The sequence below is a fragment of the Flavobacterium sp. CG_9.1 genome, from assembly GCF_015751645.1.
GTDB classification, from domain to species: Bacteria; Bacteroidota; Bacteroidia; order Flavobacteriales; family Flavobacteriaceae; genus Flavobacterium; species Flavobacterium xanthum.
Map to the genome: position 1 here is coordinate 1 of NZ_JADOVC010000019.1, position 57,671 is coordinate 57,671.

Annotated in this window: 63 protein-coding genes and 3 pseudogenes (1 of these 66 running past the window's edge); 59 read left to right on the top strand and 7 right to left on the bottom strand. The window is 35.4% G+C overall.

The window, feature by feature from the left end; all coding sequences use genetic code 11:
• Together IWX83_RS11020 and IWX83_RS11025 are read left to right on the top strand one after the other, a co-directional pair.
• A pseudogene (locus IWX83_RS11020) lies at positions 1-331 on the top strand (hypothetical protein); the annotation flags it as partial.
• Positions 332-625: 294 nt separating this feature from the next.
• On the top strand, positions 626-1,372 hold the full coding sequence (locus IWX83_RS11025; RefSeq protein ID WP_196829695.1) for a hypothetical protein: 747 nt from the start codon (positions 626-628) through the stop codon (positions 1,370-1,372).
• A gap of 70 nt (positions 1,373-1,442) precedes the next feature.
• Here the strand turns inward: IWX83_RS11025 and IWX83_RS11030 are convergent, their stop codons facing one another.
• Positions 1,443-2,720 (bottom strand): replication-associated recombination protein A, encoded by a 1,278-nt coding sequence (locus IWX83_RS11030; RefSeq protein ID WP_196829696.1) that lies wholly within the window; start codon positions 2,718-2,720, stop codon positions 1,443-1,445.
• 269 nt (positions 2,721-2,989) lie between these two features.
• Between IWX83_RS11030 and IWX83_RS11035 the strand changes: the two genes are divergently transcribed.
• The gene (locus IWX83_RS11035; protein WP_196829698.1) at positions 2,990-3,778 is read left to right on the top strand and encodes a rhomboid family intramembrane serine protease; all 789 of its coding nucleotides are present in this window, start codon (positions 2,990-2,992) and stop codon (positions 3,776-3,778) included.
• A 60-nt stretch (positions 3,779-3,838) separates the two neighbouring features.
• On the opposite strand, the gene rlmB is transcribed toward IWX83_RS11035, so the two are convergent.
• The 4 genes from rlmB to IWX83_RS11055 all read right to left on the bottom strand — a co-directional run bounded on the left by rlmB (position 3,839) and on the right by IWX83_RS11055 (position 11,267).
• Positions 3,839-4,573 carry a 23S rRNA (guanosine(2251)-2'-O)-methyltransferase RlmB gene (gene rlmB / locus IWX83_RS11040; protein ID WP_196829700.1) on the bottom strand — a complete coding sequence of 245 codons (735 nt, stop codon included), beginning with the start codon at positions 4,571-4,573 and terminating at the stop codon, positions 3,839-3,841.
• A gap of 249 nt (positions 4,574-4,822) precedes the next feature.
• Positions 4,823-6,370: a SusD/RagB family nutrient-binding outer membrane lipoprotein gene (locus IWX83_RS11045; protein WP_073351453.1), complete on the bottom strand. Its 1,548-nt coding sequence runs from the start codon at positions 6,368-6,370 to the stop codon at positions 4,823-4,825.
• A 10-nt stretch (positions 6,371-6,380) separates the two neighbouring features.
• Positions 6,381-9,476 carry a SusC/RagA family TonB-linked outer membrane protein gene (locus IWX83_RS11050; RefSeq protein ID WP_196829702.1) on the bottom strand — a complete coding sequence of 1,032 codons (3,096 nt, stop codon included), beginning with the start codon at positions 9,474-9,476 and terminating at the stop codon, positions 6,381-6,383.
• 84 nt (positions 9,477-9,560) lie between these two features.
• Positions 9,561-11,267: a BamA/TamA family outer membrane protein gene (locus IWX83_RS11055; protein WP_196829704.1), complete on the bottom strand. Its 1,707-nt coding sequence runs from the start codon at positions 11,265-11,267 to the stop codon at positions 9,561-9,563.
• A gap of 269 nt (positions 11,268-11,536) precedes the next feature.
• Here IWX83_RS11055 and rpsL point away from each other — a divergent pair, with 269 nt between their 5' ends.
• The 37 genes from rpsL to ctlX all read left to right on the top strand — a co-directional run bounded on the left by rpsL (position 11,537) and on the right by ctlX (position 35,673).
• Complete coding sequence (rpsL, locus tag IWX83_RS11060; protein ID WP_007136570.1) at positions 11,537-11,920, top strand: 30S ribosomal protein S12; 384 nt, start codon at positions 11,537-11,539, stop codon at positions 11,918-11,920.
• A gap of 71 nt (positions 11,921-11,991) precedes the next feature.
• Positions 11,992-12,468, top strand: coding sequence for a 30S ribosomal protein S7 (rpsG, locus tag IWX83_RS11065; protein WP_035668130.1), 477 nt, complete (start codon positions 11,992-11,994; stop codon positions 12,466-12,468).
• A gap of 10 nt (positions 12,469-12,478) precedes the next feature.
• A complete protein-coding gene (gene fusA / locus IWX83_RS11070; RefSeq protein ID WP_073351442.1) occupies positions 12,479-14,635 on the top strand; it encodes an elongation factor G in 2,157 nt (718 codons plus the stop codon).
• A gap of 11 nt (positions 14,636-14,646) precedes the next feature.
• The gene (gene rpsJ, locus IWX83_RS11075; protein WP_011963470.1) at positions 14,647-14,952 is read left to right on the top strand and encodes a 30S ribosomal protein S10; all 306 of its coding nucleotides are present in this window, start codon (positions 14,647-14,649) and stop codon (positions 14,950-14,952) included.
• A gap of 154 nt (positions 14,953-15,106) precedes the next feature.
• Positions 15,107-15,724 carry a 50S ribosomal protein L3 gene (gene rplC, locus IWX83_RS11080; protein ID WP_073351440.1) on the top strand — a complete coding sequence of 206 codons (618 nt, stop codon included), beginning with the start codon at positions 15,107-15,109 and terminating at the stop codon, positions 15,722-15,724.
• On the top strand, positions 15,724-16,353 hold the full coding sequence (rplD, locus tag IWX83_RS11085; RefSeq protein ID WP_035668126.1) for a 50S ribosomal protein L4: 630 nt from the start codon (positions 15,724-15,726) through the stop codon (positions 16,351-16,353). The genes rplC and rplD overlap by 1 nt, the downstream gene beginning before the upstream one ends.
• Positions 16,354-16,359: 6 nt before the next feature.
• Complete coding sequence (rplW, locus tag IWX83_RS11090; RefSeq protein ID WP_066081040.1) at positions 16,360-16,650, top strand: 50S ribosomal protein L23; 291 nt, start codon at positions 16,360-16,362, stop codon at positions 16,648-16,650.
• A 9-nt stretch (positions 16,651-16,659) separates the two neighbouring features.
• Positions 16,660-17,484 carry a 50S ribosomal protein L2 gene (gene rplB / locus IWX83_RS11095; RefSeq protein WP_035668122.1) on the top strand — a complete coding sequence of 275 codons (825 nt, stop codon included), beginning with the start codon at positions 16,660-16,662 and terminating at the stop codon, positions 17,482-17,484.
• A 6-nt stretch (positions 17,485-17,490) separates the two neighbouring features.
• Positions 17,491-17,769, top strand: a complete 279-nt coding sequence (gene rpsS / locus IWX83_RS11100) for a 30S ribosomal protein S19 (protein WP_007136562.1) — start codon at positions 17,491-17,493, stop codon at positions 17,767-17,769.
• Positions 17,770-17,775: 6 nt separating this feature from the next.
• Positions 17,776-18,186: a 50S ribosomal protein L22 gene (rplV, locus tag IWX83_RS11105; protein WP_007136561.1), complete on the top strand. Its 411-nt coding sequence runs from the start codon at positions 17,776-17,778 to the stop codon at positions 18,184-18,186.
• 6 nt (positions 18,187-18,192) lie between these two features.
• Complete coding sequence (gene rpsC / locus IWX83_RS11110; RefSeq protein ID WP_066081035.1) at positions 18,193-18,951, top strand: 30S ribosomal protein S3; 759 nt, start codon at positions 18,193-18,195, stop codon at positions 18,949-18,951.
• 19 nt (positions 18,952-18,970) lie between these two features.
• Complete coding sequence (rplP, locus tag IWX83_RS11115) at positions 18,971-19,396, top strand: 50S ribosomal protein L16 (protein WP_196829706.1); 426 nt, start codon at positions 18,971-18,973, stop codon at positions 19,394-19,396.
• Between the two features lie 13 nt (positions 19,397-19,409).
• Positions 19,410-19,601, top strand: a complete 192-nt coding sequence (gene rpmC, locus IWX83_RS11120; protein WP_066081030.1) for a 50S ribosomal protein L29 — start codon at positions 19,410-19,412, stop codon at positions 19,599-19,601.
• 17 nt (positions 19,602-19,618) lie between these two features.
• Positions 19,619-19,879 (top strand): 30S ribosomal protein S17, encoded by a 261-nt coding sequence (gene rpsQ, locus IWX83_RS11125; RefSeq protein ID WP_066081027.1) that lies wholly within the window; start codon positions 19,619-19,621, stop codon positions 19,877-19,879.
• Between the two features lie 2 nt (positions 19,880-19,881).
• Positions 19,882-20,250, top strand: coding sequence for a 50S ribosomal protein L14 (rplN, locus tag IWX83_RS11130; RefSeq protein WP_026717863.1), 369 nt, complete (start codon positions 19,882-19,884; stop codon positions 20,248-20,250).
• Positions 20,251-20,261: 11 nt separating this feature from the next.
• Positions 20,262-20,576, top strand: a complete 315-nt coding sequence (gene rplX, locus IWX83_RS11135) for a 50S ribosomal protein L24 (protein WP_066081024.1) — start codon at positions 20,262-20,264, stop codon at positions 20,574-20,576.
• A gap of 2 nt (positions 20,577-20,578) precedes the next feature.
• Positions 20,579-21,130 (top strand): 50S ribosomal protein L5, encoded by a 552-nt coding sequence (gene rplE, locus IWX83_RS11140; protein WP_073351438.1) that lies wholly within the window; start codon positions 20,579-20,581, stop codon positions 21,128-21,130.
• A 3-nt stretch (positions 21,131-21,133) separates the two neighbouring features.
• Positions 21,134-21,403 carry a 30S ribosomal protein S14 gene (gene rpsN / locus IWX83_RS11145; protein WP_007136553.1) on the top strand — a complete coding sequence of 90 codons (270 nt, stop codon included), beginning with the start codon at positions 21,134-21,136 and terminating at the stop codon, positions 21,401-21,403.
• Positions 21,404-21,526: 123 nt separating this feature from the next.
• Positions 21,527-21,925, top strand: a complete 399-nt coding sequence (gene rpsH / locus IWX83_RS11150; RefSeq protein ID WP_026707006.1) for a 30S ribosomal protein S8 — start codon at positions 21,527-21,529, stop codon at positions 21,923-21,925.
• Positions 21,926-21,943: 18 nt separating this feature from the next.
• A complete protein-coding gene (gene rplF / locus IWX83_RS11155) occupies positions 21,944-22,486 on the top strand; it encodes a 50S ribosomal protein L6 (protein ID WP_091173708.1) in 543 nt (180 codons plus the stop codon).
• A gap of 11 nt (positions 22,487-22,497) precedes the next feature.
• Complete coding sequence (gene rplR / locus IWX83_RS11160) at positions 22,498-22,848, top strand: 50S ribosomal protein L18 (protein ID WP_066081012.1); 351 nt, start codon at positions 22,498-22,500, stop codon at positions 22,846-22,848.
• A 6-nt stretch (positions 22,849-22,854) separates the two neighbouring features.
• Entirely contained in the window at positions 22,855-23,382 is a 528-nt protein-coding gene (gene rpsE / locus IWX83_RS11165) for a 30S ribosomal protein S5 (RefSeq protein ID WP_066081010.1), read from the top strand.
• Positions 23,383-23,394: 12 nt separating this feature from the next.
• Complete coding sequence (gene rpmD / locus IWX83_RS11170) at positions 23,395-23,577, top strand: 50S ribosomal protein L30 (RefSeq protein ID WP_027310825.1); 183 nt, start codon at positions 23,395-23,397, stop codon at positions 23,575-23,577.
• A gap of 11 nt (positions 23,578-23,588) precedes the next feature.
• On the top strand, positions 23,589-24,041 hold the full coding sequence (rplO, locus tag IWX83_RS11175) for a 50S ribosomal protein L15 (protein WP_066081007.1): 453 nt from the start codon (positions 23,589-23,591) through the stop codon (positions 24,039-24,041).
• A 13-nt stretch (positions 24,042-24,054) separates the two neighbouring features.
• Complete coding sequence (secY, locus tag IWX83_RS11180) at positions 24,055-25,401, top strand: preprotein translocase subunit SecY (RefSeq protein ID WP_066081004.1); 1,347 nt, start codon at positions 24,055-24,057, stop codon at positions 25,399-25,401.
• Between the two features lie 4 nt (positions 25,402-25,405).
• Positions 25,406-25,621 carry a translation initiation factor IF-1 gene (gene infA, locus IWX83_RS11185; RefSeq protein ID WP_007136545.1) on the top strand — a complete coding sequence of 72 codons (216 nt, stop codon included), beginning with the start codon at positions 25,406-25,408 and terminating at the stop codon, positions 25,619-25,621.
• A gap of 12 nt (positions 25,622-25,633) precedes the next feature.
• Complete coding sequence (gene ykgO, locus IWX83_RS11190) at positions 25,634-25,750, top strand: type B 50S ribosomal protein L36 (protein ID WP_007094966.1); 117 nt, start codon at positions 25,634-25,636, stop codon at positions 25,748-25,750.
• A 2-nt stretch (positions 25,751-25,752) separates the two neighbouring features.
• The gene (rpsM, locus tag IWX83_RS11195) at positions 25,753-26,127 is read left to right on the top strand and encodes a 30S ribosomal protein S13 (protein WP_066081001.1); all 375 of its coding nucleotides are present in this window, start codon (positions 25,753-25,755) and stop codon (positions 26,125-26,127) included.
• Between the two features lie 8 nt (positions 26,128-26,135).
• The gene (rpsK, locus tag IWX83_RS11200; protein ID WP_024981527.1) at positions 26,136-26,519 is read left to right on the top strand and encodes a 30S ribosomal protein S11; all 384 of its coding nucleotides are present in this window, start codon (positions 26,136-26,138) and stop codon (positions 26,517-26,519) included.
• 90 nt (positions 26,520-26,609) lie between these two features.
• Positions 26,610-27,215: a 30S ribosomal protein S4 gene (rpsD, locus tag IWX83_RS11205; RefSeq protein ID WP_066080998.1), complete on the top strand. Its 606-nt coding sequence runs from the start codon at positions 26,610-26,612 to the stop codon at positions 27,213-27,215.
• 21 nt (positions 27,216-27,236) lie between these two features.
• The gene (locus IWX83_RS11210; protein ID WP_066080995.1) at positions 27,237-28,229 is read left to right on the top strand and encodes a DNA-directed RNA polymerase subunit alpha; all 993 of its coding nucleotides are present in this window, start codon (positions 27,237-27,239) and stop codon (positions 28,227-28,229) included.
• Positions 28,230-28,265: 36 nt separating this feature from the next.
• Complete coding sequence (rplQ, locus tag IWX83_RS11215; RefSeq protein WP_196829708.1) at positions 28,266-28,781, top strand: 50S ribosomal protein L17; 516 nt, start codon at positions 28,266-28,268, stop codon at positions 28,779-28,781.
• Positions 28,782-29,193: 412 nt separating this feature from the next.
• Positions 29,194-30,294 carry a glutamine-hydrolyzing carbamoyl-phosphate synthase small subunit gene (gene carA, locus IWX83_RS11220; protein WP_196829711.1) on the top strand — a complete coding sequence of 367 codons (1,101 nt, stop codon included), beginning with the start codon at positions 29,194-29,196 and terminating at the stop codon, positions 30,292-30,294.
• A gap of 662 nt (positions 30,295-30,956) precedes the next feature.
• Complete coding sequence (gene eno, locus IWX83_RS11225; protein ID WP_196829713.1) at positions 30,957-32,249, top strand: phosphopyruvate hydratase; 1,293 nt, start codon at positions 30,957-30,959, stop codon at positions 32,247-32,249.
• A gap of 155 nt (positions 32,250-32,404) precedes the next feature.
• On the top strand, positions 32,405-33,688 hold the full coding sequence (locus IWX83_RS11230) for a citrate synthase (RefSeq protein ID WP_196829715.1): 1,284 nt from the start codon (positions 32,405-32,407) through the stop codon (positions 33,686-33,688).
• A gap of 65 nt (positions 33,689-33,753) precedes the next feature.
• Positions 33,754-34,668: a dimethylarginine dimethylaminohydrolase family protein gene (locus IWX83_RS11235; protein ID WP_196829717.1), complete on the top strand. Its 915-nt coding sequence runs from the start codon at positions 33,754-33,756 to the stop codon at positions 34,666-34,668.
• Positions 34,669-34,737: 69 nt separating this feature from the next.
• Positions 34,738-35,673: a citrulline utilization hydrolase CtlX gene (ctlX, locus tag IWX83_RS11240; RefSeq protein ID WP_196829719.1), complete on the top strand. Its 936-nt coding sequence runs from the start codon at positions 34,738-34,740 to the stop codon at positions 35,671-35,673.
• Between the two features lie 46 nt (positions 35,674-35,719).
• On the opposite strand, the gene IWX83_RS11245 is transcribed toward ctlX, so the two are convergent.
• Positions 35,720-36,349: a MarC family NAAT transporter gene (locus tag IWX83_RS11245; RefSeq protein WP_066080979.1), complete on the bottom strand. Its 630-nt coding sequence runs from the start codon at positions 36,347-36,349 to the stop codon at positions 35,720-35,722.
• A 146-nt stretch (positions 36,350-36,495) separates the two neighbouring features.
• Between IWX83_RS11245 and IWX83_RS11250 the strand changes: the two genes are divergently transcribed.
• Positions 36,496-36,861, top strand: coding sequence for a CoA-binding protein (locus IWX83_RS11250; protein ID WP_196829785.1), 366 nt, complete (start codon positions 36,496-36,498; stop codon positions 36,859-36,861).
• Positions 36,862-37,226: 365 nt separating this feature from the next.
• Here the strand turns inward: IWX83_RS11250 and IWX83_RS11255 are convergent, their stop codons facing one another.
• Positions 37,227-38,735 carry a sodium:solute symporter gene (locus tag IWX83_RS11255; RefSeq protein ID WP_196829721.1) on the bottom strand — a complete coding sequence of 503 codons (1,509 nt, stop codon included), beginning with the start codon at positions 38,733-38,735 and terminating at the stop codon, positions 37,227-37,229.
• A gap of 283 nt (positions 38,736-39,018) precedes the next feature.
• On the opposite strand from IWX83_RS11255, the gene recR reads away from it, so the two are divergent.
• The 18 genes and pseudogenes from recR to IWX83_RS11340 all read left to right on the top strand — a co-directional run.
• A complete protein-coding gene (recR, locus tag IWX83_RS11260; RefSeq protein WP_196829723.1) occupies positions 39,019-39,639 on the top strand; it encodes a recombination mediator RecR in 621 nt (206 codons plus the stop codon).
• A gap of 73 nt (positions 39,640-39,712) precedes the next feature.
• Positions 39,713-40,504, top strand: a complete 792-nt coding sequence (locus tag IWX83_RS11265) for a polysaccharide biosynthesis/export family protein (RefSeq protein WP_066080971.1) — start codon at positions 39,713-39,715, stop codon at positions 40,502-40,504.
• Positions 40,505-40,520: 16 nt separating this feature from the next.
• Positions 40,521-42,989: a polysaccharide biosynthesis tyrosine autokinase gene (locus IWX83_RS11270; protein WP_196829725.1), complete on the top strand. Its 2,469-nt coding sequence runs from the start codon at positions 40,521-40,523 to the stop codon at positions 42,987-42,989.
• A 25-nt stretch (positions 42,990-43,014) separates the two neighbouring features.
• Entirely contained in the window at positions 43,015-43,998 is a 984-nt protein-coding gene (locus IWX83_RS11275; protein ID WP_231379960.1) for an SDR family oxidoreductase, read from the top strand.
• Between the two features lie 841 nt (positions 43,999-44,839).
• Positions 44,840-45,214 (top strand): four helix bundle protein, encoded by a 375-nt coding sequence (locus IWX83_RS11280; protein WP_196829727.1) that lies wholly within the window; start codon positions 44,840-44,842, stop codon positions 45,212-45,214.
• A 436-nt stretch (positions 45,215-45,650) separates the two neighbouring features.
• Positions 45,651-46,025 (top strand): four helix bundle protein, encoded by a 375-nt coding sequence (locus tag IWX83_RS11285; RefSeq protein WP_196829727.1) that lies wholly within the window; start codon positions 45,651-45,653, stop codon positions 46,023-46,025.
• 573 nt (positions 46,026-46,598) lie between these two features.
• The gene (locus IWX83_RS11290; protein ID WP_066082387.1) at positions 46,599-47,990 is read left to right on the top strand and encodes a UDP-glucose 6-dehydrogenase; all 1,392 of its coding nucleotides are present in this window, start codon (positions 46,599-46,601) and stop codon (positions 47,988-47,990) included.
• Positions 47,991-48,112: 122 nt separating this feature from the next.
• Positions 48,113-48,577 carry a UpxY family transcription antiterminator gene (locus IWX83_RS11295; protein WP_196829729.1) on the top strand — a complete coding sequence of 155 codons (465 nt, stop codon included), beginning with the start codon at positions 48,113-48,115 and terminating at the stop codon, positions 48,575-48,577.
• A gap of 361 nt (positions 48,578-48,938) precedes the next feature.
• Entirely contained in the window at positions 48,939-49,985 is a 1,047-nt protein-coding gene (gene rfbB / locus IWX83_RS11300) for a dTDP-glucose 4,6-dehydratase (RefSeq protein WP_196829731.1), read from the top strand.
• A 303-nt stretch (positions 49,986-50,288) separates the two neighbouring features.
• Positions 50,289-51,572 carry a nucleotide sugar dehydrogenase gene (locus IWX83_RS11305; RefSeq protein WP_196829733.1) on the top strand — a complete coding sequence of 428 codons (1,284 nt, stop codon included), beginning with the start codon at positions 50,289-50,291 and terminating at the stop codon, positions 51,570-51,572.
• A 44-nt stretch (positions 51,573-51,616) separates the two neighbouring features.
• Positions 51,617-52,624, top strand: a complete 1,008-nt coding sequence (locus tag IWX83_RS11310) for a mannose-1-phosphate guanylyltransferase (protein WP_196829735.1) — start codon at positions 51,617-51,619, stop codon at positions 52,622-52,624.
• A gap of 7 nt (positions 52,625-52,631) precedes the next feature.
• Positions 52,632-53,582, top strand: a complete 951-nt coding sequence (locus IWX83_RS11315) for a GDP-L-fucose synthase (RefSeq protein ID WP_196829737.1) — start codon at positions 52,632-52,634, stop codon at positions 53,580-53,582.
• 119 nt (positions 53,583-53,701) lie between these two features.
• Entirely contained in the window at positions 53,702-54,784 is a 1,083-nt protein-coding gene (gmd, locus tag IWX83_RS11320; protein ID WP_196829739.1) for a GDP-mannose 4,6-dehydratase, read from the top strand.
• A gap of 189 nt (positions 54,785-54,973) precedes the next feature.
• Positions 54,974-55,066, top strand: a pseudogene (locus IWX83_RS11325) (NAD-dependent epimerase/dehydratase family protein); the annotation flags it as partial.
• Positions 55,067-55,086: 20 nt separating this feature from the next.
• On the top strand, positions 55,087-55,533 hold the full coding sequence (locus IWX83_RS11330) for a UpxY family transcription antiterminator (protein ID WP_196829740.1): 447 nt from the start codon (positions 55,087-55,089) through the stop codon (positions 55,531-55,533).
• Positions 55,534-55,672: 139 nt separating this feature from the next.
• Positions 55,673-55,825 (top strand): annotated as a pseudogene (locus IWX83_RS17245) (GDP-L-fucose synthase); the annotation flags it as partial.
• Between the two features lie 163 nt (positions 55,826-55,988).
• The gene (locus tag IWX83_RS11335; RefSeq protein WP_196829742.1) at positions 55,989-56,606 is read left to right on the top strand and encodes an acyltransferase; all 618 of its coding nucleotides are present in this window, start codon (positions 55,989-55,991) and stop codon (positions 56,604-56,606) included.
• Positions 56,607-56,646: 40 nt separating this feature from the next.
• Positions 56,647-57,671: the 5' portion of a lipopolysaccharide biosynthesis protein gene (locus tag IWX83_RS11340; protein ID WP_196829744.1), read on the top strand. It continues 496 nt past the right edge of the window; the window shows 1,025 of its 1,521 coding nt (coding positions 1-1,025); it begins with the start codon at positions 56,647-56,649; its stop codon lies beyond the right edge, outside the window.

Below are 57,671 nucleotides of genomic sequence, written 5' to 3' on the forward strand. Positions count from 1 at the left end.
AAAAAAAAGTACCCGTGTCATCCATGGAAATAAACATATCCAATCAGCATTAGTCGAGGCAGCCTGGGGAGCAACCAGGAAGAAGCAGGGTTATTTAAAGACTTTTTATCAAAAATTACTAATCCGAAAAGGTTCAAAAAAAGCATTAATAGCAGTTGCACACAAACAAATAATAGCGGCATATCATATTTTAAAAAACAAAGAGGTTTACAAAGAACCAATTAAACAAATAGAAGCAGTGAATCAAAAAAAGAAACAACGAGACATACAGAAAAGTATCGTACAATTAATCAATTATGGTTTTAGCGTAAAACTAACACCGACAGCATAAAGATAAATATAAGCTCGTTTTTTTTACTAGAATATTAAATCTGTGTATGAAATTGAGTAAAAACTGGATAAGCACAAACACTTGTCGCAAAGAGAGGTAGTAATACTAATCGGAAGCACGAATATGAAAATTTACATATTTCTTATCCTTTTATTAAAAACATTAATGAATACAATTGTTTAACTCTAATAATATCAAGGCAAACAAAATTAAACATCAATTTACAAGTAATGAAATTAGACTTTCATTAACTAATTATTGCCTTTTTTTTAAAAAACAACAAACAAAACACATATGAAAAAGTTATTTCTATTCGTAATGGTACTAGCAATTAATTATTCGTACGCTCAATCCGTAAATGAGTATAAGGCAGTAATCGTTCCTTTGAAATATGAATTTCTAAAGGGAGAGAATCAATACCGTTTGAATACTATAACTAAGTTTAATTTAAATAAGGCAGGCTTCGTTTCTTTTTATAGTAACGAGACAATTCCCGGTGAATACAGTGATCGTTGCGATTTATTGTATGCTGATGTAGTTAATGATAGTGGTTTTTTGACAACAAGATTGATCATCACTTTGAAGGATTGCTATGGTAAAATCATTTTTCAATCGGCTGCTGGTAAAAGTAAAGAAAAAGACTATAAAAATGCTTATAATGAAGCGCTTGCTGAAGCCTTCGAATCCGTGTATGAGTTGCAATATAAATATAGCGGAACTCGTGCTAAGGCGCAGCCGGCAGTTGTCGCAGCTGCTGCTACTCCTGTAATAAAGGAAATGGTAGCCGTAACAGAATTAAAGCCCAGTCTTACAATTGAAGAAAGTACTATGCTTTACGCTCAGGCCACCGAAACTGGTTTTCAGCTTATTGACAATACTCCAAAAGTAGTTATGAAGTTGTTTAAAACATCCCAAGCCAATTCATTTATTGCAATACGAGATACAGTTCAAGGGTCTTTAATTTTGAAAGACAACGAATGGTATTTTGAATATTATCAAAATGATAAATTAATTTCTGAAAAAGTAGCGGTTAAGTTTTAGCGGTTACAAAGCTATTTTGAAAATAGTTCATAAAAAAAGTCTTGCGTAATCAAGACTTTTTTTATGGAATTTAATATCCGTATTTATTTTTCCAACGGTTTTTCAGAAATTCTCGTATGCTGTTTTCCCTTGAATTGTTTCCAGGAATATAAATAGGTTTTTTACTTATAGCATCAGGTAAAAATTCCTGCTCTGCAAAATTATTAGTGTAATCATGGGCGTATTTGTACTCTTCACCATATCCTAGCTCTTTCATTAATTTTGTAGGTGCATTGCGCAGGTGAATAGGAACCGGCAGATCTCCAGTTTGTTTTACTAACTGTTGTGCTGTTCCAATTGCTAAATAGGAAGCATTACTTTTGGGAGAAGTCGCAAGGTAAACCGCACATTGGCTTAATATGATTCGGCTTTCCGGATACCCAATCGTAGTCACAGCCTGAAAAGTATTATTGGCCATAATAAAGGCAGTAGGATTTGCATTTCCTATATCTTCACTGCTGAGAATAAGCATTCTTCGGGCTATGAATTTCACATCTTCACCACCTTCGATCATCCGTGCTAGCCAGTAAACAGCGCCATTAGGATCGCTGCCTCGAATCGATTTTATAAAAGCAGAAACAATGTCATAATGTTGTTCTCCAGTTTTGTCATACAAAACAGTATTTTGTTGTACCAAAGCAAAAACACGATCATTAGTGATTATTACTTCGTCATCATCAGAAGCGTTTACAACAAGTTCAAAAATATTTAACAGTTTACGTCCATCTCCGCCGGAAAGTCGCAATAGGGCTTCGGTCTCGTTTAGTTTAATGTTTTTAGTAGATAAATACGGATCCGTTTTCATGGCACGGTCTAACAGAGACTCTAGATCTTTTTTAGTAAAAGCATTCAAAATGTAGACCTGACAGCGGGAAAGTAAAGCAGGAATCACTTCAAAACTTGGGTTTTCGGTAGTGGCGCCTATTAGAGTAATCCAACCTTTTTCGACAGCAGCCAATAGCGAATCCTGCTGGGATTTGCTAAAACGGTGAATCTCATCAATAAAAAGAATAGGATTTTTTGCAGTAAATAAACCGCCACTTTGCTTTGCTTTGTCAATCACTTCCCGAATATCCTTAACACCTGAATTAATTGCGCTCAAAATATAAAAGGGACGTTTCGATTCTTGTGCAATAATTTGTGCCAATGTAGTTTTCCCAGTTCCAGGCGGTCCCCAAAAAATCAATGACGGAATAATTCCTTTTATTATTTGTTGCGTCAATGAACCATTTGGTCCCACGAGATGGGATTGACTGATGTAGTCTTCTAATTTTTGCGGGCGTATGCGTTCTGCAAGTGGTGCTTCCATTTTTGTTTAAATCTAAAATCTAAATTTGTTATTCTTCAATCAAAATGATGACTTTGGTAAAATTACTATTTTTATTCGGAGCTATTTCCGGCTGTACACTATATCTTTTATATCTCGTTAAAAAACGAAATATAAAAGGATGCCGCTTCCATCCGGGCTAGGGATTTATACTTAGGAAGGTTTTTTTATTTTAAATATGACAAAATAGCATTAAATTGCGTTTGGATAAGTTTTTGAATACTAATGAGAACACAAACCAAACGCTATTCATGGAAAAGCATTTTAAATTTACCACTTCAGTTATTGCTTTACCTCTTTTTTTTGTAGTATTTCTTTGGTTTGTTTTTTGGCTCGAAATTCGTTTTGGTTTTGACTTTATCGAAAACGGTATCTACCCTAGAACTTTTTCAGGTTTACAAGGTGTTTTATTCAGTCCTTTTATTCATGCTGATGTAGAGCATCTTTATAATAATTCCATTCCATTGCTGATTTTATTGGCTGCGCTGCAATTTTTTTATGCAGAGCAAGCCATGAAGGTTATTGGATACGGAATTGTAGTTTCAGGATGTATCACTTGGATTATTGGCCGCGATAATTACCATATAGGAGCAAGCAGTTTAATTTATGTGCTGTTTAGTTTTGTCTTTTTTAAAGGCCTACAAACGAAATACAATCGGCTTGTCGCTTTATCGCTAGCTGTGATAGTTGTTTATGGAGGCTTGGTTTGGTATGTTTTTCCAAGTCCGGAGATTACAGGGAATAAAGCTATTTCTTGGGAAGGTCATTTAGGGGGATTACTTACAGGATTTTTTCTCTCTTTAGTTTATAAAACTCCAGAGTATAAAAAAGTTATCAAATACGATTGGGAACATCCAGATTTTGATGCTTCAGCAGATAAATTTATGCAGCGTTTTGATGACAACGGAAACTTTGTAAACATTCCTAAAAGCGAGGAATTTGAAGAACAACTGGGGTTCGTGTCGTATTATACGGTCAATGTTCCTGTAAATTATGAGATCGTCCTAAACGAAAAAAATGAATCAAAACCGGAGTTTTAATTCATTTCATACTTTCGCTGTCATGGCTCTCTTCCCTTTGGTAAGGATCGGTGAGGGGAATTAACTTCTTTGTCTTACGGCTTCATACAAGAAAGCACCGCAAGCTACTGAAACATTCAAAGACCCTATATTTCCAAACATAGGTAGTTTCGCTTTTTCATCTACAATTTTAAGAACCGATGGGTTTACACCACGATCTTCCGATCCCATGATTATTGCAACGGGCTCGTTTAAAGAGATGTCATAAATAGTTGTATCTGTTTTTTCAGTTGCAGCGACAGTTTTAATACCACTTGCTTGTAACAAAAATATGGCATCTTTAATGTGTTCTACTTTACAAATCGGAATGTTAAATACGGCACCTGCTGATGTCTTTACGGTATCTCCATTCACAGGCGCTGAACCCGCTTTTTGAACAATAATTCCATTTACTCCGGTGCATTCTGCAGTTCGTATGATTGCGCCAAAATTGCGTGCGTCAGAGATTTGATCTAAAATTAAAAATAAGGGTTTTTTTCCGTTTTCAACAACAGATTCAATTAAAGATTCTAGATCAAAAAAGGAGATCGGAGATATCGTTGCCACTGCACCTTGATGATTATTAGGCGTCAGTCTGTTTAACTTTTCAACTGGAACATAGGAAAAATTGATGTTTCCACGCTTCATTACTTTCATTAAGTCTTTCATAAGTTCGCTGCTTGCTTCCTTTTGAATATAGACTTTATCTACGGTTGCGCCAGCTTGGATGGCTTCAATTATCGCTCTAATCCCAAATATTTGATGTTCTTTTTCCATGATGCAAATATATAAAAAAAAACCATCAGCATTTGCTGATGGTTTTAAAGATTTAGTTTCATACTGTACATTAGTTTAAAGTGATCTTTTAATACTGCACAAAGTATCTTAGTAGGAGGTAAGGATTTTCAGATGTTACTATTTTCAAAGAATTCTTTAGGTTTTAATTTTCCTCCTAAAAGGGTAGTTAAATAAAAAAGAGGCTGTCCAAATAGGAACAGCCTCTTATTAACTAAATCATAAGATTAATTACGGTACATACCAGAAAGGACCTTGTGTTGTAACTTGAGCAGATGTTAAAACAGGCACATTACCTGAATTTGCATTGTACTCTGACAATGGATAAATCAGTCTTTTTGGTCTAGTAGGTTGCAAGTTGAAACCATTAATTGAACCAGGGATTACTGGGAATCCAGTTCTAGTGTAATTGATGTAATTTTCTACACCATGAATTCCGCTTAGTGCAATCCATTTTTGTGTTAAAATTGCTTGAATTTTATTAGTAGATGCTGTCCATCCAAATCCAGGAACTGCTTCGATTTGAACTGCATAAGTTCCAATAGTAGCACCTAAGTAAGTAAATGAAGCTTGAACTCCTTCATTAAATAAAGTTTGAGCTATTCCAGTTGTTAAAAAACCTCTTTGAACTGCCTCTGCTTGAAGAAATTTACTTTCAGAAAGCAACATTAGCGCTCCAGCTTTTGAAGACCCTGCTGCAGTTCTAGCTGCTGTATTTGCACCTACATAATTAGTTAAGCCTAAACCAAATCTAGAAGTTGGATTTGTTGTGTTGTTTTGACCAGGAACTGGTTTTTGACCTTGATCAGTTCCTACAACTTTTCCTCCTACAAGTAGCCATAGTCTAGATCTTCTAGGGTCAATAACTCCAGCTGTTGGACCACCAGTTTCTCCATTTAATACATCAGCAAAATGTTTAGATGAAGTAAATAAAGTATAAGTAGTATTTGTTGTAGCACCTGCTGCATCTCTAACGAACGAACTAAAGAACGGACTTTGTTTAGCATCATTTGCAGAAGAGTATCCTGGATTGATCAATACATCAGCGTCAACAAAATTATTTAAAGCTTGTAAGTCTGCGTATTTGCTATTTACATAAGTTACAGTCGCTGCATCAGTCAGTTTGCTTTGTCTCAATAAAATTCTTAACTCGATAGTATTGGCTAGTTTAAGCCATTTACTCATATCTCCGTTGAAAACAACGTCAGTAGCAACACCTTCTGCTGTAGAAGACGGGTTTTGAATAAGAGCACGTGCTTCTTCTAATTCTTTAACTAATTCTTTGTAAATTATTGCGTCATCTGTATAAGCTGGTGTTAGGTTAGCTTGTCCTTTAAACGCTTCGAAGTAAGGTGAATCACCATATAAATCGACAATATATTGCATGTAATGTGCTTTCATGATCTTAGATATAGCAACAAAGTTGCCTTGATTCTCTAAAGGAGTTTCAATTATCTTTTGAAAGTTGTTTACACTTCTGTACAATCCATCCCATACTGCTGCATAGGTGTTGTTGTCAAAGTTATAAGAATATTCTACTTGCAATGGATTTGTAAATTGGTATATGTTACCTCCCCATGCATTTGTCATTACACTACCTAAACGGTTCATGTTTATAGCTTGTGTTCTGAATGCTTGTGATTGCGCACCAGGTAAAATAAGTCTTGGCGGAAGAGCTTCTTCTAACGGACTATTTACATTGGTATTGTCTGCTAAGTAGTCACTACATGATGTAAGTGATACAGCTGCTACTGCTATTAATAAAAATATTTTTTTCATGCTTTTTAATTTAGAATGTTAAATTGATGCTTCCACCAAAAGTTCTTGTATTTGGATACTGTCCTGTTCCTGAATATCCTAGACCATTACCATTGTTTGCAGTACTGTCAGATGCTTCTGGATCAGTATAACCTTTATTGCTTTTTGCCAAAACAGTAAATGGGTTTCTTGCATTTATACCAAATCTAAGTGAAGTTAATCCAATTCTTTCAATTACAGTAGTTGGTATTGAATAACTTAAAGCAAGTTCTCTCACTTTGAAAGCAGTAGCGTTAATAACGTTATGCTCTCCAGCTCTACTCAAAGTTCCGTAATAATCAATAATTCCGTTTGGATTATAACCAGCTGCAGAGTAAACAGAAGTATTAGGAGTGTAGATTCCTGATCCTGGAGCAGTTTCAACTACTGAGTTTGGTAAAATGAAACCAACCTCTCTATCAAAATCAGCTGATTCTACTAAACGTCCTGGCCAAGTTAAGTCGTATTTAGTTCCAGAAATGATTTGGTGACCTGTTCTGTAATCCATAACAGCAGATAATCTAATTCCTTTGTACTCAAATGAGTTAGATAATCCTAAAATATAATCTGGAGTTGATTTACCTAAAATTGAGTTTGAAGAAGATCTTGTTGGAAGTCCAAACTGGTTCACAATAATGCTTCCATTATCATCTCTTAAAAAGGTTGTTCCTTTAATCAAAGGAAATTCTTCTCCTACTTGAGCAAAAATTCCAGTTCCTGTTGCAGCGTCAGATAAAAGGTTGATTTCATTTGCTCCAGCAGCAAGTGAATTGATAACTGATTTATTCGTAGAATAACTTGCTCTTAAGTCCCATTTGAAATCTTCCGTTTTAACCGGTACGAATCCTAAGTCAATTTCTAGACCTTTTGTAGTCATATCTCCAATGTTACTTTGAGAAGTGGCTAATCCTGATGCAGAAGAAGCAGTAGCAGCTGTGATCAAATCTTTTGTGTCAGATATGTAAGCTGACCCGTCAATTGTAATCCTATTGTTGAAAAGTCCAATATTAATATTTACCTCTTTTGTAGTTACAAATTCAGGTTTGATATTTCTATCAGTTGGTCTCTGGTTGATGATGTACGATCCTAGTTGTCCGTAAGGGAATCCTGTTGGGAATACACCAATTTCAGAGGTAGCATAAGGCTGGATAGAAGAGGAGTTACCCACTTTTACGATGTTAGCAGATACTTTCAAATAATTCAAAGTTTCGCTTTTTAGTCCTTCAAAAGCCAAAGTTGGTACAAAAGATACACCAGCACTTGGATAGAAGAAGTTGTTGTTCTCTTTTGATAAAACTGAAGTCCAATCATTTCTACCTGTAACATTTAAAAACAAGTAGTTTTTGTATCCTAAATCAACGTTAGCTAAAACAGAAGCACGATTTGATTTTTGAGATCTATTATCTAAATTAGATGGATTTGCTGGACTCAATACATTATTAATGTGGTACCATCCTGGTATGTCTAGATTTTGTCCTCCTTGTGAAGTAATTCTGTAGTTACGATCTTGCATGTTACTTCCGACGTTCGCTTTTAAACTCAAATCATCTGTCAAATCGTAGTCAAAATTCACTAATAAATCACCATAATAAGTTCTTAAAGAGGATTGACTAGCAAAATATTCAGAAGTTTGATTTCTATTTGCTCCTGCTCCTGCTAAATCTGGAGTTTCTCTATACTGATTGATGTGAGACTGTGCATCTCTATTCGTAAATTGTAAGTTACCTGTATAAGTAACATTTATGTTTTTATTAATATCGTACTTCAAAGCTGCGATAGTATTTATAAATGTTCTTCTAGAGTCATTACGGTTATTATCTATTGTCCAATATGGATTTTTGAAATATATCGTGTAATTACCTTCATTTCCAGAATTTTTAAACAACGATAAATCAACATTTCCTGCTGTCTGAATTAAATCGTCAAGTAAGTCATTAGAAGTTTCGGTAGATTTTTGATAGTTGTAGTTAACGTTACCATCAATGCTTAGTTTTCCAATTTTTTTACCTGCCTTGAATAAAAAACTATTTCTTTCAAGTTGATCTCCGTTTACAATAAATTCTGTCTTTACTTTGTTAGCAGAAAATAAAGCGTAGGAGTCTGAAGTTCCAGCGTTTATAGAAAATCCATTTTGGAAGGTAGTACCTGTTTGGTAGAAATCCTTAACATTGTCTTTGATGAAAGAGTAAGGTCTTTGTAATTCAAGTCCATCCGCTTGTGGTAAACCTGTTGGTCTCAACACGCCATCAAAAGGAAGTCCCCATGATCCGTTTTCTTCAGGATAGTGAACTCCGTCCCAACCTTGACCATATTTTTGTTGTGTTTCAGGCATAAAAGATACTGTCTCAAAATCGATAGCTGAATTTACATTCACCGTGATTTTTCCTTTTTCTTTTCCTTTTACTGTAGTAACTATAATTACTCCGTTAACTCCTTGCTCACCATATAGTGCAGCACCTTGCATACCTTTAATAACGTTTACGCTTTCAATTAATTCAGGTGGTAATTGTTGCAAAACAGCTGATGAAGAGATTGAGTTATCAATAACTACCAAAGCTTCATTGTTACCAGTAATAGATCTTGAACCTCTTAATACGATTCTGTTTGTTCCATTAACTCCACTTGAAGATTTGTTTATTTGAAGACCAGATACTTTACCAACTAAAGACTGCACCACGTTAGGGTTGGCAGCTTGAGTAAGCTCTTGACTTGCTACCACTTGCGTAGAGGATGTTAGCGAATTTTTACTTCTTTTAATCCCTAAAGCTCCTACTATAACTCCTTCCAATTGGATGGAATCATCTAGAAGTTTAACGTTAACATTTGCCGAAGTGGCAGTTGCTTCTTGAGTTTTCATCCCAATGTAGCTGAAAACCAAGACTTGACTAGGTGTTGCTCTGATAGAATATTTTCCATCAAAATCAGTTTGTGTTCCAGATTGTGTTCCTTTCACTAACACACTCACGCCTGGTAAAGGCAATCCTGCATTATCAGAAACAACACCAGAAACAGTTCTTTCTTGCGCAAAAGTTATTTGCGCCACAAGTACTACTAAGAGCACTAAGAATCCATTAAACTTTAGTTTCATTTTTTAATATTTTGAATTAGTCTCGCAAACCTCTTAATAATTTGTTAACTTTCCTAATATATGAAATGCTAATTTTCTCTTAAACTAAAATTTAACATTATAACTAATATGGATGATGGTGTTATAAATTTCAAATTGTTGCTTTTTAGTTTTGCCATTGGCTAGTGCTAATTTGAGTAATCCGTTTTTTGTTTGTATTCCCATTCCTAACCCAATGCCAATAAGGTTTTCCGTAATATCTGAATTTCCTGAATCAGAATTATTTTTAATTAAGCCATAATCCAGAATAGAATGCAAGTAAAGATTTGGAGATAGGATATAGCGGTATTCTGTTAGTAATGATGTTGTCAAATAAGCTTCTAGGCTGTTTTCTGCAAAGCCTCTTATGCTATTAAAACCTCCAAAACGGAACAATTCATTAACAACGTATCGGCCACTGTTAAGGTAAAAATTTTGACTATTTAGATGAATCGAATTCTTTCTGTTCAAATAGATGTTGTGCATTGCTTGAAAAGTAAGCGTCAATTGGTTATTTTTCGAATTCTCAGTTGGATTGGAGATTTCTCTTTTTCCAATTCCTATTGCGGTTTGGAATTTTGATTTTATGGGAAAAAGAAGGTTGTTTGTGTCTGATTTTAGATATTCAAAACTCGAAGTTAAAAATGAATTAGTAAAATCACTGATTGAAGTGTTATTTAAATTTTGAATGTCGCTGGATTCTGTAATGTGATATCCCAAGTACACGCGGGAATTATAGTTTAAAAAATAGCTTAAATCGATTACAGTTTTTGTGTTTTGAAAAGTGGTATCTTGTCTAAAAACCTGTAATTGTGCTTTTAGGCCTAATGGCGTTTGGAGCAGATACGGAAGTTCAAGACTGGCTTTAAAAGTTTTTTGATCGTTGCCGTCGCTTTTCCAATAGATAGCAACTTGCTCGCCAGAGCCCAAGATGTTTTCAAGTTTAATGTCAAGATATCCAGCTAATGCGATCTTTTCGTTGTCATTATTTGAAAAACCGAGGAAGCCATCAAAAGTATTTGAATTTCTTTTTTCTAGGTACACGTACACTTTAGTACTGTCTTTTGTAAATAAAATTTCCGGGTATTTTACTTGATTTACAAAATTATATTTTTCGAAATCACTATTAATTTGTTCAACCACTTTTTGATTGAAAATTATTTTTTGGTATTTTTTATTAATTTGTTTTAAATGACCCTTTGGAAATTTATTTGTACGTCCGTTTTCGGCATACCGAATTGTAATTGAATTTAAAATCCTTTGTTGTTCTGTTTCCACTTGTAGGGTTGCGGAAAGAGCACTTTTATCTCTTTTAATATTTACTAGTTTTAATTTAGCTAATGAAAAACCATTTTGTTCTAATTTTTTGACGGTTTGCTCCAGAAAGGAATCTATTTCTGAGTAAGGTACTTCAACAATATCATTTTTTTTGTTTAGTGTAATTAAATTATTTAATTGTTTGTCATCACCTATATATAGGTAGATGGATTTTACTTTTTTTCCTAAAGTGATTTTTGCGATATAGCAGGAATCTTTTGATTTCGTAAATTCAAGCATGTTATTATCGATGTAACCTACTTGGGTTAATTTTACTGAAAACGTATTGATTTCATCTTGAAGTGCTTTTGTGTTTTGGTGTTTGGAGTTGTATCCCAAAGAATCGATGGTTTTGGTTTCGAAGTCGGATTGTCCAATTATTTGTAGCTGAAAATTTTGGGCGGATGAGTGCCACCCAAAGAATAATAATACAAGAATAGTGACGAAAGGTTTCAAATGTGTATTTGTTTTAATAAATATAATGCAAATATCTATGGTTTGTAATAAAAATCAAAGTGTAAAACAACGGTATTGAATTTGTTGCTTAATTAGTATTGAATTCTAAACCGTTTTTCACTTCGGAATTCTTTATTCCTTTAGAGAACAAATTATTAGTTCATAAAAAAATTAATAGATTAACGTTTGTAGAGTAAAAAATATTTTCTACATTTGCAACCCCGTAAAAAGCGGGAATTTAATATAATAAGAAATTTTTAGTATTAATTATGCCAACAATTCAACAATTAGTAAGAACAGGAAGAACTCAGATAACTAAGAAGAGTAAATCGGTTGCTTTAGATTCTTGTCCTCAAAGAAGAGGGGTTTGTACGCGTGTTTACACTACAACACCAAAAAAACCAAACTCTGCAATGCGTAAAGTAGCGCGTGTACGTTTGACAAATGGTAATGAAGTAAATGCCTACATCCCTGGTGAAGGACACAATTTACAAGAGCACTCGATAGTATTAGTTAGGGGTGGAAGGGTAAAAGATTTACCAGGAGTTAGATATCACATCGTTCGTGGTGCACTTGATACGTCAGGAGTAGCAGGAAGAACGCAAAGAAGATCTAAGTACGGAGCAAAACGCCCAAAAGAAGCAAAAAAGTAATTTAAAGTTTGCATCATAGAGGCGCAATTTATTGCGACTGTGTAGGTGTGGAATTTTATTAAAAAAAAGACATGAGAAAAAGAGCGGCAAAGAAGAGACCACTTTTACCAGATCCAAGGTTTAATGATCAACTGGTAACACGTTTTGTGAACAACTTAATGTGGGATGGAAAAAAATCGACAGCGTTTAAAGTATTTTATGATGCAATTGACATCATTGAGTCTAAAAAACAAGATGCGGAAAAACCGTCATTAGAAATTTGGAAAGATGCATTAACCAATGTTATGCCACACGTAGAAGTACGTAGTCGTAGAGTAGGTGGAGCAACATTTCAAATTCCAATGCAAATTCGTCCAGATAGAAAAATATCTATGGCGATGAAGTGGTTGATACTTTATTCTAGAAGAAGAAATGAAAAATCTATGGCTCAAAGATTAGCTTCAGAATGTTTAGCTGCGGCTAAAGAGGAAGGTGCTGCTGTTAAAAAGAGAATGGATACTCACAAAATGGCAGAAGCTAACAAAGCATTCTCTCACTTTAGATTTTAATTCATAAGAAATGGCTAGAGATTTAAAATATACAAGAAACATAGGAATTGCTGCTCATATTGATGCTGGTAAAACAACAACAACAGAGCGTATATTATTCTATACTGGAAAGTCACACAAGATAGGTGAAGTGCATGATGGTGCTGCAACTATGGACTGGATGGCACAAGAGCAAGAAAGAGGAATTACAATTACTTCTGCTGCTACAACTTGTGAATGGAATTTCCCAACTGAACAAGGTAAAGTTTTACCTGATACCTTACCGTATCACTTTAATATTATTGATACCCCAGGGCACGTTGATTTTACTGTAGAAGTAAATCGTTCATTGCGTGTACTTGACGGGTTGGTTTTCTTGTTTAGTGCTGTTGATGGTGTTGAGCCACAATCAGAAACGAACTGGAGACTAGCAGATCAATACAGAGTGCCACGTATTGGATTTGTTAACAAAATGGACCGTCAAGGATCTAATTTTTTGATGGTTTGTCAACAAGTTAGAGACATGTTGAAGTCTAATGCAGTTGCTATCACTTTGCCAATTGGTGAAGAGAATGACTTCAAGGGTGTAGTAGATTTGGTAAAAAATCAAGCTATTGTATGGCATGAAGAAGGTCTCGGTGCTACATATGATATTGTGCCTATTCCTGAAGACATGGTTGCTGAAGTGAAAGAATACAGATCGATTCTTATTGAGGCAGTAGCTGATTATGATGAAAATTTGTTGGAAAAATTCATGGAAGATGAAGACTCTATTACAGAGGAAGAAATCAATACAGCGTTAAGAGCTGCTACTATGGATATGGCGATTATTCCAATGATTGCTGGTTCTTCTTTTAAAAATAAAGGAGTTCAATTCATGTTAGATGCAGTGTGTAAATATTTACCTTCTCCGATGGATAAAGAAGGTATCGAAGGGATTCATCCTGATGATGCTGATTTATTAGAGGAAGATCAAACTAAAATTTTGCGTAAGCCAGATGTTAAAGAGCCTTTTGCTGCTTTAGCTTTTAAAATTGCTACTGATCCATTCGTTGGTCGTTTAGCTTTCTTCCGTGCTTACTCAGGACGTTTGGATGCAGGTTCTTATGTTTTAAACACACGTTCAGGAAACAAAGAAAGAATTTCACGTATCTATCAAATGCATGCCAATAAACAAAACCCAATCGAATACATTGAGGCAGGTGATATTGGAGCAGCAGTAGGATTTAAAGATATTAAAACTGGAGATACATTGTGTGATGAAAAACACCCAATTATTTTGGAGTCAATGAAATTCCCTGCGCCAGTAATTGGTATCGCTATTGAGCCTAAAACTAAAGCTGACGTTGATAAAATGGGTATGGCTTTGGCTAAATTAGCTGAAGAAGATCCAACGTTTACGGTTAGAACAGATGAGGCTTCGGGACAAACGATTATTTCTGGTATGGGTGAGCTTCACTTGGATATCTTGGTAGATCGTATGAAACGCGAGTTCAAAGTCGAAGTAAATCAAGGAGAACCTCAAGTTGAATATAAAGAAGCATTTACTAAATCTGCTCAACATAGAGAAACTTACAAGAAACAATCAGGTGGTCGTGGAAAATTCGGTGATATCGTATTTAGAATCGAACCAGCAGATTTAGTTGACGGTAAAGCTCCAGTGGGATTGCAGTTTATTAATGCAGTAAAAGGTGGTAACGTTCCTAAAGAATATATTCCATCTGTTGAAAAAGGTTTCAGAGAAGCTATGAAAACGGGTCCATTAGCTGGATACCAAGTGGATAGTTTGAAAGTGACTTTATTAGACGGATCTTTTCACCCTGTCGATTCAGACGCACTTTCTTTTGAGTTAGCTGCTAGAATGGGTTACAGAGAGTCAGGTCGTGCTGCAGGTGCTGTTATTTTGGAGCCTATCATGAAAATGGAAGTTATTACGCCAGAAGAAAACATGGGAGATATCGTAGGTGATATCAACCGTCGTAGAGGTCAGGTAAATGACATGGGTGACAGAAATGGTGCAAAAACTATCAAGGCTGATGTGCCATTGTCAGAAATGTTTGGTTATGTAACTACTTTAAGAACTTTATCTTCGGGTCGTGCAACATCAACAATGGAATTTTCACATTACGCTGAAACTCCTTCGAATATTTCGGAAGCAGTTATCAAAAAAGCAAAAGGAAACGCTTAATCTTTAAGAAAATGAGTCAAAAAATCAGAATAAAACTAAAATCTTACGATCACATGTTAGTAGATAAGTCTGCTGAAAAGATTGTAAAAACTGTAAAAAGTACAGGTGCAGTAGTAACAGGGCCAATTCCATTACCAACTCACAAAAAACTTTTCACTGTACTACGTTCTCCACACGTTAACAAAAAAGCGAGAGAGCAATTTGAAGTAATGTCATATAAGAGATTAATTGACATTTATTCATCTTCATCAAAAACTATTGATGCTTTAATGAAACTTGAATTGCCAAGTGGAGTTGAAGTTGAAATCAAAGTTTAAGTAGTTTAAGAGTAAAAAGGAGCGCTGTTTTTAAGCGAAAAATATTTTTTTGGTTTGTGTGTAAATAAGTTATACATTTGCACCCACTAAAAAAATAGGATTCGGTTAAAAGCTGCGTTCTATATTTATATTTAATAATTAATAATTAATATTTATGTCTGGGTTAATTGGTAGAAAAATCGGCATGACTAGCATTTTCGACGAGAACGGGAAGAATATTCCTTGTACAGTAATCGAAGCTGGACCATGCGTTGTTACCCAAGTCAGAACCAAAGGTGTTGACGGGTACGAAGCGTTGCAACTTGGTTTCGATGACAAAAACGAGAAACATTCCACAAAAGCGGCTTTAGGTCACTTTAAAAAAGCGGGAACTGTAGCTAAGAAAAAAGTCGTTGAATTTCAAGATTTTGCAACTGAACAAAAATTAGGAGATCTTATTGATGTTTCTATTTTTGCTGAAGGAGAATTTGTAGATGTACAAGGTGTATCTAAAGGTAAAGGTTTTCAAGGGGTTGTTAAACGTCACGGTTTTGGTGGTGTTGGTCAAGCAACTCACGGTCAACACAACCGTTTAAGAGCGCCAGGTTCTGTAGGAGCTTCTTCTTATCCATCTAGAGTATTCAAAGGAATGCGTATGGCTGGAAGAATGGGAGGAGATAATGTAAAAGTTCAAAACCTTAGAGTTTTAAAAGTAGTGGCTGAAAAGAATCTACTTGTTATTAAAGGATGTATTCCTGGATGTAACAACTCTTATGTAATCATTCAGAAGTAATGGAAGCAAAAGTATTAGATTTCAACGGAAAAGATACTGGAAGAAAAGTTCAACTTTCTGATTCAGTATTTGGTATAGAACCAAACAATCACGCAGTATACCTTGATGTTAAGCAGTATCTTGCTAATCAAAGACAAGGAACGCACAAGGCTAAAGAAAGAGCTGAAGTAGCGGGAAGTACGCGTAAGATTAAAAAACAAAAAGGAACAGGAACTGCTCGTGCAGGATCTGCTAAAAATCCATTGTTTAAAGGTGGTGGAACAGTTTTTGGACCAAGACCAAGAAGTTATTCATTCAAATTGAATAAAAGCTTGAAACGTTTGGCAAGAAAATCTGCTTTCTCAATTAAAGCAAAAGAGTCGAACATAATCGTTCTTGAAGACTTTAATTTTGAAACGCCAAACACTAAAAATTTCATCAACGTTTTGAAAGCTTTAGAGTTAGAAAATAAAAAATCTCTATTTGTATTGGGTGATACCAATAAAAATGTATATTTGTCCTCACGCAATTTAAAAGGATCTAGCGTTGTAAGTAGCTTAGAATTAAGCACTTATGCTATTCTAAATGCTAATAATTTAGTTCTTTTAGAGAGTTCTTTAGAGATAATTGAAGAAAATTTAAGTAAATAATAGGATATGAGCATCATAATTAAGCCTATAGTAACGGAAAAAGTAACCAAAGAAAGTGAAGTTTTAAACCGTTTCGGATTCGTTGTTGACAAAAAAGCAAATAAAGTTCAAATTAAGAAAGCTATTGAAGCTGCTTACGGAGTAACTATTTTGAGTGTTAACACGATGAACGTAAGACCGGATAGAACTACAAAATACACTAAAAGTGGTTTAATCAGTGGAAAGACTAATGCAATTAAAAAAGCAATTGTTCAAGTACAAGAAGGAGAAACAATTGATTTTTACAACAATATCTAAGATAGAAAAATGTCAGTAAGAAAATTAAAACCTATTACCCCAGGTCAGCGATTTAGAGTTGTGAATGGTTATGACGCCATTACAACTGATAAGCCGGAACGCTCTTTGATAGCGCCGATAAAAAACTCTGGAGGTAGAAATAGTCAAGGAAAGATGACCATGCGTTATACGGGTGGTGGTCACAAGCAGAGATATCGTATAATTGATTTTAAACGTACAAAAGAAGGAATTCCGGCTACAGTGAAATCAATCGAATATGATCCAAATCGTACTGCATTTATCGCTTTATTGGCGTATGCTGATGGAGAGAAAACGTATGTTATTGCTCAAAACGGATTGAAAGTTGGTCAGAAATTAGTTTCTGGTCCAGAATCTCAACCTGAAATTGGTAATACTTTACCTTTAAGTAGAGTTCCACTAGGAACTGTAATTTCTTGTATCGAATTGAGACCAGGGCAAGGAGCGGTAATCGCTCGTTCAGCTGGAACATTTGCTCAATTAATGGCAAGAGATGGAAAATATGCAACAATTAAGATGCCATCTGGTGAAACAAGATTAATCTTGTTGACTTGTTCGGCTACAATTGGAGCTGTATCTAATTCAGATCATCAATTAGTTGTATCAGGAAAAGCTGGTAGAACGAGATGGTTAGGAAGAAGACCTAGAACAAGACCTGTTGCAATGAACCCTGTCGATCACCCAATGGGTGGTGGTGAAGGACGTTCTTCTGGTGGACATCCACGTTCAAGAAATGGAATACCAGCAAAAGGTTATAGAACTCGTTCTAAGAAAAACCCGAGTAACAAGTATATCGTAGAACGTAGAAAGAAATAATAAGATATGGCACGTTCATTAAAAAAAGGACCTTTTGTTCATTATAAGTTAGACAAGAAAGTTCAAGAAAACATCGCAGGTGGAAATAAAGGAGTAGTAAAGACATGGTCTAGAGCTTCTATGATTACTCCAGACTTTGTTGGTCAAACTATCGCAGTTCATAACGGTCGTCAATTTGTACCGGTTTATGTAACTGAAAACATGGTAGGTCACAAATTAGGTGAATTTTCACCGACTAGATCTTTTAGAGGTCATGCTGGAGCAAAAAATAAAGGTAAAAAATAAGAAGTAATGGGAGTTCGTAAAAGAGAAACAGCAGATGCGAGAAAAGAGGCTAATAAGTCTATTGCTTTCGCAAAATTGAATAACTGCCCTACTTCACCTAGAAAAATGCGCTTAGTAGCGGACTTGGTAAGAGGTCAGAAGGTAGAGAGAGCACTAAACATCTTAAGATTTAGTTCTAAAGAAGCTTCAAGAAAATTAGAAAAATTGGTTTTATCGGTAATTGCCAACTGGCAAGCAAAAAACCCTGACGCTAATATGGAAGAAGCAGGTTTATTTGTAAAAACGATTACAGTTGATGGTGGAATGATGTTGAAAAGACTTCGTCCAGCTCCACAAGGTCGTGCTCACAGAATTAGAAAACGTTCTAATCACGTTACAATCGTGCTTGGATCTATTAATAACACACAAGCAATTTAATACAAGATGGGACAAAAGACAAATCCAATTGGAAATAGACTTGGTATCATCAGAGGATGGGACTCAAACTGGTATGGTGGAAATGATTATGGTGATAAACTTGCCGAAGATTATAAAATCAGAAAGTACATCCATGCTCGTTTATCAAAAGCTAGTGTATCAAAAGTAATCATTGAGAGAACTTTAAAACTTGTAACCGTTACTATCACTACTGCTAGACCTGGTATTATTATCGGAAAAGGTGGTCAAGAGGTAGACAAGTTGAAAGAGGAACTTAAAAAAATTACTGACAAAGAGGTTCAAATCAACATCTTTGAAATAAAAAGACCTGAACTTGACGCGTATCTAGTTGCTACAAGCATCTGTCGTCAAATCGAAAGCCGTATTTCTTACAGACGTGCAATCAAAATGGCTATTGCTGCCTCTATGCGTATGAACGCAGAAGGTATCAAAGTTTTGATTTCTGGTCGTTTGAATGGTGCTGAGATGGCTCGTTCAGAGGGTTTCAAAGAAGGTAGAATTCCTCTATCAACTTTCAGAGCTGATATTGATTATGCTTTGGCAGAGGCTCATACTACTTATGGTAGAATGGGAATCAAAGTATGGATCATGAAAGGTGAAGTTTATGGAAAGAGAGATCTTTCTCCACTTGCTGGAATGGACAAAAAACAATCTGGTGCTGGTGGTAAAGGTGGTGATTCTCCTAGAGGAGACAGAAAGCCTTTTAATAAAGGTGGAAAACCAGACGCTCGTAAACGAAAGTAAATTTTTAAACTAAAGAAAAATGTTACAGCCTAAAAGAACAAAATACCGTAAGGTACAAAAAGGTAAAATGAAAGGAAACTCTCAAAGAGGGCATGAACTTTCTAATGGAATGTTTGGTATTAAATCTGTACATGAAGATGGAATGTTCTTAACCTCACGTCAAATCGAGGCTGCGCGTATTGCTGCAACTCGTTTTATGAAAAGAGAAGGACAATTATGGATCAAAATATTTCCAGACAAACCAATTACTAAGAAGCCTCTTGAGGTACGTATGGGTAAAGGTAAAGGAGCCGTTGAATATTGGGCTGCTGTTGTTAAACCCGGAAGAATTATGTTTGAAGTTGGAGGAGTACCTTTGTCAGTTGCAAAAGAGGCGTTACGTCTTGCAGCTCAAAAGCTTCCAGTAAGAACTAAATTCGTTGTTGCTAGAGATTTCGAAGCATAATCTATATTATATTATGAAACAATCAGAAATAAAAGATCTTTCTGCAGCAGAGTTGCAAGAAAAGCTTAGCCAGACTAAGAAAACATATGCTGATCTAAAAATGGCTCACGCTATTTCACCAATTGAGAACCCACTTCAAATTAGAAGTGTAAGAAGAGTGGTTGCTAGATTAGCTACAGAACTTACTAAAAGAGAGTTACAATAACTGTAGTCTGCTGAAAGATGGAAGAAAAAAGAAATTTAAGAAAAGAAAGAGTTGGTGTTGTTACTTCGGACAAAATGGATAAATCTATTGTTGTTGCGGAAGTACGTAAAGTAAAACACCCATTATACGGTAAGTTCGTGTTGAAGACTAAAAAGTATCACGCACACGACGAAATGAACGACTGTAACATTGGAGATACGGTAAGGATTAGCGAAACGCGTCCTTTAAGTAAAACTAAATGTTGGAGGTTAGTTGAAATCTTAGAAAGAGCTAAATAATTATGGTACAACAAGAATCAAGACTAAAAGTAGCAGATAACACTGGAGCAAAGGAAGTTTTAACTATCCGTGTTTTAGGAGGTACCAAAAGAAGGTATGCCTCTGTTGGTGACAAGATTGTAGTTTCTATCAAAGATACAGCCCCTAACGGAAGCGTTAAAAAAGGAGCTGTTTCAACTGCAGTTGTTGTACGTACCAAAAAAGAAGTGAGAAGAGCCGATGGTTCTTATATCCGTTTCGATGACAATGCATGTGTTCTTTTGAATGCTGCAGGTGAAATGAGAGGGACTCGTGTTTTTGGACCCGTAGCAAGAGAACTTCGTGAAAAACAATTCATGAAAATTGTATCATTAGCACCAGAAGTGCTTTAATTCGTTTTAAGATGATAAAGCTAAAAATAAAATCAGGTGACATCGTAAGAGTAATTGCTGGAGACCACAAAGGTGCTGAAGGTAAAGTGTTACGCGTGTACAAAGAGAAAAATAAAGCGATTGTTGAAGGTGTTAACATGGTTTCAAAACACACGAAACCTAGTGCAAAAAGCCCTCAAGGTGGTATCGTAAAGAAAGAAGCTTCTATACAAATATCTAACATCTCTTTAATTGATCCTAAAACTAAGGAAGCAACTAGAGTTGGTATTAGAGTAGAGGGAGATAAGAAAGTAAGATTTTCAAAAAAATCTAATCAAGTACTATAGTAATGGAGTATATACCTAGACTAAAAGAAGAATATAAGAGCAGAGTAATTGCTGCTCTTAAAGAGGAATTCGGATACGTAAACGTAATGCAGGTTCCTAAATTGGAAAAAATCGTTTTAAGTAAAGGAGTTGGTGCAGCTGTATCTGATAAAAAATTAATTGACTATGCAGTTGATGAGTTAACAAAGATCACTGGACAGAAAGCAATATCTACTATCTCAAAGAAAGACGTTGCGTCTTTTAAATTGAGAAAAGGGATGCCTATTGGAGCAAAAGTTACTTTACGTGGAGAAAGAATGTATGAGTTTTTAGATAGACTTATTACTTCAGCTTTGCCACGTGTAAGAGATTTTAGTGGTATTAAAGCTACTGGTTTTGACGGAAGAGGAAATTACAACCTTGGTGTTTTAGAGCAAATCATTTTCCCAGAAATTGATATTGACAAAGTAAATAAAATATCAGGAATGGATATCTCTTTTGTAACTACTGCAAAAACAGATAAAGAAGCAAAGTCTCTATTGACAGAATTAGGATTACCTTTTAAAAAGAATTAAGACATGGCTAAAGAATCAATGAAAGCCCGCGAGGTTAAGAGAGAAAAAACAGTAGCTAAGTATGCTGAGAAAAGAAAAGCTTTGTTAGAAGCTGGAGATTTCGTAGGTTTGCAAAAGTTACCAAAAAATGCTTCGCCAGTTCGTTTGCACAATCGTTGTAAATTAACAGGTAGACCAAGAGGGTATATGCGTCAATTCGGTCTTTCACGTGTTACATTTCGTGAAATGGCAAACAATGGATTGATACCTGGTGTTAAAAAAGCATCTTGGTAAGACGTAATTTATTACGTTCTGATACAGACTTAACTTACGTTTTGTCTGTATCATAAATATTTATAAATTGGTTTAAGGTTCGGCAAATCGTTTGTTGAAAACCAAGACCGCAAATTAATACATATGTATACAGATCCTATTGCAGATTATTTGACAAGAGTTCGTAACGCTGTGGCTGCAAACCACAAGGTTGTTGAAATTCCTGCATCTAATCTAAAAAAAGAAATAACTAAGATCTTATTTGATCAAGGTTATATCTTGAGTTACAAATTTGAAGACAACGCTGTTCAGGGTTCAATCAAAATCGCCTTAAAGTATGATAAGGATACTAAGGAGTCAGTAATTAAAGATATCCAAAGAATTAGTAAACCAGGTTTACGTAAATATTCAAGTTCTTCAAGTATTCCTAGAATCCTTAACGGATTAGGAATTGCTATTGTTTCTACTTCTAAAGGTTTAATGACTGGAAAGAAAGCTAAACAATTGAATGTTGGTGGCGAAGTAATTTGTTACGTATACTAATTTTAAAGACTATATAAGATGTCAAGAATAGGTAAAAGCCCAGTAACAATTCCTGCAGGAGTAACTGTTTCAGTTGCTAACGGTATTATTACGGTAAAAGGAAAAAATGGTCAACTAACTCAGGAGTTTTCGGACGTAACTGTAACAGTTGAAGGGGATCTAGTTCAAGTAGATAGATCTTCTGATCACAAAGACCAAAGAGCAAAACACGGTTTGTACAGATCTTTAATCAATAACATGATTATTGGTGTAACAGACGGTTTTACTAAGTCATTAGAATTGGTAGGAGTTGGTTATAGAGCTTCAAATCAAGGACAGAAATTAGATTTAGCACTTGGTTACTCTCACAATATAGTTTTAGAAATTGCTCCTGAAGTGACTTTAGAAACTATATCTGAAAAAGGTAAAAACCCAATTGTTAAATTAACATCATTTGACAAACAACTTTTAGGTCAGGTAGCTGCGAAAATCAGAGGTTTCCGTAAGCCTGAACCGTACAAAGGAAAAGGTGTTAAATTTGTGGGTGAAGTATTAAGAAGAAAAGCAGGTAAATCAGCTTAAAAAATAAGATTATGTCATTAACAAAACCTGAAAGAAGACAACGAATTAGATTCAGAATTAGAAAGTCAATTAGTGGTACAGCTACTAATCCAAGACTATCTGTATTTAGAAGTAACAAAGAAATTTACGCTCAACTTATTGATGACGTAAACGGAGTTACTTTGTTGGCGGCTTCTTCAAGAGAAAAAGAAATAGGTAACGGTACGAATATTGAAGTTGCTACAGCAGTTGGGAAATTAGTTGCTGAGAAAGCTTTAAAAGCTGGGATAAGCGTGATAACTTTCGATAGAGGAGGTTATTTGTATCATGGTCGTATTAAATCATTAGCGGAAGGCGCAAGAGCGGCTGGACTTAAATTCTAATATAGTATGTCTAATAGTAAATACAAGAATGTAGAGTTAATAAAACCAAGTGGTCTTGAATTAAAAGATCGTTTGGTAAGTGTAAATCGTGTTACTAAGGTTACAAAGGGTGGTAGAGCTTTCGGTTTTTCTGCTATTGTAGTTGTAGGTGATGAAAACGGAGTGGTTGGACACGGATTAGGAAAGTCTAAAGATGTTTCTGAAGCAATTGCGAAAGCGGTAGAAGATGCTAAGAAAAATTTAGTAAAAATTCCTTTGAATGGTCAGTCAGTTCCTCACGAACAAAAAGGTAAATTTGGTGGTGCACGTGTATTTTTAATTCCTGCCTCTCATGGTACTGGAGTTATTGCTGGTGGAGCTGTTCGTTCAGTTCTTGAATCAGTAGGAATTCATGATGTATTATCTAAATCACAAGGATCTTCGAATCCTCACAACGTAGTTAAGGCAACTTTTGATGCTTTATTACAAATGAGAAGTGCTTATACTGTTGCAAAACAAAGAGGCGTTTCTTTAGAAAAAGTTTTTAAAGGTTAATTCTAGGAAATTATGGCTAAATTATTAGTAAAACAAGTTAGAAGCAAAATCAACTGTCCTCTTACTCAAAAGAGAGGATTGGAAGCTTTAGGTCTACGTAAAATGGGACAAGTTGTAGAGCATGATTCAAACCCTACAATCCTTGGGATGATAAATAAAGTTAAACACTTAGTTTCTGTTGAAGAAGCTAAATAACAAATACTGTTATGAATTTAAGTAACTTACAACCTGCTGAAGGTTCTACACACAATCAAAATAAGAGATTAGGTAGAGGAGAAGGTTCTGGAAAAGGTGGTACTTCTGCAAGAGGACACAAAGGAGCAAAATCTCGTTCTGGTTATTCTAAGAAGATTGGTTTTGAAGGTGGACAAATGCCACTCCAAAGACGTGTACCAAAGTTTGGTTTTACAAACATCAATCGTAAAGATTACGAAGGTGTAAATCTTGATACACTTCAACTATTAGTTGATAATGGTGTTATTAAAGATACTGTTGATATGACAGTTTATGTTGCTAATCGTTTAGCTACTAAAAATGAAATCGTTAAGATTTTAGGTAGAGGTGAATTGACAGCAAAATTAAAAGTAACCGCTCACAAATTTACTGCTACTGCTAAAGCTGCTATTGAAGCTGCTGGTGGAGAAGCTGTAACAATGTAATTTTTCTATTAATATGAAGAAATTTATTGAATCAATAAGTAATGTTTGGAAAATAGAAGAACTGAAAAATAGAATTCTAATCACCTTAGGTCTACTTTTAGTTTATCGTTTCGGGGCTCAAGTTACCCTACCAGGCATTGATGCTACACAGTTAGGTAATTTAGCTGGGCAAACCAAAGAAGGAATTGGTTCAATTCTTGACATGTTTACCGGAGGTGCATTTTCTCAAGCTTCTGTTTTTGCTTTAGGAATTATGCCTTACATTTCTGCTTCCATTGTGGTTCAGTTGATGGGAATTGCGATTCCTTATTTACAAAAACTTCAAAGTGATGGAGAAAGTGGTAGAAAGAAGATTAATCAAATTACTCGTTGGTTGACAATTGGAATTACTTTAGTTCAAGGTCCAACTTATATCTATAATTTATATAGAACATTACCTAGTAATGCATTTTTATTGGGATTCAATTCATTTGAATTCTTGTTTTCATCAGTTGTTATTTTAGTTACAGGTACAATTTTTGCCATGTGGTTAGGAGAAAAGATTACTGATAAAGGAATTGGAAATGGTATATCTTTGTTGATTATGGTTGGGATATTGGCTAGATTGCCACAAGCATTCATCCAAGAGTTTACAACTAGGGTTACCAATAACAATGGTGGTCCAATGTTGCTGGTTATTGAAATTATCATCTGGTTACTGGTTATTATTTGTTGTGTACTATTAGTAATGGCGGTTCGGAGAATTCCAGTGCAATATGCTCGTCGTACAACTTCAGGTGATTTCGAACAAGATATGCTGAATGGAAATAGACAATGGATTCCATTAAAGCTTAATGCTTCAGGAGTTATGCCAATTATATTTGCACAAGCGATCATGTTTATACCAGCAGCTTTAGCTGGTTTGTCTAAATCAGATGCGTCACAGTCAATCGTTGGTGCTTTTAGTAATATGTTTGGGTTTTGGTATAATTTAGTATTTGCAACATTAATAATTGTATTTACATTTTTTTACACCGCGATCACAGTTCCTACTAATAAGATGTCAGATGATTTAAAGAGAAGCGGAGGTTTTATTCCTGGTATTAGACCTGGAGTGGAAACATCTGATTATCTTGATAAAGTGATGTCTTTAATAACGTTCCCAGGATCATTATTTCTGGCTTTAATTGCTGTGTTCCCGGCAATAATTGTTAGTGTTATGGATGTTCAGCAGTCTTGGGCAATGTTTTTTGGAGGTACTTCATTAATAATTATGGTTGGTGTTGCCATAGATACAATGCAGCAAATCAATTCATATTTGTTGAATAAACATTATGATGGTTTAATGAAAAGTGGTAAAAATAGAAAAGCAGTAGCTTAATTTTATGGCAAAACAATCAGCAATAGAACAAGACGGATCAATCATTGAGGCATTATCAAATGCTATGTTCCGTGTAGAGTTAGAAAATGGACATATTGTAATCGCACATATATCTGGAAAAATGCGCATGCATTACATCAAATTATTACCTGGTGATAAAGTGAAACTAGAAATGAGCCCTTACGATTTGTCAAAAGCAAGAATTACTTATAGATATTAAAGGATATTCAAAATGAAAGTTAGAGCTTCAATAAAAAAGAGAAGTCCCGAGTGCAAAATTGTGCGAAGAAAAGGGAGATTGTACGTAATAAACAAAAAGAATCCTAGATTTAAACAAAGACAAGGATAATTATGGCAAGAATAGCAGGGGTAGATATCCCAAAAAATAAGAGAGGTGTTATAGCACTTACCTATATCTTTGGATTAGGAAAAAGTAGAGCTGTTGAGATTTTAGAAAAAGCTCAAGTTAGCCAAGATAAAAAAGTTCAAGACTGGAATGATGATGAGATCGGAGCAATTCGTGAAGCAGTATCGACTTTCAAAATTGAAGGAGAATTGCGTTCTGAAGTTTCTTTAAACATCAAGCGTTTAATGGATATTGGATGTTATAGAGGTATCCGTCATAGATCTGGTCTTCCATTAAGAGGACAAAGAACTAAAAACAACTCTAGAACAAGAAAAGGTAAAAGAAAAACTGTTGCTAACAAGAAAAAAGCAACTAAATAATAAGTAATATGGCTAAAGCAACTGCAAAAAAACGTAAAGTTATCGTTGAATCAACGGGAGAAGCTCATATTTCTGCTACTTTTAACAATATCATCATTTCTTTGACAAACAAAAAAGGTGAAGTTATTTCTTGGTCTTCAGCTGGAAAAATGGGTTTTAGAGGTTCTAAAAAGAATACTCCATACGCAGCCCAAATGGCAGCAGAAGATTGTAGTAAAGTAGCTCTTGAAGCTGGACTTAAAAAAGTGAAAGTGTATGTAAAAGGACCAGGAAACGGACGTGAGTCTGCTATCCGTTCTTTACATAACGGTGGAATTGAAGTGACTGAGATTATCGATGTTACTCCAATGCCTCACAACGGATGTCGTCCTCCAAAGAGACGTAGAGTTTAATTATATATTTAAGTATAACTAGGTAGAATATACGATTATCGAAGGATATGACCTGAATTCATAATCTCTACCTTAATTTAATTTTTAGAAATGGCAAGATATACTGGTCCAAAAACTAGAATTGCGCGTAAATTTGGCGAAGCAATCTTCGGAGATGATAAATCTTTCGAGAAAAGAAATTATCCACCTGGACAACACGGGATGGCTAAAAAAAGAGGAAAAAAATCTGAATATGCAATCCAGTTAATGGAAAAGCAAAAAGCTAAATATTCTTATGGAATTTTAGAAAAACAATTCAGAGGTTTATTCAAAAAAGCATCGGCTACTAAAGGTGTTACTGGTGAGGTTCTTTTACAATTGTGTGAAGCAAGATTAGATAACGTTGTTTTTAGAATGGGTATCGCTCCTTCTAGAAGAGGCGCTAGACAATTAGTTTCTCATAGACATGTTACCGTAAACGGTGATGTAGTAAATATTGCTTCTTATCACCTTAAACCTGGTGACAAAGTTGCTGTTCGTGAAAAATCTAAATCTTTAGATGCTATCGAACGTTCTTTATCTAATTCAAGTCATGTTTATGAATGGATTACTTGGAATAATGACGTTAAAGAAGGTACTTTCGTTTCTGTACCAGCTAGACTTCAGATCCCAGAAAACATTAAAGAACAATTAATCGTAGAGTTGTACAACAAATAATAATTGACTTAGTCGAAATTTATGGCAATATTTAATTTTCAGAAGCCCGATAAAGTTATCATGATCGATTCCACCGATTTTGAAGGTAAGTTTGAATTTAGACCTTTAGAACCTGGTTACGGATTGACCGTTGGTAATGCACTTAGAAGAGTTTTGCTTTCAGCATTAGAAGGTTATGCAATTACATCTGTTCGCATTGAAGGTGTAGATCATGAGTTTTCTACTATTTCAGGAGTTGTTGAAGACGTTACCGAAATTATTCTTAATCTAAAACAAGTACGTTTTAAACGTCAAATTGAAGATATAGATAATGAAGCAGTTACTATTTCTGTTTCAGGTAAAGATCAATTAACAGCTGGTGATTTTCAAAAATTTATTTCAGGTTTCCAAGTTTTGAATCCAGAACTAGTTATCTGTAATTTAGATAGTAAAATCAAACTTAATTTCGATTTAACAATTGAAAAAGGTAGAGGATATGTCCCTGCTGAAGAAAACAAAAAACAGAATGCTGCAATTGGAACTATTTTTACTGATTCAATTTTTACTCCGGTAAAAAATGTAAAATATGCGATTGAAAACTTCCGTGTTGAGCAAAAAACAGATTATGAAAAATTAGTTTTTGAAATTAAAACTGATGGATCAATCAATCCTAAAGATGCTCTTACTGAGGCTGCAAAAGTTTTAATTCACCATTTCATGTTGTTTTCTGACGAAAGAATTACACTTGAGGCTGACGAAATTGCACAAACAGAATCGTATGATGAAGAGTCATTACACATGAGACAATTGCTTAAAACTAAGCTTGTTGATATGGATCTTTCTGTTAGAGCATTAAATTGCTTGAAAGCGGCTGAAGTTGATACACTTGGTGATTTAGTATCGTTCAATAAAAATGACCTAATGAAATTCCGTAATTTTGGTAAAAAATCTTTAACTGAACTTGATGAGCTTGTTGCAGTTAAAAATTTGAACTTCGGTATGGATTTAGCAAAATACAAACTAGATAAAGAATAATCTAATCCGCTTAGGCGGATTAAATTTCATAAAGCAATGAGACACGGAAAAAAATTCAATCACTTAAGCAGACAGACTGCACATAGAAAATCTATGTTAGCTAATATGGCTTGTTCTCTTATTGAGCACAAACGTATTAACACTACTGTTGCTAAAGCAAAAGCGCTTAAACAATTTGTTGAGCCTTTAATAACAAAATCAAAACAAGATACGACTCACAATCGTCGTATCGTTTTTGCTTACTTGCGTAGCAAATATGCCGTAACTGACCTGTTCAGAGACGTTGCCGCTAAAGTAGGAGACCGTCCCGGTGGATACACTCGTATCATTAAAGTTGGAAATCGTTTAGGAGATAATGCTGATATGGCAATGATCGAATTAGTAGATTTTAATGAACTTTACAACGGTGGTAAAAAAGAAGTTAAAAAAGCAAAAAGTCGTCGTGGTGGTAAAGCTAAAAAAGCTGATGAAGCTACGGAAGCTGCAGTTGCAGATTCAAGCGCAAGCGAAGGATCAAAAAAAACTGAACCAACTACTGATACTGCTGAGTAATTATGAAAATAATCACTCTATAAAAATCAAGGATAAGCTAATAATAGTTTATCCTTTTTTTTTGATATTTTTTTAAAAGAAATGATTCAGGAACAGTTTTTTGTAATAGAATATCCGACTCGCTTTTCTAAGTGGCTTTTTTCTAATTGTTTTGTTATCTCCAATTTGAATTGGGATATGACCTGAACTAGGAGTCGAAGTATTTTTTACTATTATTGCAGCTGATATTATACTAAAAGTGAGATTTCTTAAAACAAGAATTTCGAGCTGCTTTATATTTTTTAAAAAATAATAATTTTAAAATCATTGCAACCATTGCTTTAAAGAATTAAGTTTGCAAAATATCTAACTACGCATGAAACCAGTTTTTCTAGTTCCATGAAACTATTAAAAAAATAATAGAAATCAACGAATGAAATATACAACACGACAAAGCGCGATACTCTTACTAAGTGACGGAACTATTTTTCACGGTAAATCCATTGGAATCAGTGGAACTACTTTTGGAGAGGTTTGTTTTAATACCGGAATGACTGGTTACCAAGAGATATTTACAGATCCCTCTTATTTTGGTCAAATAATGGTGGCGACCAATGCCCACATCGGAAATTATGGTGTAAATGAAAAGGAAATTGAATCTAGCAGTATTAAAATCTCAGGTTTAGTTTGTAAAAATTTCAGCTTTAATTATTCACGCGAAGACGCATCAGGAAGTTTAGAAAATTACTTTATAGAACAAAATCTTATTTGCATTTCTGATGTTGATACAAGAGCTTTGGTGAGTTATATTCGTGAAAATGGAGCTATGAATGCAGTCATTTGTACGGATGGTTCTACTGTGGAAGAGTTAAAGGAGGCATTAGCAAAAGTTCCTGACATGAATGGGTTAGAGTTGGCTTCTAAGGTATCTACCAAGGAAGCTTATTATTACGGTGATGAAAATGCGACCTTCAAAATTTCGGCTCTTGATTTAGGAATCAAAATGAATATTCTTCGGAATCTTGCTGAAAGAGATTGCTATATAAAAGTTTTTCCTTTTAATTCATCCTATCAGGATATGGAGTCCTTCAATCCGGATGGTTATTTCTTATCTAATGGTCCTGGAGATCCAGAGCCACTTTCAAGTGCGATTGAAGTAGCCAAAGTAATTATTGAAAATAATAAACCTTTATTTGGGATCTGTCTTGGACATCAAGTTATTGGTTTGGCCAACGGAGTTTCGACATACAAAATGTTTAATGGCCATAGAGGTATAAACCATCCTGTGAAAAATATTGTTACTGGAAAAGGTGAAATAACTTCTCAAAACCATGGTTTTGCCGTAAATAAAGAAGAATTAGACAACCATCTGGAGTTAGAAATTACACATGTGCATCTCAATGATGGAACTGTAGCGGGAATGCGTATGAAAAATAAAAACTGTTTTTCAGTTCAGTACCATCCGGAAGCCAGTCCAGGTCCTCATGATTCCTCTTATTTATTTGATCAATTTATTGAGAATATTAAAGGGTAACTTTTTTTAGTAGCCATACAGTATTAAATGCTTCATATTAAAATATTTAGGGATTGTCTTTTGTCAAAAAGTCAATCCCTTTTTATTTTTAAATTGGTATTGAACTACTATACACGTCTTTTATTACTGAAATTATGTGTTATGATTTACGTTTTAATGCCGATTTTACAGATTGATGGCTATCGCTAATTATGCTTTTTGTATTTAAAATTCGGTTCGTTTTCCGCGGCAAAAGGTTGTATTTCTTTTTTTTGATAGTATGGCATTTATCTGGTCTCTTCTTCTCAGTTAAGTTAGAATTAAATTTTCTACTGATGGATTAGACTTAAATCACTAAAACCTTTTTTTTGGAAGCCGAAAAGGAATTGTACGGAAGTTTAAAATGATCACTATTGGTAATTAATTTTCATCAATTTAGTAAGGTATGTGCAGCACTAAATTCTTTTTCGAACTTTCAGTTTTTGAGTTTTAATTATATTTTATAGTTTTAGATTGCGGTAAAGGAAAATTATGAAATTTTTCATCATCTTTTTTATTCAAAACTGGAGGTATCTGTTTTCTACAAATAATTACAACGTTTTCGTTAATAAGATTCGTTGTTTTCATAAAATGAATCAAAAAGATAGAATATATTTGTGTTTTAAAATTTAAAAATTCGGTATATGAGTATAATTATCAAAATTCACGCAAGACAAATTTTCGATTCTAGAGGAAATCCTACAATAGAAGTAGATGTAATTACAGATAATGGTGTTTTAGGAAGAGCTGCAGTACCCTCTGGAGCATCAACTGGAGAGCATGAAGCAATGGAGTTGCGTGATGGAGGAAAGGCTTACCTTGGAAAAGGAGTTTTGAATGCAGTGAAAAATGTGAATACCCTTATTTCTGATGAGCTTTTAGGAGTTTCAATTTTTGAGCAAAATCTGATTGATCAAATGATGATTGATTTGGATGGTACCCCTAATAAATCAAACTTGGGTGCAAACGCAATTTTAGGAGTTTCCTTGGCTGTAGCCAAAGCTGCTGCAAATGAATTGGGTTTGCCACTGTATAGATATGTAGGTGGTGTTTCTGCAAACACATTACCAGTGCCGATGATGAATATTATCAACGGAGGATCACATTCTGATGCGCCGATCGCCTTTCAAGAATTTATGATTTTTCCTGTGAAAGCAACTTCTTTCTCCCACGCAATGCAAATGGGGACAGAAATTTTTCATAGTTTGAAAAAAGTATTACATGATAGAGGACTTTCTACTGCTGTAGGTGATGAAGGTGGTTTTGCACCAAATCTTCCTGGAGGTACTGAAGATGCTTTGGACACCATCAAAAAAGCAGTTGAAAACGCAGGGTATAGTTTTGGTGATGAAATCATGATCGCTTTGGATTGTGCTGCAGCAGAGTTTTATGTAAATGGTAAGTATGATTATTCTAAATTTGAAGGTGAAACAGGTAAGATTAGATCTTCTGCGGAGCAAGTGGATTATTTAGCGGAACTAGCCTCTAAATATCCAATTATTTCTATCGAAGACGGTATGGATGAAAATGACTGGGAGGGATGGAAGTTATTAACTGATAAAATTGGAGATAAAGTGCAATTAGTTGGAGATGATTTATTCGTTACCAACGTAACGCGTTTGTCAACAGGTATAGAAAAAGGAATTGCTAATTCTATTCTTATTAAGGTAAATCAAATAGGGACTTTGACTGAAACTATTGCGGCTGTAAATATGGCTAAAAATGCAGGATATACATCCGTAATGTCACATCGTTCGGGAGAAACAGAAGACAATACGATTGCAGATTTAGCAGTAGCTTTAAATTGTGGTCAAATTAAAACAGGTTCTGCTTCACGATCGGATCGTATGGCTAAATACAATCAATTGCTTAGGATTGAAGAAGAATTGGGCGATACTGCTTATTTTCCTGGTAAAAATGCTTTCAAAATAAAATAAATTCCTACGATATTTTTATTTAAAGCCATTCACGTACTGTGAGTGGCTTTTTTTGGTAATATTTAACAATTTCGTTGTGGAATTCTCTTTTTAATTAGTGTTTAATTCCCTAGATTTGATAAATTATTATTTTAAAAGTTTATTTTCAATATATTATGTCAAAAATAGCAACATTAGAAATTGATGGAAAGAAAATTGAGCTTCCTGTAGTCGTAGGGAGTGAAAACGAAGTTGCCATCGATATTAACAAATTACGTGATTTAACCGGTATTATTACGCTTGATCCGGGCTATAAAAATTCAGGTTCCTGCAAAAGTGATATCACTTTTCTTGATGGAGAATTAGGAATTCTTCGTTATAGAGGCTATTCAATAGAAGATTTAGCAGCAAAAGCTGATTTTCTAGAAGTGTCTTACCTTTTGATTTTTGGAGAATTGCCAAACATGAAGCAGTTAGCGCAATTTGAAACTGATATCAGGAAATACACTTTGGTTAATGAAGAGATGAAGAGCATCATTGATGGCTTTCCTAAAACAGCGCATCCAATGGGCGTTTTAGCAGCTTTGACGAGTGCATTGACTGCATTTAACCCGAAATCGGTTAATGTTGATAATGAAAAAGAAATGTATGAGGCCGTTTGTAAAACTATGGGTAAATTCATGGTAATAGCAACTTGGACCTACAGAAAAAGCATGGGTTATCCTTTGAATTATTATGATAATACCAAAGGATATGTTGAAAACTTTATGCGATTAATGTTCGAATTACCTACTGAGCCGTACACTGCAAATCCTATAGTTATCGATGCATTGGATAAATTATTCATACTTCACGGTGATCACGAACAGAACTGTTCTACCTCTACTGTTAGGATGGTAGGATCCTCTCACGCAGGATTGTTTGCTTCAATATCGGCAGGAGTTTCTGCACTTTGGGGACCATTGCATGGTGGAGCAAATCAAGCGGTGCTGGAAATGTTAGAGGAAATTCATAGAAATGGTGGTGATGCTGATAAATACATGGCGAAAGCCAAAGATAAAAATGATCCCTTCCGTTTAATGGGTTTTGGCCATAGAGTTTATAAAAATTTCGATCCAAGAGCAAAAATTATCAAGAAAGCTGCCAATGAGGTTTTAGCCACATTGGGAGTTGAGGATCCAATCCTTGCCATAGCTAAAAAACTAGAAGAAGCTGCTCTGGAAGACGAATATTTTAAATCAAGAAATTTATATCCAAATGTTGATTTCTATTCTGGGATCATCTACAGAGCATTAGGGATTCCTACAGATATGTTTACGGTGATGTTTGCCATAGGTCGTTTACCAGGTTGGATCGCACAATGGAAAGAAATGCGTGAAAATAAAGAGCCAATAGGAAGACCAAGACAAATTTATACCGGACATCCTTTGAGGGATTTTGTCCCAACAGATAAAAGATAAAATCAGTTTAAAAAGCTTCACGAATTTGTGAAGCTTTTTTTATATTTGCCAAAAGCTAAAAAGATATGTTAGAATTAAAGGTAAATAATGAAACTTCGAAACTGAGGGCAGTAGTGCTTGGTTCGGCCGTTGATAATGGACCTACTCCAAAGGCTGAAGAGGCCTACGATCCGAAATCATTAGAGCATATCTTAGCGGGAACCTACCCAAAGGAACAGGATATGGTTAATGAAATGGAGGCATTTAATACGGTGTTGAAAAAATATGACGTCACGGTTTTTCGTCCAGAGCAGATTGAAAATTACAATCAAATATTTACTAGGGATATTGGTTTTGTTATTGATGATGTTTTTGTAAAATCTAATATTCTACCAAATCGCGAACGAGAATTAGATGCGATTCAATACATCATTGATCAAATTAATCCTAAAAAAGTGGTCCGTCCACCTGAGGAAGTTCATATCGAAGGAGGTGATGTTATGTTGTGGAATGAGTATATTTTTATTGGCACTTATAAAGGAAGTGATTATAAAGAGTACATCACTGCACGAACAAACCTGCAAGGAGTTCAATATATTAAAGATCTGTTTCCAAATAAAATTGTCAAAGAATTTGATTTGGTTAAATCTAAAATTGACGCCCGTGATAATGCCTTGCATTTAGATTGTTGTTTTCAACCAGTGGGGAATGATAAAGGGATTATTTACAAGAACGGATTCCGGGAGGAAGCAGACTATTTGTTTTTAGTTCATCTTTTTGGAAAAGACAATTTATTTCACATCACTAGAGACGAAATGTACCACATGAATTCGAATGTTTTTTCTATCGATACCAATGTAGTAGTTTCTGAAAGAAATTTTACGCGACTTAACAATTGGTTGCGTGCAAACGGTTTTGTGGTAGAAGAGATTCCGTACGCAGAAATCGCAAAACAGGAAGGGTTATTGCGATGTACGACTTTACCTTTAAAAAGGGATTAATTTTAGATAGAGGCGCATAGTAGGAGAGACGCAATGCAATGCGTTGCAACAAAAAATAAAATAAAAATCATGAAACAAACCACAAATTCTATAGTTATGATTCGCCCCGTTGCGTTTCGAATGAACGAACAAACCGCAGTTAACAATTATTACCAAAAAGTACTGGACGGTTTGTTGCCAGCAACCGTAAATGCAAAGGCGCAACAAGAATTTGATGTTTTTGTCGAGAAATTAAGAGCAGTGGGTGTAGATGTAACCGTTGTGGATGATACCTTGAGTCCGGATACGCCTGACAGCATTTTTCCTAACAATTGGATTTCATTTCACGAGAATGGTGATGTGGTATTGTATCCCATGTTTGCCGAAAATCGTCGTGAAGAACGTCGTGAAGAAATTCTAGATATGTTGGAGGACAAAGGTTTTGTTATCAATAATATTGTAGACTACACATCGGCAGAGGAAGATGGTTTTTTCTTAGAGGGAACAGGAAGTTTACTTTTAGACAGAGAAAATAGTAAAGCTTATTGCGCTTTGTCACCAAGAGCAGATGAAGAATTGTTTATCGAATTTTGCGAAGATTTTGATTATGCTCCCTTAATTTTTGAAGCTTTTCAAACCGTCGATGGAGAACGAAAACTAATTTATCACACCAATGTAATGATGTGCTTAGGCGAAACTTTTGCTGTAATTTGTTCGGATTGTATTGATGATAAAAAAGAACGCAAAATGGTTCTTGATAATCTTAAGGAAAATGGCAAAGAAATTATTGTAATTACTGAAGCCCAAATGAACAATTTTGCAGGGAATATGCTTGAAGTTCGTGGAAGTAATGATAAAAGATATTTAGTAATGAGTGCTGCAGCGCATCAAGCGTTAACGCCAAAGCAGATCGAACAATTAGAAAAACATGCTGAAATTTTGAGTTCGAGCTTAGATACAATTGAAGCGTGCGGTGGCGGAAGCGCCAGATGTATGATGGCAGAGATTTTCCTGCCTAGGAAATAAAGAAAAACCGGATAAAATTATTATCCGGTTTTTTTATGGCTTTACTTTAGGAGAGATTCCCTTTTATAATATTGATAATTGCACTTACAATATATTGTATTCCTATCGCAATTACAATGAATCCTACGATTCTCGATATGGCAACAATGCCGGATACTCCCAGTATTTTTGCTAAATAATGCGCGCTTTTAAGGATTAAAAATATGGTCACTGCAATAGCAAGAATAGCGATTGAAGAAATTAAAATCTCCATCGTTGAATTGTGTTCCTGATAAAATGCAATAAGTAATGATATGGAACCCGGTCCAGCAAGCATAGGAATGGCAAGCGGTGTTAAGGCAATGTCATTTCTTTTTTGAGCATCAGATTCTGCTTTTTTATTGATTCCCCTCTTTTTATTAAATTCTCCCGAAAGCAACGAAAATCCAGAGTTTACAATAATGATTCCTCCAGCTATTCGCAAGGCATCGATACTGATACCAAAGAAAATCAAAACATATTGGCCTATAAAAAAAGAGACAATTAGGATAATAAATACATTTATCGCCGTCCATAAAGAAATTCTAGAACGTTCTTTTTTGGTGTCATTTTGCGTAAGGCCCACAAAGATGGGAACCGTACCAATAGGGTTTAAAACTGAAAAAAGAGCGACAAACAGATAAATAAATAAATCCATATTTTGTTTTTAAGACTGTAAAAATACTCTTTTTTTGCTTTTTAAAGTTAAGCTACTGTTTTTTATTGCTTTGAGAACTAAACCGTAAAATTGTTAAACGAACAAACCTTTTTGATTACTTTTGCCAAATACAATTAAAGAAAATGATAAAGAGTAAAAAAACCTTGGTTCTTGGAGCAACAACGAAACCAGATAGATATGCGTTCAAAGCCATATCAATGTTAGTAGATAAAGGGCATTCCGTGCTTGCGCTAGGTCAAAATGCTGGTGAAGTTGCGGGGGTTAAAATCCAGACTAAAGCCATTCCATTAAAAAATATCGATACCGTTACCTTATATTTAAATCCAACGCGTCAGCGTGATTATTATAATTATATCGTAGAGGCAAAACCGAAACGGGTTATTTTTAATCCCGGTACAGAAAATCCAGAATTCTATCAGTTGCTAAAATTGAACGATATTAAAGTAGAAGTGGCTTGTACATTGGTTTTATTAGCCACAAATCAGTATTAGTTTTTTTTGAAGCTATTTCCTGCTATTCATTTCAATCTTTTGATTAAAAACAGTCTTTTTCTACATATAAAAAGGAGCTTCCGTTGGTCGCTCTTTTTTTATGAGAAAAAAGTACTGTTTTTTAATCAAAAGGATTTCCATTTTTATCAGGGCTAGGAACATCGGAATTAACCTGAATTGTTAGGATTTAAACGGTTTGTTTTGCATCAGTACTGCATTTCAATAGTAAAAATCTCAAGGTGAATATTTGGAATTTAAAAAGAACAAGATTGAATAGTCAAAAAGAGTCAAGGGATTTTCTTCTCAAGATTATAAATGGTGTATCATAGAATTTAGTGTTGCTTTGGGAATCTTCGTGCAGTATTTTAAATCCGTCTTTCCGCTGCGATAGGTTTGCTTATCAATAGCAATCCAAAATAAGTTATAAGTCCATTTAGGATGATGAGTTCATTGTCAAATACGTATCCAAAAAATAAGGTCTTTGAATTTTCGCTTATAAAGTAGGTTAGCGCTGGAGCCAATAGACAGATCCATGGTACAAATTTATCTTTGACCGTTTTTGATTTGGCAAACAACCCAAAGCAATACAGTCCTAATAGTGGGCCATACGTATACGATGCTACCCTAAAAATCACTCCAACCACAGAGCTGTCATTGATTGTGTTAAAAAATACAATCACCAGAAACATTAAAAATGAAAAGGCAATATGGACATAATGTCTATTGCGCACTACGTTGGGTTTGTTTCGGTTCTCCGCTTTATCCATACCCAAAAAATCGACGCAAAACGAGGTCGTCAGAGCCGTTAATGCGGAGTCTGTGGTCGCAAAGGTAGCGGCGGTCAATCCCAATAAAAAAATGACGGATGGAATTAGCGTCAAATGATGAAAAGCAATTTCTGGAAAAAGTAAATCGGTTCTGGGTTTTCCAGTTATTAGGTCGGTAGGGACTGCAATTCCATTTTTATTCGCATAAATGTAAAGCAGGGCGCCCACACTTAAAAAGAAAATGTTGATTAGTACAAATATTCCAGTAAAGGTAAACATGTTTTTTTGGGCTTCGCCAATGTTCTTGCAGCTCAGGTTCTTTTGCATTAAATCCTGATCTAAGCCAACCATAGCAATGGTGACAAAAATCCCTCCCAGAATTTGTTTGACAAAATGAAATTTATTCGATACAAAATCGTCAAAGAAAAAGACTTTCGAATAATTGCTGTTTTTTACTGCTTCAAAAGCGTCAAAAATACCAAAGTTTAAACTTTTGCAGATGAAGTAAATGGTCAAAAAAACGGAAGTGACCAAGAAGAAAGTTTGTAATGTGTCCGTGATGATAATGGTTTTCAATCCGCCGCGGTAGGTATAAGCAAATATTAAAGCTAGCGAAATCAAAACGGTAACGGCAAATGGGATTCCGTAAAAGTCAAAAACATAGCGCTGTAGAACAATCACCACAAGATACAGTCGAAACGATGAGCCGATGGTTCTGCTAATCAAGAAAATGGTGGCGGCAGTTTTATAGGAATATATGCCCAATCGCTGTTCGATATAGCTGTAAATCGAAGTTAGATTCAAGCGGTAATATAGCGGCAAGAGTATTTTGGCAATAATGACAAAACCAATTGCATTTCCTAAAACAAATTGAAAATACTTGAATTGCTCCCCATTTGGCGATCCTACTTCCCCGGGAACCGAAATGAATGTGACTCCAGAAAGTGCCGTTCCAATCATTCCAAAAGCTACTAAATACCATTTTGAATTCTTGTTGGCTTTAAAAAAAGCATCATTTCCGCTGTCTTTTTTGCTGACAAAGTGTGAAATCAAAAATAAAATGCCAAAATAAACGATAATAAGGAGTAGGATAGTGCTTGGTGCCATTTGCTGAGTTTGAAGTGACCAAAATACGATTTTTTGGTTAATCGTTGAATCGGGAATTTGTTTATTTGAAAACCGGTACGTCTTCATCTTAACGCTCTCCAGAGGAAGGACGCCACTTTGTTGAAGAAAATGCTAATGAGATTCTCCGCTGAGACGATAAAAAGTATTGTTTAAATGGCGGACCTCAAGCTCCGCTTGTTATCAAAGTAAATTCTTTAGTGCTTTTTCCTCATTATCTCATTTTCTAATTCTTCGAATTATCTAATTGACTACTTTTGCAGTTATGGAATTTTCTTCGAAATTAATAGAGAAAGCAGTGAATGAAATGTCTCAGTTACCAGGAATTGGTAAACGAACAGCATTGCGATTGGTTTTACATTTGTTAAAACAGCCCAAAGAGCAAACCGGTTTTTTGTCACAAGCTTTGGTTGCAATGCGGGAAGATATTAAGTACTGCGAGAGTTGCCACAACATTTCGGATAGTGTGCTGTGTGAAATTTGCGCAAATAAAAGCCGTAATCACCAGATAATATGTGTTGTTGAGGACATTCGCGATGTCATGGCAATTGAAAATACCGGGCAGTTTAGAGGGATTTATCATGTGCTGGGCGGCAAAATTTCACCTATTGATGGCGTTGGCCCCAGCCAATTAAACATAACCACTTTAGTTGAAAAAGTAAAGTTGGGTGTAGTGAATGAAATTATTTTTGCCTTAAGCTCCACGATGGAAGGGGATACTACTAATTTTTATATTTACCGGCAAATAACGGACTGTGAGATACTTATTTCAACAATTGCTAGAGGAATTTCAGTAGGGGACGAACTGGAATATGCTGATGAAGTTACCCTGGGAAGAAGTATTTTACATCGAATTCCATTTGAAAAGTCTTTTAAAAACAATTAATACACGTAAAGAATAGCGATGCTTTTTAAATCGTAAATGAAAAGCTATATTTGTCGCTTAAAAAATATTAAAAATGAGCAGATCCGTACTCTATTTATTGCTAGTTACTAGTGTGTTGCTTTCCTCGTGTATCCCAACTAAGGATTTAATTTATCTGCAGAAAAAAGATAATTCGCAACCAGAAGCTACCATCGCAGCAGTAGAAGCAAAGCCCTATCGATTGCAGATCAATGATGTGTTGAGTATTACTATAAAAGCCATCGATCCTAAATTAGTGGCTATCTTTAGCCCTTCCAACGAAGGTAGTGTAGCAGGTAAGTCGGAATCGGGATTGTATTTTGATGGTTTTACAGTTGATGACCATGGTATGATTAGAGTCCCTGTTTTGGGGGATTTAAACGTGATTGGTTACACGCTAGATGAAGTAAGGATACGGCTTGAAAAGCAATTATTAGCGGAATATTTCAACAAAGAGGCAAATGTTTTCGTGACCGTAAAACTAGCGGGTTTTCGATATACAATCAATGGGGAAATAGGCGGTCCTGGCACAAAGACCTTGTTTCAAGAGCATGTGAATATCATGGAAGCTATTGCAAATGCTGGAGATATTACCATTACGGGAAATAGAAAAGAAGTTACAATCATGAGAAAAACACCAACAGGAGTTGAAATGCATGATCTTGATCTAACGGATATCAATGTAATGCGGTCCCCTTATTTTTACTTGCAGCCTAACGATTACGTATACATCAAGCCACTCAAACAGAAAACGTGGGGAACTGGAAAAACGGGAATCGAATCATTGGGAACAATTATCACACTGTTGTCACTAGCTACAACGACTTTCTTGCTGTTAAAAAATTAAAAACTAAAATTAAAAAATGTTAGATATAAAAGATTTTTCGATTTTTGAAAATCAAGTCAGTTTTGACTTTAAAGGGTTCTTAATAAAAATCGGGAGTTATTGGAAGTGGTTTTTGATCAGTTTATTGATCACTTTTACGATTGCTTATCAAGTCAATATTCGAAAGGAAAAAATCTATGGTATGGAGACGCTCATTGCCGTAAAAGAAGAAAGTAATCCGCTTTTTACGTCAAATACGAGTTTGGTCTTCAATTGGGGTGGCACCTCTGATCAGGTTCAAACCATTTCAACCACCTTGCAGTCTCGATCTCATAACGAGTTAGTAGTGGATAAGCTGCAGTATTATATTAATTACCAGGTTCAAGGGGATTATAATTTGGTCGACGCGTACGGTGCTGTTCCGTTTTTCGTAAATATTGATAAATCTAAGGGACAACTTACGGGAACGCTTATAGGGATTAAGTTTGTCAGTGAAAGTGAATATGAAATCAGAATCCCATTTGAAAATCCAAGCGTTTCTATACTCACTTATTCAAATAATACATACAGTAATACTGCAGTGGAACCGGGCGAATTTGTCAAAAAATACAAAGTCGGACAACAAGTGGCACTTCCTTTTTTAAATTGGAAATTACAAATAAATGACAATCCTGGTTTCTATAAAGGAAACGAATATTTCGTGCAGTTTAACGATTTTGACGGAACGGTTTCCGGCTACAAAGGCATCAGTGTACAGTCAGATGACAAAGGAGGTTCCATCATTACTTTAGGAATGCAAGGAACCAACAAAGCTAGAATGGTAGAATATTTGAATTCCACTGTTAAAATGCTTATCAAAAGACAGTTGGATAGTAAGAATCAATTTGCTACAAATACCATTGCTTTTATAGATAGCACATTAGTTACAATGGAATCCCAATTAAAGGAAACGGGAAACGAGCTGAAAACCTTTAGACAGGGAAAGAATATTTATGATATTGAGGAAGGCGGAGCTAAATTCTCAGAGAAGATTTTGGAGTTTGATGTCAAGAAAGACGAGGTTAATCGTAAAATGGCCTACTATAATTCCTTAAAAACATACCTTAAAAATAGCGTGAATTATGCAAAACTACCGGCACCATCGGTAGCAGGAATCGAAGATCCAAATATTGTGGTTAATGTTTCCAAGTTAATCGCCTTATCCACTCAAAGATCAGAAATGGCTTATGCGGTAAAAAGCGACAAAATTTTCAAAGATTTTGACAATCAGATGGAAGCCGTTAAAAATGTATTGCTGGAGAACATCGCCACCGCTAAATCCTCATTACAGTATGATTTAGCCATGGTTAGCAGTAAAATCAATGAAACAGAGAGTACCATAAAACAACTTCCCGAGGACCAACAAGAGCTCATAAAAATCAAAAGGAAATACGATTTAAGCGATAATATTTATAGTACTTTTTTGCAAAAAAGAAGCGAAGCAGATATTGTTAAAGCAGCCAATCTTTCCGATGTTCATTTTATAGATCCTGCCAAAGATGTGGGTGGAGGCTTGATTGGTCCCAAAACCTCTGTGAATTATGTACTGGCTTTATTTCTGGGAATTCTTTTTCCGTTGATTTTTGTCTTTGCTGTTTTTTTTATCAATAATTCGGTTCAAAATACGGAAGACATCAGCAAAATGACAAAAATTCCTTTAATAGGAGTCGTTGGAGTAAATAGAGAGCATACTAATTTGGCCGTTTATGATCGGCCTAAATCTGCTTTATCGGAGTCCTTTAGAGCCATTCGTTCGTCGCTTCAGTTTTTGTACAAACAACAAAATGTAGATGGAGCCAAAACCTTGATGATCACTTCTTCGGTCAGTGGCGAGGGAAAAACATTTTGCTCGATAAACATCGCTACCGTATTTGCCTTGAGCGAGAAAAAAACAGTAGTTATTGGTCTTGATTTAAGAAAACCCAAATTGGCATCCGAATTTAATTTGTCCAATGACGTGGGGATCGTTAATTATTTAATCAAACAAAAAACAGTTGATGAAATTATAAACCACACTCATATTCCATATTTGGACGTTATTCTATCAGGTCCTATTCCACCCAATCCTGCAGAGATGATTATGAGTGAAGGAATGGGAGCGTTAATTGAAGAATTAAAGAAAAAATACGATTATATTATTTTGGATACGCCGCCAGTAGGGTTGGTTTCTGATGCGTTAGAACTGGCGCAATATTGTGACGTGACGCTGTACATTGTAAGACAGAACTTTACTAAAAAAGACATGATTACTTTGTTAAACAATAGGGTGAAACGTGGAGAGCTGAACAATACCAGCATTATTTTAAATGGATTAGAAAATAAAGCAAAATACGGAACTGGTTATGGGTACGGCTACGGCTACGGCTACGGCTATGGAACGTATGCTAATGGTTATTATGAAGAAGAAAAGCCAAAGAGTATTTATCAAAAAATAGCACAAAAAATATTAAAAAAGCCAAGGCAGTAGCGGGTTGGTTTTAAAACAAAATAAAATGAAAGAGGACATGCAAAAAGTCATTTTAATTACGGGAGGGGCAGGTTTTATAGGGTCTAATCTGTGTGATTATTTTTTATCAAAAGGAGATAAGGTTGTTTGTTTGGATAATTTTGCAACAGGACACAGACACAATCTGAAAGACTTTATAAATCATCCTAATTTTAATTTGATAGAAGGTGATATTCGCAATGCGATAGATTGTGCAACTGCAGTAAAAGGAGTAGATTACGTTTTACATCAGGCAGCTTTAGGTTCGGTACCAAGGTCTTTGAAGGATCCTGTAACCACTAATGATGTGAATGTGACCGGTTTTCTGAATATGTTAGTAGCAGCACGTGATGAAAAAGTAAAACGTTTTATATATGCGGCAAGTTCCTCTACTTATGGAGACTCAGAATCTTTGCCAAAAGTGGAAGAGGTAATAGGAAAGCCACTTTCTCCTTATGCCATAACGAAATATGTTAATGAGTTGTATGCCGAAATTTTTAGTAAAACGTATGGTTTAGAAACGATTGGTTTGCGTTATTTTAATGTGTTTGGAAGAAAGCAGGATTCTAATGGCGCTTATGCTGCGGTTATCCCAAAATTTGTTATGCAATTGATGCAATTAGAAAGTCCAAAAATAAATGGAGACGGGAACTATTCTAGGGATTTTACTTACATTGACAATGTCATTCAAATGAATGAGCTAGCGATGTTAACAACCAACCCAGAGGCTGTGAATACGATTTATAACACGGCTTATGGCGACCGAAATACGTTGAATAATTTAGTAGATTATTTGAAAGAATATTTATCAGAATACGATCCGCGTATTGGTACTGTTAGCGTAGAATACGGTCCCAATAGAGCAGGAGATATTCCACATTCGTTAGCTAGTATTGATAAAGCAAAGGATTTGCTGGGATACGATCCACAATATTCCATGCAGGAAGGGCTAAAAGAAGCGGTTGGATGGTATTGGAATAATTTAAGATAGAAGATTTTTGTCGTCTGTTATCTGTTATGAGTTGTCTGTTATGAGTTGTGGGTTATTTGTTGTGGGTTATGAGTTATCTGTTATCTGTTGTGGGTTATGTGTTATGGGTTATGAGTTATCTGTTATGAGTTATCTGTTATCTGTTATGAGTTATCTGTTATCTGTTATGAGTTATCTGTTATGAGTTATCTGTTATGAGTTATCTGTTATGAGTTATCTGTTATGAGTTATCTGTTATTTGTTATGATTTGTCTGTTATCTGTTGTGGGTTATCTGTTTTATGTTTTGAGTTATCCGTTATGAATTTTCTGTTATTACACGAATAGTTGCGGATTGAGAATAGCCAGCAAATAAAAACAAAAGATACTCGTTAATAAACCGAAAACAGACAACAGAAAACGGAGAACCGAAAACCGAGTACGGACAACCGAGAACAGAAAACCGAAAACCGAGAACAGAAAACCGACAACCGACAACCGACAACCGAAAACAGAAAACGGACAACAGAAAACCGAGAACCGAGAACCGAGAACCGAAAACCGAGAACCGAGAACGGAAAACCGAAAACGGACAACGAACAACCGAAAACGGAGAACCGACAACCGAAAACCGACAACCGAAAACCGACAACCGAAAACCGACAACCGAAAACAGAAAACGGAAAACAGACAACCGAAAACCGAGAACCGAAAACAGACAACCGAAAACCGAGAACCGAGAACGGAAAACCGAAAACGGACAACGGACAACCGAAAACGGAGAACCGACAACCGAAAACCGACAACCGAAAACAGAAAACGGACAACCGACAACCGAAAACGAGCAACCGAAAACCGAAAATATGAAAAGCTATAAGGATTTAGATATATACACTTTGGCGTTAGCATTGTTTTATAGAACACATCGGCTTTCGTTACAATTACCAAAGTATGAATTATATGAATTAGGCAGCCAAATTAGAAGGTCCTCTGATTCTGTGGCAACTAATATTGTGGAGGGCTATGGAAGAAAAAGATATAAGATGGATTTTATAAAGTTCTTAACATATTCTCATGCAAGTAATTTGGAAACAATTTGTCATCTAGAGAAGTTAGCAGTTCTTTATCCAAATGTATCAACTGAAATGATTACTTTACAAAAAGAGTACGATATATTAGGTGCAAAATTATTTTCATTTTTACGCTATGTTGAAAGCAATTGGAATAAATTTGAGTAAAGAATTGTTTGTTATGAGTTATCTGTTATGCGTTATTTGTTGTGAGTTGTCTATTATCTGTTGTGAGTTATCTGTTGTGAGTTGTCTGTTATAGGTTATCTGTTGTGGGTTATCTGTTATCTGTTATGAGTTGTCTGTTATCTGTTATGAGTTATCTGTTGTGGGTTATGTGATATGGGTTATCTGTTTTATGTTTTGAGTTATCCGATATGAGTTTTCTGTTATTACACGAATAGTTGCGGATTGAGAATAGCTAGCAAATAAAAATAGAAGATACTCGTTAATAAACCGAAAACAGACAACAGAAAACGGAAAACGAAGAACCGAAAACGGAAAACCGAAAACCGAGAACGGACAACCGAAAACAGAAAACAGAAAACAGAAAACGGACAACCGACAACCGAAAACAGAAAACAGAAAACAGAAAACAGTAAATATGAAAAGCTACAAGGATTTAGATATATACACTTTGGCGTTAGCATTGTTTTATAGAACACATCGGCTTTCGTTACAATTACCAAAGTATGAATTATATGAATTAGGCAGCCAAATTAGAAGGTCTTCTGATTCTGTGGCAACTAATATTGTGGAGGGATATGGTAGAAAAAGATATAAGATGGATTTTATAAAGTTTTTAACATATTCTCATGCAAGTAATTTGGAAACAATTTGTCATCTAGAGAAGTTAGCAGTTCTCTATCCAAATGTATCAACTGAAATGATTACTTTACAAAAAGAGTACGATATATTAGGCGCAAAATTATTTTCATTTTTACGCTATGTTGAAAGCAATTGGAATAAATTTGAGTAAAGAATTGTTTGTTATGAGTTATCTGTTATGCGTTATTTGTTGTGAGTTGTCTGTTATCTGTTATCTGTTATGAGTTGTCTGTTATCTGTTATGAGTTATCTGTTGTGGGTTATGTGATATGGGTTATCTGTTTTATGTTTTGAGTTATCCGATATGAGTTTTCTGTTATTACACGAATAGTTGCGGATTGAGAATAGCTAGCAAATAAAAATAGAAGATACTCGTTAATAAACCGAAAACAGACAACAGAAAACCGAAAACCGAAAACCGACAACGGACAACCGAAAACAGAAAACGGACAACCGAAAACTGAAAACGGAGAACCGAAAACGGAAAACGGAAAACAGACAACCGAAAACGGAAAACGGAAAACTGAAAACGGAAAACCGAAAACCGAAAACCGAAAACCGAGAACCGAAAACCGAAAACCGACAACGGACAACCGAAAACAGAAAACAGAAAACCGAAAACAGACAACCGAAAACCGACAACGGACAACCGAAAACCGAAAACCGAAAACAGAAAACAGAAAACAGAAAACCGATGACCAACAAAGAATATAAAAAAGAAGAAATGAAAATCACAAAAATTTGTTGCATAGGAGCAGGATACGTTGGTGGTCCCACTATGGCAGTTATAGCACAAAAATGTCCGCAAATACAAGTTACCGTTGTGGATTTGAATGCAGAACGTATTGCAGCTTGGAATGATGAGAATGTACATAATATACCAATATATGAGCCTGGCTTGGACGCGATTGTTGGGGAAGCGAGAGGAAGAAATTTATTTTTTTCCACCGATGTTGACAAGGCCATAGCCGAAGCTCAAATTATCTTTATTTCGGTTAATACACCCACAAAAACCTACGGAAAAGGAAAAGGTATGGCCGCCGATTTAAAATACATAGAATTGTGCGCCAGACAAATCGCCAGAGTAGCCAAAGACAATAAAATTGTAGTGGAGAAATCGACACTTCCCGTAAGAACTGCCGAAGCGATTAAAAGTATTTTGGATAATACCGGTAATGGGGTGCAATTTCAAATATTGTCTAACCCAGAATTTTTAGCCGAAGGAACTGCAGTTCAAGACTTGTTAAACCCAGATCGGATATTGATAGGTGGTGATGCCACAGAGGAAGGTCGCAAAGCAATCCAAGCATTAGTGGATGTGTATGCCAATTGGGTTCCGGAGGATAAAATATTGACCACAAATGTTTGGTCTTCAGAATTGTCAAAACTTACTGCTAATGCTTTCTTGGCACAACGGATTTCCTCCATTAATGCCATGTCGGAACTTTGTGAAAAAACGGGAGCCGATGTCAATGAAGTGGCTAAAGCTATTGGGATGGACAGCAGAATAGGGTCAAAGTTTCTAAAAGCGTCGGTAGGGTTTGGAGGTTCTTGCTTTCAAAAAGACATTCTGAATTTAGTGTACATCGCAAAATCGTATGGATTAAATGAAGTAGCAGATTATTGGGAACAAGTAATCATAATGAATGACCATCAGAAAAAACGGTTTTCCAATAACATAGTTCAAACGCTTTACAACACGGTTTCCGACAAAAAAATCGCGTTTTTGGGCTGGGCATTCAAAAAAGATACTAATGATACCAGAGAATCGGCTGCTATTTATGTTGCTGATGATTTGATCAATGAGCACGCAAAAATTGCCGTCTATGATCCAAAGGTTTCCAATAAAAAAATCTTGGATGATTTAAATTATTTAGAAACCAGAACAGCAGACAGTAATGCTAATAGCATCACTTCATTTACAGATCCGTATGAAGCCTGCCAAAATGCACATGCCATTGCTGTACTGACAGAGTGGGATGAATTTATAACCTATGATTGGCAAAAAATTTATGATTCCATGCAAAAGCCAGCTTTTGTTTTTGATGGTAGAAATTTATTAAATGGCCCTAACTTAGAGGCAATTGGATTTGTATATCAAGCGGTAGGCTCTTAAATAAGGAAGTAGCGATTTTTGTTTGATTGGATGAAATGATTTTCATTCTAAAGAAGATTTAAAAGAGTAGAAAACAGAATCAATAAAAAGAAACGCATTTTTATTGCAATACAAAACATAAGATGAATTGGTATGTAGTGTATACAAAACCCAAATGGGAGAAAAAAGTAGCAGAACAATTAAAAAATAGTGGAATAGAGTGCTATTGTCCTTTGATTACTCAAGTCCGACAATGGTCCGATCGAAAGAAAAAAGTGGAAGTACCTCTTTTTAACTCCTATGTTTTTGTTCAGTTAGCGGAATCAGAGCGGAACTCCGTATTTCAATCCGTTGGAGCAGTTCGGTATTTATTTTGGCTAGGGAAGCCGGCTGTTGTTCGCGATGAAGAAATCAGTATAATAAAGAAATGGCTCGACACTTCAGATTGTATTGATGTAACCGTGGGGGGGTATCAAATTGGAGATTCCATACAGTTGGAATCTGGCCCTTTTGTAGCACAAAAGGCTGTAATTCAGGAGATGACGAATACCCATTATGTGTTGGTTTTGGAATCCTTGGGATGTGTTTTGAAAATGAAAATAAAATAGGGAAACAGATTAAAAGAAGGTGGTTAGTTTTAAAAATAAAAGAAGTGTAAGGTATTGATTTACTTGTTTCTGCAAAATAAATAAATTGTGCTTCACTTTCCACATCATGTTTGCTTAAATTAATACGCTAGCAGTCGCTTAAACAAACAAGTTAAATTGGACGCAACTACAGTGTTCCTTTGGGGCACTCTAACTGTAGTTGGTTTTTTAATAGCTCCTGCTGATCATTAGCGGTAGCCAAGATGTTGATGCAGTTTAGAAAGATGTGTATTCTAAAGTAGAGAGAAAGTAGTTTTTCACCGCGATCGGAAGCATGATATCAAAAAATTAATTGGATTTTAAATATTAAGTATAAAGTTAAATGAAAAAGATATTAATAACGGGAGGCGTAGGATTTATTGGGTCTCATGTAGTTCGTTTGTTTGTTACCAAATATCCAGAATATCATATTTATAATTTAGATGCCCTTACTTATGCGGGTAATTTAGAAAATTTGGTGGATATTGAAAACGAACCCAATTATACTTTTGTAAAAGGAGATATTACGGATGAAGCTTTCATTGCTGATTTGTTTGACAAACAGGAATTCGACGGGGTAATTCATTTGGCTGCAGAATCACATGTGGATCGATCCATTGAAGACCCACTAGCCTTTGTAAAAACCAATGTTTTTGGAACGGTACATTTGCTGAATGCGGCGAAAAAGCAATGGTTGAATAAACCGGAAGGCAAACGATTCTATCACATCAGTACCGATGAGGTTTATGGCTCTTTAGGAGCTGAGGGACTTTTTACAGAAACGACCGGGTATGATCCTAATTCTCCGTATTCTGCCTCTAAAGCGAGCTCAGATCATTTTGTAAGAGCGTACGGTGAAACGTATGATTTTCCTTTTGTGATAACGAACTGCTCTAACAATTACGGTCCCAATCATTTTCCTGAAAAATTAATTCCTTTATTTATAAATAACATAATTAACAACAAACCATTGCCCGTTTATGGTGATGGGAATTACACGCGCGACTGGCTTTTTGTAGTGGATCATGCGAGTGCAATTGATTTGGTTTTTCACCGTGGAAAAAATCACGAGACCTATAATATTGGTGGCTTCAATGAGTGGAAAAATATTGATTTAGTGCGCCTATTGTGCTCTATTATGGATGGTAAACTGGGTCGTCCTGCTGGCAAATCAGCAGAATTAATTACGTACGTAAAAGACAGACCAGGACATGATTTGCGCTACGCTATTGATGCTTCTAAAATAAATAAGGAACTAGGGTGGAAACCATCGGTGACTTTTGAACAAGGATTAGAAATCACAGTAAGCTGGTATTTAGACAATTCGGACTGGTTGCAGCACGTTACTTCTGGTGCGTACGCTTCCTATTATGAAAAACAGTATTTGTAAGTGTAGCTTCTTATAGGATAGTAATAGAATACTATAAAGAGACATTACAATTGTTCTGATTTTAGAAGAGCAGGAATAGTATTTCATTTTCGGCTTTATTAGTTATTGATTTTCAGGTAATTAGTATTTTTAGATTCAGTCAAAATAATTTTTTAACATTGATTTGTTAGTCGGTAGCCATTTTAGTGACCTTTTGTAAGTATATTTGCGCCCTGAAAATAATCCAGTTCTTATTCATTTATGTGAGTTTGAACTGCGTAGCGGTGGAGTAAAAGGAACACAAGTAATTAGAATTAGTAGGAAATGAGTCCAAATAAAAAAATAGCAATAATTGGTTTGGGGTATGTAGGATTGCCATTAGCAAGACTATTTGCCACAAAACATGCTGTAGTAGGATTTGATATCAATCCAGCTCGTGTTGCTTCCTTACAATCCGGTACGGATACGACCTTTGAGGTTGAAGATGCTGTCTTGCAAAAAGTACTCTTAGATCAGCCGAGTGGTTCCAATGGTTTGTACTGTACCACTGATATAGCCCATCTGGCAAACTGTAATTATTACATTGTAACCGTTCCCACTCCAGTAGATAAAAACAATCGCCCTGACTTAAATCCGCTGTATAAGTCCAGTGCAACAGTAGGAAAGGTCTTGAAAAAAGGGGATGTCGTTATTTATGAATCTACCGTATATCCAGGTGCAACAGAGGAAGAATGTGTACCCGTTTTAGAAAAAGTTTCTGGATTACAGTTTAATGTTGATTTTTTTGTAGGCTATTCGCCAGAACGCATTAACCCGGGCGATAAAGAACACACGGTAGAGAAAATTTTAAAAATTACTTCGGGATCTACTCCAGAAACAGGGGTAGAAGTCAATGAATTATACCAATCTGTTATTACGGCAGGAACTCATTTGGCACCGACCATAAAAGTAGCAGAAGCAGCCAAAGTCATTGAGAACTCCCAGCGGGATATCAATATTGCTTTCGTCAACGAATTAGCCAAGATCTTTAACTTGATGAATATTGATACCCATGCAGTATTAGCCGCAGCAGGAACGAAATGGAATTTCCTCCCTTTCAAACCAGGTTTAGTGGGCGGACATTGCATTGGCGTTGATCCGTATTACTTAGCACAACGGGCACAGGAATTTGGTTATCATCCAGAAATTATCTTGGCGGGACGTCGCTTGAATGACAGTATGGGAGACTATGTTGCTTCGCAGATCGTAAAATTGATGATCAAAAAAGGGATTTCAGTGAATGGCGCCACGTTATTAATGCTAGGAATTACTTTTAAAGAGAACTGTCCTGATGTTCGCAATACAAAAATTGTTGATGTGATCACTGCTTTGGCAGATTATGGAATTACAATCACCATTTTTGATCCAATGGCGAATCCAGCCGAAGTGCAACAGGAATACGCACTAGTAACGACTGCTGAATTGCCTATTCAGAAATTTGATGCTGTAGTTTTAGGCGTTGCACACCGAGAATTCCTTGATATTGATTTTTCTAAATTACAAAATACCAACAGTTTGTTGTACGATGTAAAAGGAATTCTAGGGAATTTGGCTGATGGAAGATTATAAAACAGACGCTCCTAAAAGAATTAAAATATAAAGATTAGAGAAGTATGGAAAATAAGCATTCAATTACACATGTCATTCTTACCGGTGGTGTTGGCAGCCGTTTATGGCCCTTATCCCGTAAAAGTCAACCCAAGCAATATTTAGAGCTGTTTGAAGGGAAGTCTTTGTTTGAAATGACCGTAGAACGCAATCGCAATATTGCCGATAGCATTATGGTGGTAGGCAATAGCGATAATTGTCATCTAAGTAAAAAAGTGTTGGAAAAATCAAACACTTCCTATATTGATATTGTAGAGTCCACTCCTAGAAATACAGCAGCAGCCATCGCTTTTGCCGCTTTTGCATCTGATCCAGAAGCCATATTGATTGTCACTCCCTCCGATCATATCATTGATAAGATGGAAGAGTACGAAGCCGCTATAAGTGATGCTATTGAAAAGGCTTCAAAAGGATATATAGTAACTTTTGGAATTATCCCAACGAAACCAGAAACAGGTTACGGTTACATTGAAAGAAAAGGGGACGATGTCATTTCTTTTAGAGAAAAGCCAAATCAGGTTACAGCAAGAGATTTTATTTCGCGAGGTAACTTTTTATGGAACAGTGGTATGTTTTGCTTTAAAGCAGGAGTACTTTTAGAGGAGTTAAAAATTTATACACCTGAGATTTACGAAAAATCCAAAATTGCATGGGAAGCCAATCAAAATGGAAATTTAGATTTAGAGTTGTCCCTCGATATACCATCCATTAGCATTGATTATGCTGTAATGGAGCGAAGTAAAAAAATCAAAGTAGTTTCTTCTACCTTTGTTTGGTCGGATCTAGGCTCTTTTGAATCGGTTTATGATTACTTGATTACGATAGGTCATCCGGTGGATGAAAATGGCAATATGGCTATAGGTACTACTAATTATACTGCTTTTATTGGGGTTAAGGACACTATTTTTGTTTATACCGATACTGCCAATTTAATATTGAAAAAAGAATTTTCTCAGGATGTCAAAAGCGTATATAGTAAATTGGAACGAGACAAATCAGATCTCTTGAATTGATATAACTATGAAAATAAATACTAAAATATACATAGCAGGGCATAATGGTATGGTTGGCAGCGCTATTTGGAGAATCCTTTCTGCAAAAGGATACACAAACTTAATTGGAGTTTCTAGTAAAGATTTGGATTTAAGAAATCAACAAGCAGTTCGCGATTTCATATCAAAAGAAAAACCAGAAGTTGTTATAGATGCTGCTGCAAAAGTAGGAGGCATTTTGGCAAACAATAATTTTCCATATCAATTCCTTATGGAAAATATGCAAATTCAAAATAATCTAATTGATACGGCGACGCAATCCGGTGTTGAGAAGTTTATTTTCTTGGGGAGTTCATGTATTTATCCAAAACTTGCACCACAACCCCTGAAAGAAGAGTATTTGTTGACAAATTCTTTAGAGCCTACGAATGAATGGTATGCGATTGCGAAAATCACGGGAGTAAAAGCCTGTCAAGCAATCCGAAATCAATTTGATAAAGATTATGTAAGCTTGATGCCTACCAATTTATATGGTACTCATGATAATTTCGACCTAAATTCTTCACATGTTTTACCTGCAATGATTCGTAAATTTCATGAGGCGAAGGAAAATAACAACGCACCAGTTACTTTATGGGGCAGTGGAACACCTATGAGAGAGTTTTTATTTGTAGATGATATGGCGGAAGCCGTTGTTTTTGCACTGGAAAATAAATTGCCGGAGTATCTATACAACGTAGGTACGGGCGAAGATTTAACGATTAAACAATTAGCAGAAACCATTCAAAAAATCACCGGACATCAAGGCACAATTATTTGGGATAAAACAAAACCAGATGGTACTCCAAGGAAACTAATGGATGTTACGAAGATGCACGCATTAGGGTGGAAACATCAGGTCCAATTACAAGAAGGGATCCAAAAAACTTATAAATGGTTTTTAGAGAATATTGAAAATTATAAAGAAGTGAAATTGTAAATTGATTACAGTTTTCCGTCCATTGTAAAACGTTTTTTGCTCAGCAATTAATGAATTTTGAATAAAGAATCTTAATCAATTAGCTTTTGGCAACAAAAGACAAAAACAAATTAATAATCATGGCAGCACAGAAAGTAGCCCTTGTAACAGGAATTACAGGTCAGGACGGATCTTATTTGGCAGAATTATTATTAGAAAAAGGATATATGGTTCATGGTGTAAAACGCCGTGCTTCTTCTTTTAATACACAACGTATCGATCATATCTATCAGGATCAACATGAAGTTCATGTTAATTTTAAATTGCATTATGGTGATTTGACCGATTCTACTAATATTATAAGAATTATACAAGAAGTACAGCCTGATGAAATCTATAATTTAGGTGCGATGTCTCATGTAAAAGTATCTTTTGATTCTCCGGAATATGTTGCCAATGTGGATGGACTAGGAACTTTGAGAATTCTTGAGGCAGTTAGAATTTTAGGTTTAGGAAATAAAACGAGAGTATATCAGGCTTCTACTTCTGAATTGTATGGAGGATTGGCAGAGAATAAAAACGCAGAAGGTTTTTATGACGAAAACTCTCCTTTCTACCCACGCTCACCTTATGGTGCGGCTAAAATTTATGGTTTTTGGATTACTAAAAACTACCGTGAGGCCTATAATATGTTTGCTTGTAACGGTATTCTTTTCAATCATGAATCTCCTCGACGTGGTGAGACTTTTGTAACGCGTAAAATAACCATGGCAGTAGCGGCTATTGCTAAAGGAAAGCAAGATTGTTTATTCTTAGGAAACTTGAATTCGCAAAGAGATTGGGGACATGCTAAGGATTATGTAGAGGCCATGTGGAGAATTTTGCAACAAGAGGTCGCGGAAGATTATGTAATTGCGACAGGTGTGACCACTTATATTAGAGATTTCGTTATCATGGCTTTTGCTGAGGTAGGTGTTACACTAACTTTTGAAGGCGAACAAGAAAATGAAACAGCTACCGTTGCTACTTGTTCTAATCCTTTGTATCAGATAGCGATAGGTACAGTTGTACTTAGAGTTGATCCAGAGTATTACCGTCCTACCGAAGTTGATCTATTGATTGGAGATCCTACGAAGTCAAAAACACAATTAGGATGGAAACCACAGTACGACTTAGAGGCAATGGTCAAAGAAATGGTGGCGAGTGATTTGAAATTGTATTAAATAAAGATCAGTACTTGAAAGATGGAGGCTATACAACCTTTAATTATTTTGAGTAGGGCAGAGCGTTCAAAAAATGTTCAGTAAATATTTTTAGCGATTGAGCCAGGTGGCGGGTTGGCAGATAAAGTTGAAACGGATTTAAAGACAGTGAGTAACGAGAAAGATTAAGAAAATTTATTTAGGAAAAATATTTTAATTACCGGAGGAGCCGGATTCATTGGTTCACACGTAGTGAGATTGTTTGTGAACAAATATCCCAATGATCAAATTTTTAATTTGGATACGTAACCCATTGGTGTGTATTGTATACAAAGCCAAATACGTCGTTAAAAGTAGCAGCACGTTTGGCTGACTTAGGAGTAATGGTATATGCACCAACACAAACTGTAGTTCGCCAGTGGGCGGACCGTAAAAAGAAGGTACAAGTGCAAGTAATGCCTTCTATGGTTTTGGTAAATGTACACGAAAAAGATACGGGAATGGTATTTCAAGTACCGGGAGTCGTTCGTTATTTGTTTGAGCAAGGCAAGCGAGCTAAGGTGCAAGATAAAGATGTCGTGGCCATGCAGTTGCATTTAGAAGGTAAGGCAATAGCAGCACAAACAGCGGTGCAAGTGGGTGATACTGTACAAGTACCTCAATTGGATGAAAAAGCAACGGTGGTGGCTTTGCGGGAAAAAAAAATGTTTGGCACGTTTAGAGCGTTTAGGCGCAGTGGTGTCATTTCAATTGCAGTAGTTAGCAATTGAAATTTTAAGGATATAAAAATGCTACTGGTACTAGCAGTGGCGAAGCCCTTAAAAAAATCAAAGATACCGTAAAAAAAATAGTGTTTTTGAAAGAAAATAAATAGAGACTACCGTTGGTAGTCGAGAAAGAATTGATAAAATGATTTCAAAAAACACAAAAATATACATTGCAAGACATAGAGGTATGGTTGGATCTGCGGTTTGGCGTATTTTAGAATCTAAAGGGTATTCACATATAATTGGAAAAACTAGCGCTGAATTGAATCTTAGAAATGAACAAGCTGTCTTAGATATGATGATTAACTTTTTAGTTTTGTCAACATGTTTTAGTGTTTTTTACTTCCTATGCATACAATAAGATTATCTTATAAATAGTTTCCGGATATTTAATATTGCCTCAAATTATATAGAAAATAAGTTCGATCTCATTTATAACAAGATAAAATTAAAAAACTATGAATTTAATTTTAAGAATAGAAGAATTTCTTTACCGCAAATGGCTTAAACGTAGGAATAAAAAATTATATAATTCCGATTTAATGATAAGAACATTCGATGTTAAGGTTCCCAAGTCAACAAAGATTAAGGGTAAAGTTAATCTGATATGTACAAAGGATGCTGAAATCTCTTTAGGTGAGAATGTTACATTAAGATCCGATCCTTTCGACTATTTTGCAGGAATGCCATTCGAAACAACTCTTCTTGTCGATCGAGAAAATGGCAGGATCGTAGTGGGTGATAATTGTAGAATAAATGGCGCATATCTGCATGCAAAAAAAAATATAACTATTGGAAAAAATTGCGTGATAGCTGCAGGAACAAATATACTAGATTCTAACGGTCATCAGTTAGTTTCTTCTGACCGGACACAGGGAGAGGATGAGCCCAAAGAAATAGTGATTGGAAATAATGTTTGGCTTTGTTTGAATTCGATAATATTGAAAGGAACTAAAATTGGTAATAATTCTGTGGTTACGGCTAATAGCGTTGTTAAAGGAGAATTTCCAGATAATTCTGTTCTTCAAGGAAATCCTGCAGTGGTAGTATCATATTTACCGATTGAAAATACATGATATCGAATTATGAATTTGAGGAAAAAATTTAAGAAGTGTTATGAGCGAAGCTGCAAATAAGAGAATAGCAAAAAACACGATATACATGTATATTAGACTTTTCACTACAATGGTGTTAGGTCTATATATATCAAGAGTCGTGTTACTTGTTTTGGGAGTTTTTGATTTTGGATTGTTTAGCGTGGTTGGTGGTGTTCTTGCCATGTTTACCTTTATAAGTGGATCACTATCCTCTGCAACCGCAAGGTTCTTGAATATTGAAATGGGTAGATCCAATGGCAATTTAAATCGGATCTTCAACATAAATCTGTTGCTGCATATCTTTTTTGCACTAATTATCCTTGTTTTAGCTGAAACAATTGGACTTTGGTATATTTACAACAAACTAAATGTGGCACCCGATAAAATAGGAGATGCAATCTTTGTTTACCAGGTGTCAATTCTAACTGCATGTTTGGGTATTATCAATAATCCTTATGCAAGTCTATTTGGGGCTTTTGAACGTTTCAAATTTTTAGCGAAATTTGATATTATCAATACGTTCATTCGCTTGATATTTGTGATCTTGCTGCAGTATTACGAAGGAAATTCGCTAAGGTTTTATAGCATTATAATGGTTCTCACTACAGCGAATACCTTCATTGTGTACCATTGGTTGGCAGTAAAAAAATGGCCTAGTATTATAAAGCTTAAACTGGTTTCTGGTTGGAAAAATTACAAAGAGGTTTTAGTGTTTAGTAATTGGAATCTGTTTGCTACTATGGCTTTAATGGCTCGCTCTACAGGTTCTGATTTAATTCTGAATTTATTTTTCGGTACGGCTATTAATGGAGCTTTTGCAATAAGTAAGACAGTAAATAATTATATTACAACATTCTCTACTAATTTCGACAGTGCGTCAGGTCCACAAATTATACAATCCTATAGTGCTGGAGATTTGCAGAGATGCAACTATCTAGTCAATAAACTTGGCAGGGTGTGTATATTATTATTCCAGCTAGTTTTTTTTCCTTTATATATTGAATTAGATTTTGTTCTTCATTTGTGGTTAATAGATGTGCCCGA

Coding starts and splice junctions, on each gene's coding strand:
- rpsL (WP_007136570.1), top strand. CDS start 11,537: ATGCCAACAATTCAACAATTAGTAAGAACAGGAAGAACTCAGATAACT.
- IWX83_RS11025 (WP_196829695.1), top strand. CDS start 626: ATGAAAAAGTTATTTCTATTCGTAATGGTACTAGCAATTAATTATTCG.
- carA (WP_196829711.1), top strand. CDS start 29,194: ATGAAATATACAACACGACAAAGCGCGATACTCTTACTAAGTGACGGA.
- IWX83_RS11335 (WP_196829742.1), top strand. CDS start 55,989: ATGAATTTAATTTTAAGAATAGAAGAATTTCTTTACCGCAAATGGCTT.
- rplC (WP_073351440.1), top strand. CDS start 15,107: ATGTCTGGGTTAATTGGTAGAAAAATCGGCATGACTAGCATTTTCGAC.
- IWX83_RS11255 (WP_196829721.1), bottom strand. CDS start 38,735: ATGGCACCAAGCACTATCCTACTCCTTATTATCGTTTATTTTGGCATT.
- rpmC (WP_066081030.1), top strand. CDS start 19,410: ATGAAACAATCAGAAATAAAAGATCTTTCTGCAGCAGAGTTGCAAGAA.
- fusA (WP_073351442.1), top strand. CDS start 12,479: ATGGCTAGAGATTTAAAATATACAAGAAACATAGGAATTGCTGCTCAT.
- rpsE (WP_066081010.1), top strand. CDS start 22,855: ATGTCTAATAGTAAATACAAGAATGTAGAGTTAATAAAACCAAGTGGT.
- IWX83_RS11280 (WP_196829727.1), top strand. CDS start 44,840: ATGAAAAGCTATAAGGATTTAGATATATACACTTTGGCGTTAGCATTG.
- rplP (WP_196829706.1), top strand. CDS start 18,971: ATGTTACAGCCTAAAAGAACAAAATACCGTAAGGTACAAAAAGGTAAA.
- rpsM (WP_066081001.1), top strand. CDS start 25,753: ATGGCAAGAATAGCAGGGGTAGATATCCCAAAAAATAAGAGAGGTGTT.
- rpsS (WP_007136562.1), top strand. CDS start 17,491: ATGGCACGTTCATTAAAAAAAGGACCTTTTGTTCATTATAAGTTAGAC.
- rpsN (WP_007136553.1), top strand. CDS start 21,134: ATGGCTAAAGAATCAATGAAAGCCCGCGAGGTTAAGAGAGAAAAAACA.
- rplQ (WP_196829708.1), top strand. CDS start 28,266: ATGAGACACGGAAAAAAATTCAATCACTTAAGCAGACAGACTGCACAT.
- ctlX (WP_196829719.1), top strand. CDS start 34,738: ATGAAACAAACCACAAATTCTATAGTTATGATTCGCCCCGTTGCGTTT.
- ykgO (WP_007094966.1), top strand. CDS start 25,634: ATGAAAGTTAGAGCTTCAATAAAAAAGAGAAGTCCCGAGTGCAAAATT.
- eno (WP_196829713.1), top strand. CDS start 30,957: ATGAGTATAATTATCAAAATTCACGCAAGACAAATTTTCGATTCTAGA.
- gmd (WP_196829739.1), top strand. CDS start 53,702: ATGGCAGCACAGAAAGTAGCCCTTGTAACAGGAATTACAGGTCAGGAC.
- IWX83_RS11270 (WP_196829725.1), top strand. CDS start 40,521: ATGTTAGATATAAAAGATTTTTCGATTTTTGAAAATCAAGTCAGTTTT.
- rpsD (WP_066080998.1), top strand. CDS start 26,610: ATGGCAAGATATACTGGTCCAAAAACTAGAATTGCGCGTAAATTTGGC.
- IWX83_RS11245 (WP_066080979.1), bottom strand. CDS start 36,349: ATGGATTTATTTATTTATCTGTTTGTCGCTCTTTTTTCAGTTTTAAAC.
- rpsJ (WP_011963470.1), top strand. CDS start 14,647: ATGAGTCAAAAAATCAGAATAAAACTAAAATCTTACGATCACATGTTA.
- rplO (WP_066081007.1), top strand. CDS start 23,589: ATGAATTTAAGTAACTTACAACCTGCTGAAGGTTCTACACACAATCAA.
- rplF (WP_091173708.1), top strand. CDS start 21,944: ATGTCAAGAATAGGTAAAAGCCCAGTAACAATTCCTGCAGGAGTAACT.
- rplW (WP_066081040.1), top strand. CDS start 16,360: ATGAGCATCATAATTAAGCCTATAGTAACGGAAAAAGTAACCAAAGAA.
- IWX83_RS11035 (WP_196829698.1), top strand. CDS start 2,990: ATGGAAAAGCATTTTAAATTTACCACTTCAGTTATTGCTTTACCTCTT.
- IWX83_RS11265 (WP_066080971.1), top strand. CDS start 39,713: ATGAGCAGATCCGTACTCTATTTATTGCTAGTTACTAGTGTGTTGCTT.
- secY (WP_066081004.1), top strand. CDS start 24,055: ATGAAGAAATTTATTGAATCAATAAGTAATGTTTGGAAAATAGAAGAA.
- IWX83_RS11305 (WP_196829733.1), top strand. CDS start 50,289: ATGAGTCCAAATAAAAAAATAGCAATAATTGGTTTGGGGTATGTAGGA.
- IWX83_RS11310 (WP_196829735.1), top strand. CDS start 51,617: ATGGAAAATAAGCATTCAATTACACATGTCATTCTTACCGGTGGTGTT.
- rfbB (WP_196829731.1), top strand. CDS start 48,939: ATGAAAAAGATATTAATAACGGGAGGCGTAGGATTTATTGGGTCTCAT.
- IWX83_RS11285 (WP_196829727.1), top strand. CDS start 45,651: ATGAAAAGCTACAAGGATTTAGATATATACACTTTGGCGTTAGCATTG.
- rplE (WP_073351438.1), top strand. CDS start 20,579: ATGGAGTATATACCTAGACTAAAAGAAGAATATAAGAGCAGAGTAATT.
- IWX83_RS11290 (WP_066082387.1), top strand. CDS start 46,599: ATGAAAATCACAAAAATTTGTTGCATAGGAGCAGGATACGTTGGTGGT.
- rplV (WP_007136561.1), top strand. CDS start 17,776: ATGGGAGTTCGTAAAAGAGAAACAGCAGATGCGAGAAAAGAGGCTAAT.
- IWX83_RS11210 (WP_066080995.1), top strand. CDS start 27,237: ATGGCAATATTTAATTTTCAGAAGCCCGATAAAGTTATCATGATCGAT.
- rpsG (WP_035668130.1), top strand. CDS start 11,992: ATGAGAAAAAGAGCGGCAAAGAAGAGACCACTTTTACCAGATCCAAGG.
- recR (WP_196829723.1), top strand. CDS start 39,019: ATGGAATTTTCTTCGAAATTAATAGAGAAAGCAGTGAATGAAATGTCT.
- rpsK (WP_024981527.1), top strand. CDS start 26,136: ATGGCTAAAGCAACTGCAAAAAAACGTAAAGTTATCGTTGAATCAACG.
- rpmD (WP_027310825.1), top strand. CDS start 23,395: ATGGCTAAATTATTAGTAAAACAAGTTAGAAGCAAAATCAACTGTCCT.
- rplD (WP_035668126.1), top strand. CDS start 15,724: ATGGAAGCAAAAGTATTAGATTTCAACGGAAAAGATACTGGAAGAAAA.
- rplR (WP_066081012.1), top strand. CDS start 22,498: ATGTCATTAACAAAACCTGAAAGAAGACAACGAATTAGATTCAGAATT.
- rplB (WP_035668122.1), top strand. CDS start 16,660: ATGTCAGTAAGAAAATTAAAACCTATTACCCCAGGTCAGCGATTTAGA.
- IWX83_RS11230 (WP_196829715.1), top strand. CDS start 32,405: ATGTCAAAAATAGCAACATTAGAAATTGATGGAAAGAAAATTGAGCTT.
- rlmB (WP_196829700.1), bottom strand. CDS start 4,573: ATGGAAAAAGAACATCAAATATTTGGGATTAGAGCGATAATTGAAGCC.
- rpsC (WP_066081035.1), top strand. CDS start 18,193: ATGGGACAAAAGACAAATCCAATTGGAAATAGACTTGGTATCATCAGA.
- IWX83_RS11045 (WP_073351453.1), bottom strand. CDS start 6,370: ATGAAAAAAATATTTTTATTAATAGCAGTAGCAGCTGTATCACTTACA.
- IWX83_RS11050 (WP_196829702.1), bottom strand. CDS start 9,476: ATGAAACTAAAGTTTAATGGATTCTTAGTGCTCTTAGTAGTACTTGTG.
- IWX83_RS11275 (WP_231379960.1), top strand. CDS start 43,015: ATGAAAGAGGACATGCAAAAAGTCATTTTAATTACGGGAGGGGCAGGT.
- rplX (WP_066081024.1), top strand. CDS start 20,262: ATGATAAAGCTAAAAATAAAATCAGGTGACATCGTAAGAGTAATTGCT.
- IWX83_RS11295 (WP_196829729.1), top strand. CDS start 48,113: ATGAATTGGTATGTAGTGTATACAAAACCCAAATGGGAGAAAAAAGTA.
- IWX83_RS11315 (WP_196829737.1), top strand. CDS start 52,632: ATGAAAATAAATACTAAAATATACATAGCAGGGCATAATGGTATGGTT.
- infA (WP_007136545.1), top strand. CDS start 25,406: ATGGCAAAACAATCAGCAATAGAACAAGACGGATCAATCATTGAGGCA.
- IWX83_RS11235 (WP_196829717.1), top strand. CDS start 33,754: ATGTTAGAATTAAAGGTAAATAATGAAACTTCGAAACTGAGGGCAGTA.
- rpsQ (WP_066081027.1), top strand. CDS start 19,619: ATGGAAGAAAAAAGAAATTTAAGAAAAGAAAGAGTTGGTGTTGTTACT.
- IWX83_RS11030 (WP_196829696.1), bottom strand. CDS start 2,720: ATGGAAGCACCACTTGCAGAACGCATACGCCCGCAAAAATTAGAAGAC.
- rpsH (WP_026707006.1), top strand. CDS start 21,527: ATGTATACAGATCCTATTGCAGATTATTTGACAAGAGTTCGTAACGCT.
- rplN (WP_026717863.1), top strand. CDS start 19,882: ATGGTACAACAAGAATCAAGACTAAAAGTAGCAGATAACACTGGAGCA.